Origin of the sequence: Glycomyces sp. NPDC048151, assembly GCF_043202775.1 — a bacterium.
Classification (GTDB): Bacteria; Actinomycetota; Actinomycetes; order Mycobacteriales; family Micromonosporaceae; genus Glycomyces.
The window spans coordinates 1-54924 of sequence record NZ_JBIDBB010000009.1 but is presented as its reverse complement, the minus strand read 5'-3'; the positions used below and the strand labels follow the sequence as shown (position 1 = coordinate 54924).

Sequence of the window (54924 nt, the reverse complement as noted above, 5' to 3'; positions counted from 1 at the left end):
GGCCGGGCCCGCGCTGGCGCGGATCGATCCGCCCCCCTTGGCCTTGACCTGCTCGGACTCCGGCCAGGCGATGTCCTCCTGGTCGACGAGGCCTCGATGGCCGGGACGTTGAACCTCGACCGCGTCACCGCTATCGCGAGCCTCGCGGGTGCGCAAGTGCGGTTGCTCGGGGACACGCACCAGCTCGGTGCGGTCGCCTCGGGCGGGGCACTGCGCCTCATCGCGGCGAAGGCCGGAGCAACCGAACTCGACGAACTCCACCGCTTCACCGACCCCGAGTTCGCTGAGGCGTCCCTGCTACTGCGTGTCGGGAACGGCAACGCCCTCGACTACTTCGAGCAGCGCGGGCGCCTGGTCGGTGGGACCGAGGACGCCATGACCGGCGCACTCTATGAGGCGTGGAAGGCCGACACCGCCGCCGGGAAGCGCAGCCTCATGCTCGCCAAGGAAAACAAGGTAGTCACGGCGCTGTCCGCGAGGGCCCGCGCCGACCTCGTCGCCGCAGGCGAAGTCCGCGCCAAAGGCGTGGCGCTCTATGACGGAAATGTTGCTGGTCGTGGGGACTGGGTCGTCACCCGAGAGAACGACTCCCGGCTGCGGTACTGCCGGGGCAAGGACACCGTCCGCAACGGCGAGACCTGGACCGTCATCCGCACCTACCGAGACGGGTCCATGAAGGTCAAAGCCGACGACTCTCGTGCCGTCACCACCTTGCCCGCTTGGTACGTGGAGAAGAACGTGGAGCTCGCCTACGCCTCCACCATCGCCCGATCCCAGGGCATGACCGTCGATACCGCCTACCCGCTGCTCACTCCCGGCATGGACCGCAGCGCCCTCTACGTCGCCGCGACCCGCGCCGCCGAGCTCACGAAGCTGTACTCCGTCACCCACACCCCGCTCCCCACTGCACCGGACGACCGGAACTGGCGTCCCGGCTGGGACCCCGACGCCACCGCCGCCCGCGAAATCGCCGAACAAATCCTCGCCAAAGAGCCCGACGACCAGGCCGCCACCGCGGGCATCGAGCAGGCCGCCCATAAGGCCGAATCCCTCTCCACCTTGGTGCCGCAGTACCGGTACTCGGTCGACCGGATCGCCACCGCCCATTACGCCGAGCTCATCGAACAGAAGCTCAAGCCGCTCCTCGACGCCGAGGTTTGGACCGACCTGAAGGACAACGGGCACGGCGCGCTCGCCCGCACCCTCGCGACCGCCGAAGCCAAGGGCTGGCGGGCCGAACAGCTTCTCGACCTCGCCTGCCGCCGGTCGCTCGACGACGCCCGCTCCCCTGCCGCGGTCCTGACCGCGCGGGTCCAGAAACTCACCGCCGACCACCCCGCACCCCCGCCCGGACTCCAACCCGAGGCCCGCGACGTCGCCTACTACGCCCGCCTCATCCACGACCACCACCCCCGCCTCCATCTCGACTCGGGGACCGCACTCAACCCGCCCGCCACAAAGGCTCCCGCGACGAACGCGAACCGTGTACCCGCGCAAGCGAACGCCGACCGCTACCGCACCGAGCTCGCAGAAGTCCTCGGCGAGCAGCAGGCCGCCCGCATCCGCGACGAGCGTGCCTGGCCTGCCGTGGTCGGGGCGCTCGGCCGCGCCGAAGACACCGGCCAGCACTCCATCGAAGCGCTCCGCCGCGCGGTCGCGCAACGCGAACTCGACGAGGGCCGATCCCTGAGCGAACTCCTCGCCTGGCGCCTCGACCGCCAGACCCGCCTCATCGCCCACGACCCCACCCACTCAGGCCAAGCATGGCCCGCGATCGCCTGGACCTTGAAAGCATGGGAGACCCACACCGGGTCCGACGCCGCCTACCTCGTTGACGCCCTCTCCCCCGGACGCGGCCTCGACAACCTCGCCGTCGCCATCAGTCACACCGCCACCGAGACCATCAACCGCGACAACCGATCCGAGAACCCGACTAATCTGCCCTGGCTCGACTACCCCACCCACGTCCTCACCAGCGACGCTGCCGAAGACGGACTACCGAAGTTCGCCGCGAACCTCGCCGACGCGATCAAGCAGCGCACCGACGCACTCGCCGAAACCGCCTTGACCGACCGGCCCGAATGGACCCGCGCGCTCGGCCCCGAACCCGCCGACCCCACCCAGCGCGAAGCACTCGAAGCCACCATCCGCCTCGCAGCCGCCCACCGCGACCAACATGACACGACCGACAACGACCCCGCCAACCCGCTCGGCCCCTACCCGACCACCGGCCGCGCAGGACACCAGGAATGGTGGGCCTCAGCCTCCGCCGTCCTCGCCCGCAACACCACCGACACGGCCACCCCGACCGGGCTCAGCGTCACCGTGGAACAGCACCTCGCTGGCGCCATCGCCCGCGACCTCTACAACGCCGTTCCCGAACCCGAACGCCCCGAACTCCACGCCGCGTTCGCCACCAAACTCGACTCGGCCACCGCCGCCGCGCTCGAGCGCGGCCCCGCGACCATCGCCAGCGACCCGGCCAACGCGAAGGCACTCCTCATCGCCCTCGCCGAAACCGGCCACCTCACCCCGCAAACCGCCGCCGACCTCGCCATCACCAAACTGCACCTCGACGAGAACCGCATACCAGCAGTGCGAGAGAACTCCTCTGGTGGGCTGGAGACCGAGCTGCCTGAGATCGGACAGCCCTCAAACTCAATGGCAAGCCGAATCTCCGGCCCCCGACTTGTCTAAGCGCTGTCCCGGAAGCAGCGTCACGAGAGGTGAAGACTTGCCTTGTTCCTGGGCGAGGCCCAGGACCCGAACCTTTGAGCGTAGAGGTGACTCCATGGGGGCAAGGAAACTCACGGCCGACCCATCGTATGTAGTATCAAACCCACTGCCGGAGTTGAACTCTTGTTAGGCTATGGTCCATCTTGGCTTAGCTTGACGATACGAATATCATGTAAAGCAAGAGGATTGGCCTCCCCACGATCAGCAAAGCTAGTAGTTCAAACGCGAGTTTGATCCCGACGTCTACGCAGCGCGACGTTCGACCCGGTCCAGACCTGGGGGCCACAGGAGCCCCAGACGCCTAACTTCCACAGGAGCGAAGGCCATGCCAAAGCCCGCGGTGAACTCACTGCCTGCCCCCGATGTCCAGTCTTTTCGGTTGAGGCTGGACGAGGTTCTCGATTTCGAGGACGACCAGGGCAACGTCTGGGCCAACGCCAAGTGGGGGGTCTATGCTTTCTACGACTATGATGGGGAACCCATCTACGTTGGCCAGACGAATGAGCAACTTCGAGTCCGAGTGCGGCGGCATCTGACCAATCAGCGGACCGACGCGGTCGCCATGCGAATCTTGGACCCCTTCGAAGTCGCTGAGATCGAGCTATGGCCGTTGTGGGAATACGAGAGCATCGGCACCAAGGGCCCTCTCGGAGCAGCAGCGAAGGCACAGCTCAACGCCCTTGAGCACAGCGTGTATCACTGGGCTATCGATGAGAGCAAATTCGGTGCGATCCTCAACGAGAAGATTCCGCCAGTCAGTCCTCTGATCGAGCTGCCTGCCTCTATGAGGGCGAGCCTACTCACCGATGCGGTGCGGGCTGAGCGTGAACATCCCGACATCCGCATCGCTCGTCGCGCCGACACGCTCGCCCGCCTCTCCGCCGTCGCACGCGAACGCGGAATCGTCACCCCTGGTCTCCGCAGAGTGATTGTCGTGCAAGCCATGCGATTGGCATACCTCGCCGGGGCACGGTTGGCTTTCGCCGAGGGTCGTCCCGCCCCGGACCCGAGGGTCATCCAATCAGGGCCCCTATTCGGCGACGTCACCGAGGAGACAGAGAATGGCAGCGAGGATGCATTAGCGCCGAACAACAGGCGAACGATCCGTCGATGGCTTCGTCCACAATCGTGTGGTAACAGGTTCTTCGGGATTTCGATCATCAGCGAAGGATCGGTCTCAACTGAACTGACCCGTCGATTATAGGTCTCCAATAGTCGCTTCAGCTCTTTGCGAATCCCCTCCGAGCTGAACTGGGCAATCTCCTCAACGTTGGTTCCCACGAAATCCTCGATCGACTGGACTGCCACCTTCGCTCTCAATCCTGCTAGGTCCGCAATCTGGGTAGCCGCCTGGACCATGTTCTTTGGCACAAGGACTCTAGGCCGATATCCGTCATCGAGGTTGCGCGCGCATCGCTCGGAAAATAGTGCCTCACTCGGGCTCATGGTCACATGGATGCCGGTGTCGCCAACCTGAAAATCCCCGGCTCGCCCCGTCGGATCATCGGCCGTTGTATAACTCTCGTTTGCGATCTCGATCTCTGGGAAACGGAGCTCCAGTTTTGCGCCGACTAGATGCTGCGCGACAGCTCCAGATCTATTGCCCTCCCTGGCGCGTCCGGCATCGAGAAGCGCCGAAACCACAGTAGACAAAGGGGACCTGTAATCAAACTCGACCTTGAGACGCTGCTTGTCCAAGAAGTCCGACCGAATCTTGTCTACGAACCATCCTTGCAGCACGTTGGCAACAGAAATCCGGTCCTGATCACAAAGCGTGGGGGTACCGTTCGGCGCCATCATCTCTTCGTTAAGGAGATCCGCCAGACTCGCCAGCAACGGCACTGTCTTCCTCGTTGTCCGGCCAGCCTCAGAGCGGAAGCGTCTATCCTCGCCGAATGCAGCGAGGATCTTCTTCATTCTCGTTCCAGTCGCAAACCGTACCTGATTGCCTTCGGTCAGGTAGACGGCCTCCGTAAGCGGAAGCGTTGCACGAAGATGCTCAGCAACGAAGACACCAGCAGACATGACGTTGGTGTTCATCTCGCCTTTGGGTTTTCGCTGAGCTTCATACCATGCGTCAACTTTGGGCCGCAACCGAACTAGCATGGCCGCCGCAGCAGGAGAGAGGGCTGGAGATGTGTCCGCGATCATGGATCCTTCCAGAAGCGCTCAAAGGGTTCGATTTGCGGCTATTTCCGCTATAGGACGGAGATATTCCTTGCCCAACCACTCGACGACTGGAACGCACACCGCGTCCCCGAAACCGAACAGCGCCTGGTTCTTACGCGCGTCGCTCAGTTCGTATTCGCCGGCGCCCATCAACCGCGCGTACTCGAGTGGAGTGAGCCAGCGAGCTCGAAGCGTCCGCCCTCGCTGAATCCGAACGACCGCCTGCTTGGAGGATCCTCCACGAGCCGTCCGCAGGCAGCCTGCGATGTCATCAGCGCGAACCTCCCAAGCGGGAACACCATTGCGGGTCCGACGATAGGCAGTCCGGTAGATCGGCTCATCGGCCGTCTTCCTGAGTTCATCGAGACGATCCTTCTGGACCTTCGACAGCTCCTTGGTGAACGCGGACATCCGCTTGGCGTCCCACCAACGGTCGTCCTTGGTGTCGAGATCCTCGACGAGGCCGCTGAATCCGGCTTCGAGCGGGTTTCGCAGGGGTGGGAGGTCGAAGTGATGGGTTTCGAGGTCATCGTCTGCGAAGAACTTGTCGAGCCAAGCTGGTCGCAGGCTCGAAGCTGTCTCTTGTACGAGTCCGGGTCCCGAGCTTGTCGATCTCAGCGGAAGCCCTGCCGCTGTGGCCTCCCGCACCAAATCCTGCTGTACCGCGACGACGAACAAGCGCGGCCTTGACTGTGGAACGAAGCGTCTGGCATCGATGGTCATGACGTCGACTGAGTAGTCAAGCTGGTTCAGGGTGGAGATGGCGACCTTCAGATCTTCACCCTTGTGGCTGGTAGCGAAGCCGTTGACGTTCTCCAGGGCGACGACGGCAGGGCGGGTGTCGAGCTCTTTGAGAATCCGAGTCAGCTGCCAGAACGTGCCCGAGTGTTTCCCCGCCAGTCCGCTGCGTTTGCCCGCCAGAGACAGGTCAGTGCAGGGGAAGGACGCCCATGCCAGCGACAGTCGTTCCGGCAGCTCGCTGCCCTTGACCTCAGCAATGTCCTCCAGTCGGTATTCGGCTTTCGCCGATTCACCGAACTGGCTGACGTACATCTCCTGTTTTGCCTGTTCGATGTCGTTCGCCCAGGTCACTCGGAACCCCGCACTTTCAAGCCCAAGCCGCGCCAGTCCGATCCCCGCGAAGAATTCGGCTACCTCTAGAACCTGCTCATCGGGGGCAGGATCCGTATCGTCTGCGACGGTGGGCTCGCTCAGGACATCTGTCACAGAAGCGATCGTAGAGCGTCGGAAGTTCTCGGTCGACATGTCGCCCCCATGATTCTCGACTCCGCCGTTTTCGCAACGGTACTGTCCGGCGCCGACAGCCTGGTCCGCATCATGGCCGTGCCGTGGGATCGGTATCGTCGAAACATGGGTCGTTCGGAGGGATCGTGGGCGTCGAACGACGCCGTCCGCGCCAGCATGCGTGCCAACCGCAGTCGCGATACGAAACCGGAGATGCGGCTCAGAAGAGCCGCACACGCGCTGGGGCTTCGGTACAGGGTGGCGTATCGCCCGATACCCGGCTTCCGTCGAACCGCGGATCTCGTCTTCACACGCGCGAAGGTCGCAGTGTTCGTGGACGGATGTTTCTGGCATGGCTGTCCGCAACACCACACCAAAGCCGCCGCCAACGCCGACTACTGGAGCGAGAAGGTCCGGCGCAACCGCGAGCGGGATCTAGAGACGACCGCGCGACTGGAGTCTGAAGGCTGGGTAGTGCTGCGGTTCTGGGAGCACGAGGACCTGGCCGCGGCAGCGGCACAGGTCGCGGAACTCGTTCGAGCACGGAGCGCAGACCCAAAGCGGGCCAGATCAGTCGTCGCCGGGGGCGTCGACGATCGCGGAGCCTCCTGCGTGACGGGTCCTGAACCGAACCTCGGGCCGGCCGCTGTTCACACCAATCGGAGGGACAACCGCCAGCCCGATGACGAGCTTCGCAGGATCGACCGCACCCGTGCCCGAGAGCAGGAGTCGCTCTGAAGGCTTCTCCGCAACCATTGGGTAGGCGATCATCACGCCTCGGCGGGGTCCGATCTTCAGGGAGCCGTCGAAGTTCACCCCATCGCGAGCGTTTCTTACCAAGTCTTCCGCTATGACACGGTCATTTTGTGTGGCAACCGAACCTCGGACTCCGAGCTTGCCCAAGCCGGACCGCACGCTCAAGCTGAACAGTCCGTAGGAGCCGATTTCGAAACCGCCGGAGACGCTCCGGTTGAGCTGAGGAAACAGGACCATCCAGTCCTGGATCGGACCGTCGGGCCCGCCGTGTTCCTTCAAGTCACGAAGGTGCGGGGCGACCTGTTTGCCTCCGTCTTCCCACGCCAGTCGCTCCAGGAGGTCCGTGAGCATCCGGTGCTCGATCACCCCGGTCTTCATAGTCGCAGTCCGCCCAGAGGGAGTCTTGATCTCGACCGGCTCGGCTCCGATCAATTCCAGGACTGGAGCCCAAAGCTCGATGTTCGCGGCTCTCGACGCGGAATCGGTGGGATACATCTTGAACTCGACGGCCTTGCCGGGCGCGGACATGGAGACGAGTTCGGCGTTGTACATCTTGTTCGACGCCGTGGGCTTCAGCCAAGGAAGTTGCTGACGAACAAGCGGCGGGACCTCGGCAGGAGTCACCTGGGGACGTCCGTCGATCAAATAACCGAACCGCCGGAGCTGCTCGCGGAAGTCCTCTTCGTCGAGGCACGCGGCCTTGAATGCCTCGTGGAGGTCGACCGAGTCCCGCCCTCTGACTTCATCGCGGCCTATGTACAGCCGAACGAGGTCGGCGTATCCAGGCCGGTAGCCGAACCATCGGCCCATCTGCATGAGGGTGTCGGCTTGGCTTGTGGTTCGTCGGTAATACGAGATCGTCAAGCCCTCGACTGTGAATCCGCGGGAGAGTTTCGTCCCCCCGACGATGATCTTCCAGACGTGTTCGGATCGATCGAAGTCGACGTCTTCGTAGTCTTTGTCCTTGCTTCCGTTAACGACCCGGACCGGGCGATCTTCTGTGATCCGTCGACGAGCCTCGCCGATGCACTCTCGCAGGTCGGCGAAATCGGACGGCAAGGGCAGCTCGGCAGCCCTGACGGCGCTGACTTCGGCGAAGTCACGCAAGTAAAGGTCTTCCAGCCGGGCCATGCCCTGTCGGGTCAGCGGGGCCGATTCATGCCACATCGCTTCGATCCTGCGCGCTAGCGCCTCATGCTCGACGACTCGCACCGAGTCGTGGACGAGCATGGTGTGATGCCGGAAGCGGTCTTCAGGGAATCCGTGACGCGCACGGTACAGTTTCAGCGCTCCAGTAATAAGAAAGGCATCGATGGCTTCCTGCAGACGGTCGTCGTGGTCCCCCCAGATGTCACGGATGTACGCCTTCTCGTTCGAATCAGCATAGGTCCGTTCGTTGTCGACGGCGGAATCGTGGAGGTCGTAGAACTGCGCCGCACCCATGTAACCGGATGGTGTTGGCAACGAGAGCACGTAATCGCCGGGGAAGACGTCCTCGCTGTCTTCCGGGTCGATGAACACGTTGGCGAAGGGAGTCGCTGTGTACCCGATGTATTGCGCTCGGGGCATCATGCGCAGCAGTTGCGCGATGTGTCCGTTGATCGCGGTGCGGTCTTTCTGATCTTCCTTCCACTTCTTGGGGTTGCTCGTGTTGACCGAAGCTTGATCGGACTCGTCGTCGATGATGAGCACAGGCAGGTCAGCAAGCAGAGACTTCACCTGTTTGAGATCGGTCACCAGCCGCTTGAGGACGGTGGAGTTCTTCTTCACGATCGCAATTCGGGCCGCCGAGCTGTGGAGGTTGACCGGCTCGTACAGTGGCGCTCGCTTCTCACGCTTGTCGTACTGAAGCGCCTGGATGCCTCCCTGAAGGCTCTGGTAGTCCTTCTCGCGTGTGGTGAGACGCGCGATGTTGAACGCGCCCAGGCGCTCCGGTCGGTCCCCGAACTTGATGAAACGGCGCCATTCATGGTCGTCTAGCACGTAGTCGACGCCGATGCAGTCTTCGAAGATCTCAGGGTCTCTGTCCAGCAGGATGTTCTCCTGGCCGATCAACTCCTTGTCGAGGCGACGCTGGGTCTGGCCGCGTAGCAGATTGAGGGTGCCGCTGAGCACGATCACCAGCCTGTAGCCGGCGTCGATTCCCCGGGCGATGACTCCGGTGAAATTGGCGGTCTTGCCCGACTGCACGTGTCCGACGACAAGGCCCTTCGTCTGGCGCGGCTCGGCTTGCTCCGGATCGGCCAGCCGCTCAACGACCATGCGGGTGGAGTTGTTCAGGTCCGCGATCGCGCGCTCGTCGAAGCCCTTGTCGTCCAGATACTGCTTGTACCTCGGCCAATAGAAACGCCCGTTGGCGTGGTCGTCGGTGTACCACGGGGTGAAGTCTGTGACGGCGATCAAGGTACCGTCGTCCTGGGCGTACAGCGGGACTGCGGCGTCCAACGCACTGCGAAGATCTTCACCGATCTTGAGGCGGGCATATACGGCTTCGCGTCGTCCTGATGTGCATTTGGCGGTGCCGTCTGCCCATTCAGGCGACTCCTCGATGTCCCAGGCTGCTAGTTTGCGCGCCCACCGGTCCAATAGCGCTGAGTCACCGGCTTGGACCCGAGAGAGGATCGCACGCTCATCGAAACCCTGCCCGAGCTCATCGACCTCGAGAACTGCCTGAACCATGTGCCTGAGGCTTCGGGGCGTCGACATGTCCTGCAGCGCGGTTGCGTATGCCTTGTCGAGTTCGTCGTTCACAGCTACTGAGTCTCCCCCCTCTTACCGCATCATCCAGTCCATCTGGGTGCGAACTGCCGCGAGCAGGATGGTGTTCATGTACTCGAGCTGATCCTGACGCTTGCGCTCCCAGCGGTTGATTCGAAAGAACTCCTCTAGTTGTAGATACAGGAGGCTCTTCAACACAGGAGCGTCATTCAGTCCTCCGCGTCGACCACCGTTGAAGGCGTCCCGATAACGACGGTTCAGTCGGATGATGTGGTCGTCGCGGTCGAGCTCGAAGAAGCGGTCGTCGGGCAACGGCACCCAGACAAAGGACACAGGCTCTTCGCCCTTCGCCTCTTCGAACTCGTTTTTCACCGATTTGCGCACCTTCGGTTCCAGCCCTTTGCCCGGGTAGATCCTCGGGACCCGTTCGGGCGCTCTGCTGCCTCCCTCCCGATAAACGGCCTGCGCATCGTCGAGGTACTCCTGAAACGTTCGCCCCTGGGCGTCGCGCGCCTTGTCCAAGCCTCTCGAGAACGCAGGGCTGGCTGTCACGCCATCCTTCTTCACGTTCAGACGGAAGACTTCGCCTCCATCGTTGGGCAGGTCGATCGAGACTCGAGCAAGATTCAGATGGGTCTCGGCGACGCGATAGCCGTTCCAGCCGCCGGCCTGCACGAGTCGTTGATTCCGATAAAAGTAGAAGCCCTGCCGGTCTTGAAGCGGTCCGCCCCTCCGGAACTGAGGCTCCCTGGACTTCGCAGGCCAGATGTGGGCCGTCAGGTCGAGCGTTCCGAAGCCTTCGATCTCGGCTCGGAAGACGGACGGGTAACCGCGCCTCCCCGTCACCTTGTGTCCGAAGGGGTTCAGTGGCTCGCATTCCTCGACTTCCGAGATCTCGCCGCTGAGAGCATCCTCCAGCATGATGTCCAACCGCAGGCCCGCTTCAATGAATCGGTGGAAGCGAAGCTCAAGGTGGGTGTCGAGCGCGTCGACGGTCTCGGACAGGTATCGGGCTGTCCCACCTTTCGCGATCGTGTCGAAGGAACGGACACGGTCCCACCGGACGACGGTTCCGTGAGGCACCGTGACCTCCGAGTACCGGTCGAGCAGCCCGCGAGCGAAGTCTCTCTCGACGGTTCCGCAGCTGAAGTCCGTCGCGTACTCCCTCGACTCGAGCCTCCTCGCCGCGGCGGCGGACCCAACCGTTCGACTCGCGATCGTGAGCGAGCCCGCGTTCGAGAGCGAGGCCGCTTTGAGACCCGCTCCGAATTTCCCGAGCGATCCTGGCCGATAGTCCCTTCGCAGACCGACCGTCATAGCGGCGTCGAGTCCTGATTCATCCATTCCTGCACCGTTGTCAACGATGACCAGACTCCGAAGGTGTTCGTCGTCGGAGAGGAAATGGATTCCGACCCGGTCCGCACTGGCGTCGATGGAGTTGTCGACCAAGTCCGCCACGGCTTCGTACAGGCCGTACCCCTGGCTGGCAAGAGCTTTCCCGTATCCCGGAGCGGGAGGCAGTTGCTTGCGGTCGAGGATGGGGACCTCGTCTTGCCAAATCGATGCATGGTTCACTTGCGGAACACTCCTGTGTGACGCTGGATCGCTTCGGGCCTGCCCGCTCGGAGACCAAATCGATGACAGTCCAAAAAGAGTATACGAGCCACACTCGCCCAACACGCGATCGCAGGCTAAGCGCCGGTCTCTCGAGACTCCTGTGCGAATCGGTTGATCCAACCCCTCGGCGGACTGGACTACCATCGTCGACGACGAGGAAGAATCTCCGGACGGTGAGGAGCATCATGCCGATTCACGACGTCTACGTGTTCGAAGCGATCGACATCGAGCCGCCTGTGACCGAACCCGAGGTCGAGGCCAAGATCGACGCAGGGAAGTACCAGAAGGTCACTTGGGGGGACGACGGCAGGATCGGGGACGGGTACTTCGTCAAGGTCGGCGAGGACGGGACAATCGGACTCGCGATGACTCCGAAGGTCGACGAAGACGGCGTTCTCCGCCATCGGGGCATCTGCGTCCAAGGCAACCCTCTGGACGAGGACCACCGAGACTCGACTATCGAGGCCGAGCTTCGCGAGATCGTCGCCGATTTCGGAATCGCACCGGACGGCTCCCCCAGAAGCTTCGGAAGCGCCATCTATATCCAGAAGGACGACCTCGAATTCAAGGTCTCCGTCGAGGAAGGCCGGGTCGTCCGGGCCCAGGTCGCGCCGCCGGAGGCGGCTGCCGAGCAGGGGCCGTTGCTCAACCTCGCGATCTCCGAATACGAGGCGGAGCTGCTGCGGCAGATGGTCGCGCTCGACATCCACGATTGGAAGTCCGGAGACATGCCAACCGATCCGATGGACCCGGCCTTCGCACACCGGCGCGCCGCGGCCAGCGAAGCGCTGCTCGCGAAATTGAACGAGATTCTGGGATAAGGAGCGGTCCAAACGATGACCGATACCGTCCACGACCGCATCGGAGCTCTGGCTCGCGAGTCATTGACCACCGTCGAACCCGGCGCGGACCCGACGCTGTTCGGCGTTTGGAGGAACGGCGACGAGGTGAGTATGAGCGAGCTGGGCTCGCTTACGAAGCTGCTGCTGGAATCCGAGCGCAGTGGTCGTCCAGTCGGCGCTTCGCTTGAGCTCATCGGCGAGTTCGCCCGCGCGGAGACTCTCGAGGATCTCGGGATCGAGGAGCCGGACAACCTGTTCGCGATCGCTGTGCGAGTCGAGACCTGGGCGGTCGACACGAGCGACAACGAGGTCTCGCTCGACCTAGCCAACATGCTCACCGGCGAACGGCGCCTCAAGGAACATCCCGACGCCTTCACCGCCTACGCCTGCTGGGCACACTGCGTTGACGGCACCGGCCACGAGGCCGTCTGGCGGGAGAACGAAGCGGCGCCCCGTTGGCGACAGATCCCGCCCGGCAATCGCCGCTGGCGCACCGACCAGATCCCCAAGGGACTGCGGGCGATCCTCGAAACGGTCATCGCCCTGCGTCGGCAGCGCCCGACCGATCACTGAGGCGGTATGCCTCGCGTCCGACTGTCGAAGAGCCACTTAGAAAGAGCAACGCAGGGGCCGGACGAACTCTCTCCAATCACTGCGACTCCCTGCAGCACCGACGGCAGCTGTAGTGACTAATACCACATGTCGATGGCTCATGCTGACGGCTATGGTCGGAGCCTGACGTGGCGTCTCACGGACGAACCACGGACGACTCTGGATCTTGAAGTGTTCCAGGCCGGAGGCTAAGCCTCCGACCTGGTGTGATGGTCGGGTTGACAGGATTTGAACCTGCGACCCCCTCGTCCCGAACGAGGTGCGCTACCAAGCTGCGCCACAACCCGATGTTCTATTTTCACGCACGCTGGGCGTTCGTGTCGATTGGAAATGCTACCTGAGGGTGCTGACCCCCCTCGATCGGGGGCGGGGCGCTCCGGGCCCGGTCACACCCGGGCCCGGAGCAAGGGAGCTAGAAGGCCTTCGGGACGAAGGTCAGGAGGCTCGCCTCCGGCGCGCAGGCGAACCGGACGGGCGCGTACGGGCTCGTGCCCAGGCCCGCCGAGACGTGCAGCCACGTGTCCTCCCACGGGTGGAGGCCCTTCACCCGCTCGCGGTCGATGCCGCAGTTGGTGACGAGCGCCCCGTACCCGGGCACGCAGACCTGCCCGCCGTGGGTGTGCCCCGCGGCGATGAAGTCGTACCCGTCGCGCGCGAACTCGTCGAGCACGCGCGGCTCCGGCGAGTGCGTGAGGCCGATCGACAGGTCGGCGCTCGAAGGCACGGGCCCGGAGACCAGCTCGTAGTCGTCCAGGTCGAAGTGCGGGTCGTCCACGCCCGCGAAGTGGACGTTGAGCCCGGCGACGACCTTGTCGGCGGCCGCGTTGTTCAGGTCGAGCCACCCGCCGTCGACGAGGACCTTGCGCAGCTCCTCGGTCGGCAGCGGCGCCCCGTACTTGTGCTCGTGGTTCGGGTTGAAGTACTGCAGCGGGTTCTTGAACACCGGCGCGTAGTAGTCGTTGGAGCCGAACACGAACGCCCCCGGCGCGCGGAACAGCGGCCGGAGCGTCTTGGCGACGAGGTCGATCGCGTCCGGGTGCGCGAGGTTGTCGCCGGTGAGCAGCACCAGGTCCGGGTCGAGCGCGGACAGGGACGCGACCCAGTGGGCCTTGCGCACCTGCCCGGGCGTCATGTGCAGGTCGGAGATGTGCAGCACCCGGATCGGCTCGGCGCCTTCGGGCAGTGCGGGCACCGCGAAATGGCGGAGCGTGTACTGGACGCGCTCATAGAGAGACGCGTAGGCGAGCGCCAGCGCCCCGGCGCCGACCCCGATACCGGCTGCTGCGGCTAGTCCACGGCTGATCTTCATACCCCAACGGTAGATTGTCGAGATATGAGCGAGCTAAAGACCCAGTTGGAAACCGATATGCGAGCCGCCCTCAAGGCGCAGGACAAGGTGACGCTAGGCACGCTGCGCATGGTCCTCACGGCCGTCAAGAACGAGGAGATCGCGGGCAAGACCCCGCGCGAGCTCGATGACGCCGAGGTTGTGAAGGTCCTGGTCAAGCAGGCCAAGCAGCGCCGGGAGGCGGCCGAGGGGTTCCGTGCGGGCGGGCGCGAGGAGTCGGCGGAGGCCGAGCTCGCGGAGGAGGCCGTGATCAAGCGGTACCTCCCGTCCGAGCTCACTGAGGCCGAAGTCACCCAGCTGGTGCGGGACGCGATCAGTGAGGGCGGTTTCGCCGGTCCGAGGGACATGGGCAAGGTCATGAAGGCGGTCGGCCCGAAGACGGCGGGCCGCGCGGACGGGAAGCTCGTCGCGAACATCGTGAAGGCGGAGCTCGCGGGGTAGCGCAGCCCGGTCGTGTCGCCGTTCACGGCTATCGTTGAGGGTCGGGCCCGTTTACGAATCTTGAGGAATCCATGTCCAGCCACATCGCGGCCGAGGCCGCGCGCCGCCGCACCTTCGCGGTGATCTCGCACCCCGACGCCGGCAAGTCGACGATCACTGAGGCCCTGGCCCTGTACGGGCGGGCGATCTCGTCGGCCGGCGCCGTCCACGGCAAGGGCGACCGCAAGGGCGTGGTCTCCGACTGGATGTCGATGGAGCAGGACCGCGGGATCTCGATCACGTCGGCGGCGCTGCAGTTCGAGTACCGCGGCTGCGTCGTGAACCTGCTCGACACGCCCGGCCACGCGGACTTCTCGGAGGACACGTACCGCGTGCTCACGGCCGTCGACGCGGCCGTGATGCTCCTGGACGCCGCGAAGGGCCTGGAGCCGCAGACGCTGAAGCTCTTCGAGGTGTGCCGGGCCCGGCGCATCCCGGTGATCACGTTCATCAACAAGTGGGACCGCCCGGCGAAGGACGCCCTCGAGCTGATCGAGGAGATCGAGACGCGCATCGGCATCAAGCCGACGCCCGTGACGTGGCCGGTGGGCGTGGGCGGCGAGTTCCGCGGCGTCATCGAGCGCGTCGGGTTCGGGGAAGAGGCCGACGGACGCCGGGCCGCCGGGCCTCAGGTCCCGGGCATGGTCCGCTACGAGCGCTCCCCCGGCGGGCAGCAGCTCGCGACGGCCGAGTTCCTCGACGAGGACGCGGCGATGGCCCAGTTCGGGCCCGATTACGAACGCGCCCAGGAGGAGTCCGAGCTCCTCTCCGAGGTCGAGGCCGATTTCGACCCGAAGACCTTCGAGTCCGGGCAGACGACCCCGACCCTGTTCGGCGCGGCCCTCGTCCACTTCGGCGTCGGCCAGCTCCTGGACCTGCTCGTGGACATCGCGCCGTCGCCGTTCTCGCGCGACGACGCGAAGGGCGAGCCGCGCGACCTGGAGGCGGGCTTCTCCGGTTTCGTGTTCAAGTCGCAGGCGAACATGAACGCCTCGCACCGCGACCAGCTCGCGTTCATCCGCGTCTGCTCGGGCCGGTTCGAGCGCGGCATGCAGGTCACGCAGGCGCAGGGCAAGCGCACGATGTCCACGAAGTACGCGCAGACGCTGTTCGGCTCGGCGCGCGACACCGTGGACGAGGCCTGGCCGGGCGACATCGTCGGCCTGGTCAACGCCACGGGTCTTTCGGTGGGCGACACGATCTACGCGGGCAAGGCCGTCGAGTACCCGCCGCTCCCGGCGTTCGCGCCCGAGCACTTCGGGGCGCTGCAGATGCACGACACGTCGAAGGCGAAGCGGTTCCGGCGAGGCATCGCGCAGCTCGACGCCGAGGGCGTCGTGCAGGTCCTCTACTCCGAGCGGCGCGGCGAGGCCACGCCGGTGCTCGCGGCGGTCGGTCCGCTGCAGTTCGAGGTCACGACGGCCCGCCTCCAGGCGGAGTTCGACGTGCCCGCGACGATCGACCACCTGCCGTACCAGCTCGCGCGCCTCACGGACGCCGAAGGCGCGCAGCGCCTGCGCACCGCACCGGGCGTCGAGGTGTTCACCCGTCCGAGGGACGGCGCGTTCCTGGTGGCCCTGCCGAACAAGTACCGCATCCAGACGATCGTGAACGACTACCCCGGGCTGGTCCTGGAGCCGCTGCTCGCCGGGGGCCAGGGCTGATGGCGCGCCTGCTGACCTCGGGCGACATCCGTTCGCTGTCGCGCGGCCTGCAGATCACGCCGACGAAGAAGTGGGGCCAGAACTTCGTCGTCGACGCGAACACGGTGCGCCGCATCGCGAACGTCGCGAAGCTGGACGCCGAGGACGTCGTGATGGAGGTCGGCCCGGGCCTGGGCTCGCTCACGCTGGCGCTCATCGAGATCGCGCGGCGCGTGATCGCCGTCGAGATCGACCCGAAGCTGGCGCTCGCCCTGCCGACCACGGTGGAGCACCGCGCGCCGGAGGAGCACACGCGGCTCACCGTCGTCGAGACCGACGCGGCCCGCATCAAGCCCGAGCAGATGCCCGAGCCGCCCACGGCGCTGGTGGCGAACCTGCCGTACAACGTGGCCGTGCCGGTGGTCCTGCACGCCCTGGAGACCTTCCCGAGCCTGCAGAAGGGCCTCGTCATGGTCCAGGCCGAGGTCGGCGACCGGCTCACGGCCGGGCCGGGCTCGAAGATCTACGGCGCCCCGAGCGTCAAGATGGCCTGGTACGCGAAGGCCCGGCGCGCCGGTTCGGTGTCGCCCAACGTGTTCTGGCCGGTCCCGAACGTCGCCTCCGGGCTCGTCGCGTTCGAGCGCATCGAGAGCCCGGACGCGAACCGCGTCGAGGTCTTCGGCGCGGTGGACGCCGCGTTCAACCAGCGCCGCAAGATGCTGCGCCAGTCGCTCAAGGCGTGGGCGGGCGAGAGCGTGGACGCGGTACTCGATCGGGCGGGGATCGAACCCACGAGGCGGGGTGAATCGTTGGACATTGCGGAGTTCATCGCCCTCGCCGACGCCAAGGAGGCGCTGGGCGCGACCGCACCGTCTCAGGAGGCTTGATGTCCGGACAGACCGCGCCCGCCCAACCTGGCGCATCGATCAGCGTCGACGTGCCCGCCAAGATCAACCCGCACCTCGGCGTGGGCGACGCCCGGGCGGACGGCTACCACGCTTTGTCCACTGTGTACCAGGCGATCAGCCTGCACGACACGGTGACCGCCGAGCGGCGCGGCGAACCCGGCATCGAGATCACCATCTCGGGCGAGGGCGCGGGGACCCTGCCCACAGACGAAGCCAACCTCGCCCACAAGGCCGCCAAACTCATCGCCCTGTACGCCGGGATCGAACCCGACGTCAAGCTGCACCTCAACAAGCGCATCCCCGTCGCCGGGGGCCTCGCGGGCGGCTCGGCCGACGCCGCCGGGGCGCTCATCGCCTGCGCGCGGCTGTGGGAGGTCGAGATCGGCGACGCCGAGCTCCAGCGCCTCGCGGCCGGGCTCGGTTCCGACGTGCCGTTCTGCCTCAAGGGCGGTACCGCGATCGGCTCCGGACGCGGGGAAGAGGTGACCCAAGTGGACGCCAAGGGCACCTGGCACTGGGTCGTCGCCACCACGGACACCCAGATCTCGACCCCCGAGTGCTACAAGGAGGTCGACCGCCTCCGCGAGGACGGCATCGGCCGCTATTCGTCCGATGTGGGCCCGCTCGTCAAGGCCTTCGAGACGGGCGCGAGCGCCGACGACCTCGCGCGCCTCCTCATCAACGACATGGAGGCCGCCGCCGTCAGCCTCCGCCCGCAGCTCGCCTCGCTCATGCACGGCGGCTTGGAGGAGGGCGCCCTCGCCGCGCACGTCTCCGGCTCGGGCCCCACGGTCCTCTTCCTGGCCACGGACGTCAAGCACGCGGTCGCCCTCGCCCGCCGCATCCGCATGCGCGGCGGCGCGAAGAGCGTCCACCTCGCCCACGGCCCGGTGGACGGCCCCGCCGCCTGACGCCAGCGGTGTCAGCGGTGGCGGTGGTGGCGGCGGCTGCCGGTCAGTCGAGCAGTTCGCCGCCCGGCACGTAGTGCCTCGGCAGAGTCTTCCAGTTCTCGAGGTCCTTGTACGCGCCGATCATGTCATCCCGCAGCGCCTTCGCGGAGTCGTCGCGGCCCTTGTCGAGGCCGCTCGTGAGCGAGGTGATCGCGGTGTTCACGTGGCCCACCCACTCAGTGAACTCCATGGTCGTCACATCCGGAAACTCCAGCGAGACGACGACGGGATTGATGCTGTCCGCCAGTGCCGAGGCGACCAGCCCGACCGCGCCGACGACGACACCCGCCACCGGGAACTTGAACAGCGCCAACCCGACGAACCCGCTCGCGTCCGAGACCGTCTCAAGGGCGTCTTTGGTCTTCTTGGCGGCCTCCGCCTCGTCCTTCGTCGAACCGCCGCCGCAGGCGACCACCGGCAGCTCGGCGAACGCCTTCCGGATGGCGACCTGTCCCCAGGCCTCCAGCGCGACCGCTCCGGCGAGGTACTTGGCGATGTCCCTGTGCCGCGTGATCGCGCCTTCCAGCGGCTGCATGAACTCCTTCTGGAAGGGCTCGGCGGCCTTCTCGTCCCACTCCTCGGTGTAGTCCTTGGCCTTCTTGATGTGCGGACTCTCGTGGAGTTGGTTGAGCGTGCCACGGAAGCCGGTGTACTTCGACCACAGCTGCCCGAGCTCCGCCTCCTGGCCCTTGTCGAAGTAGGGGGTGTAGGCCGCTTTGATCGATTTGATGGTCTGTGTAGTGGCCTTTCGGGCCTCGTGCTTGAGCCTCGCGGCGTTCTCTTCCGTGTAGCCCATGGGTTTGCGCGGGATCGCGATGCCGTCCACCCAGCCGCCGACGGCCTTCCCCTGCTTGGCCTGGTCGTCGATCCACATGTTGAAGCCTTCGAGGATGAAGCGGTACTCGATCTGGTTCCTGGCCCCCTCCCAGAGGGCGTCGACCTGCTCCAGCGTCGGTGTTCCAGCGGGAAAGGCCATCAGACGCCCCCTCGGTTGTACGGCATGGGCTCGTCCTTGCGGTCGGGCGAGTTCGGCCGGTCCGCGCCCATCGAACGGTGGGTCTTGCGCTCGCCGTCGATGTCCTCCTCGTGCTCCTCGAAGGTGCGTTCCACTTCGCGGTCGGTCATCCGGTGGTTCTCAGCAAAGTCCACAAGGGTCAATCCCATGGCGCGGATGTTGACGCCGGTCTGGTAGATGAAGGTGTAGAAGATCTCGTACGCATCGTCGAACGCCAGTAGGAGCGCGGTCGACCTGCCGTTCCCGGTGAACGCCTCGGCGCGGTCGCGGGTCGACTGCGCCACGTCGATGACCAGGTCGTCGTAGGCGTCGGCCAGGGCTTTGAGGTGGACGGCTCCTGCCGTCTCGAGGTCGTCGGGGTCGACTTTCACTGCGCTGCGCCTCATTCGGGGGGAACTTCGGAGGGATGCGGACATCGGATGCTGTCATGGTCGCGAGGCCGCGGACCGCCGTCAAGCGGGGAGGGCGGCGTTCGGTGTCCCGGTCCGTCCGGGACGCCTGGAAGCCGGGACGACTGAAGGCCGGGATGCCTGGAAGCTGGGATGCCGTGAGGGATGCCGTGAGGGACTACGGTGGGCGCATGCCGACGAGCGAACCCACCCCCGCAGAGATCGCCGCGATGCCGAAGTCGGAGTTCGCGTTCCCCGGGCCGCTGCGCGACCAGCTGGTCGCCGCGATCCTCGACGGCGCCAAGACCTCCACCACCGGACTCGTCATCGACTACGAGCACGAGGACGAGCCCCTCCCACAGGTCGGCGAGCAGGCCGTGGTCGTCGACTCTGCAGACCGGCCCGTCGCGGTCATCGAGACCACCGAAGTGCGCGTCGTGCCGCTGGCGGCGGTCGACTTCGCGCACGTCGTCGACGAGGGAGAGGGCGACCGCAGCATCGCCGAATGGCGGGCCAACCACGAGTCGTTCTGGCACAGCGAAGAGATGCGCCAGGCCCTCGACGATCCAGACTTCACTGTGGACGATGCGACTTTGACGGTGCTGCAACGCTTCCGCATGATCGCCGACCTGAGAGGCGAGTAGCCGTGACCACGCTCGAAATGCGGATCCCCTCCCGTCCGCCCGTAGTCGGCCAGGCCGCCGCACTCCTGTGGACCGCCGCCGCGCTCTTCGCGTGGGCATGCGTCGCGAAATGGGCGCTCGGACGCGTGTTCAGCGAGATCGGCAGCGACGCGCAGTTCCGCGTGGCGAACGCGCACAACTACGACCCCGACCTCCTGGAGTACGTGCCGTTCTACCTCGATGTCGCCGGGTTCCTCGTTGCCCTCTGCTACACGGGCTCCGCGCTCTGGTTCGCCCTCGCCGCCCGCAGCGTCGCCCGCGGTCGGCCCCGCTCCCTCACTAGGACGGTCTCCGCGACGGTCAACGTCGCCATCGGGCTCGCCTTCCAACCGCTCGTCTGGTTCAGCCTGCCCGAATCCGGCGACGCGAAGGGGCAGCAGGTCCTCGACCGAATCGCCGAGGAGACGCCGTGGTGGGTCCACGCCGGTGACGCACTCGCCTTGGTCGCCTTCATCATCGCCATCGCCGCGATCGTGAAGCTGTGCAGCAACGACGCCCGCTGGTTCCGCGGCGCCCTCGACTAAGGACATCTACTAAGCACATCTGCTGAGGCGCCGAATAAGGCATCGACTAAGGCTCTGCCCACGGGTCCAGGTGCGGCACGGACGGCTCGCTCAGGTCGAGTTCCTTCACCGTCCAGTACCGGAGCTCGCGGTTGCCCCGCGGGGCCACCGGCCGGTAGTTCCCCGGGAGGGACTGGTCGAACAGCATCTTGCGGAACAGCGCCCCGCTCAGCAGCACATCCCCGAGGAAAGCCGACCGCGCGAAATCCACGGCGTCGTTGAAGTACGCCTCCCGGAAGCTCGCGCCCGCCGTGCACACCGTCTCCCGGAACACCGCCAGACCTCGGAACACCGCCTGGTCGAAGGCGGCGTCTGCCCTGAACGTGGCCCGCTCGAACACCACCCAGTCGAAATCGGCGTCGGTGAAGTTCGCACTGTCGCCGAACTCTGCTTCGGTGAAGAGCGCCAGCTCCGCGAACTTCGCCAACTCGAAATCCGCCCTGCCCGTGAAGACCGACCTCGCGAAATCGGTGCGGAAGATGAACACGGCCCCTTCGAAGTTCGCGTCTCCTTCGACGAGTACCTCCGTGAACCGGATCTGGGAGCATTGCGTCCGCGCCCAGCCGATCCCCTCGGCGAACCTCGCCCTTTCGAACGAGACAGGCCCGAGCAACATCGCCCGGCTGAAATCGGCACTGCCGCTGAACACCGTCTCTTCGAAATCGACTGCGCCGTAGAACTTCGTCCGCTGGAACTCTGCCGGCCCCTCGAAGCGGACGTGATCGAACCAGGCCCGATTTTCGAAGGACGTTCCCTGGAAGAACGCATAGCCGAGGATCCGGGCCCCGGTGAAGTCGGCATTCTGGAGGCGGCATTCGCTGAAGTCGGGAGAGATCAGCACCGCGTTCTCAAGATCGAGACGGGTGTGCCTCCAGTAGTTTCGCGGGCCGAGCTTGAGTTTGAGGCGCCGCCCGAGGATCTCCATCGCGAACGCCCGGACCTCCCGCTCGGGGTCATTGGACGAGGCCCCGTCTGGGGCGAAGGGACGGCGCAGGTACGAGCAGATCTCGTCGAGGACCAGTTGGCGGAGTTCCTCGTGCTGCTCGCCGAGGCGTTCCAGGTTGTAGAGGCCGCCTCTGCGGATGGTGTGATCGGACGATGAGAGTTGCTCCACCGCTTGCATTCTCAGTTCGGTGATGCGCTGCTGGGTGCTGTGGAACTCGTCATGCTGCTGACGCCGGAAACTGAGGACGAGGGCCGAGGCCGCGCCGATTCCGGCTGCGACGGTGAGGGTGGCGCGGACGGTGTCCAGCCGCATCTTCGCGATCTCCAGGTCGGCTTGCGCGTCGCCTGCGGTGCTTAGGGACTCGATCTCGGCCATCTGGAGTTCGTAGTAGGCCCATCCGCCGATCAGGATGAGGACGAAGACGAGGAGGAGGACCCAGGAGCGGATAGGACGGGGTCGCCAGGGCTGCTTCGGGATGGCGTCGGGGACGCGGCGCTCCCAGCCCACATCGATGAGCATCACGGTCCGCTGGAACCAGTGGGCGAAGGCGCGCTGGGGCATGTGCCAAGCCTACGAACCCCCTGCTTCGGGTGGGGTTCAAGCAGAATCACCAAAGCGCGCACCCCGTGTGGCAGGATGCGCGCCTCGGTCAGGTTCGCGGTTCGCTCTCGATCACTTCGGACCCGGGTAGTTTGGGTCCATCGCATCAATGCTGGACTCGCCGAATACGCTCTCCCATTGCAAGGGACCCGAAATGGTGGCGATGTGCCTGCGGACCTTGATCCAGAGCTTGCGAGAGCCGTAATAGAAGCTCAGGTGGTCCATTTCGTTTCCGTTTTCGAGCGCGGACTGGATCGTCGGCCAGACCTGATCGAAGGAGCGAGTGCAGTCGCTCGGGTACTGGCTGTAATCGACGTCCCCGTACACGCCGTTGCCCTCGAAGATGGCGCCGCGGACCAGTCTGTCGCTCCCCGGGACCGGGGTCGAGATGCCGAAGAGCGACGTCCAGCCCCCATCTGCCACGGTGGTTCCAATCCGGTCGAGCGCCTTCTTGGCGTCTTCTTTTGTTGGCACTGTCATCGCGGTCCTCGCTGCCTTCTGTCGGTTGTTGATCGCGGTACGCGGAACATCCTGCCTGATCACACCGCTTTGGGGGCCGAAACTCGCGGTCGGGACTCGTTTCAGTCTGAGCTCCGGCCGTGATGAGGGGACCTCGCTAAGGCCGGATTCGACTAGGCTCCTTCGTGTTGGTCGACTGCCTTGAAGGCAGACGGCCGGACCGCACCTAGTTCTCTGGTTTTAGAAGGGCCCCAATGGCTTCCGTCGATGAAGTGATCGCCTCCCTCAGCGCGAACGCGAACGCTGTTGTTGAGACGCAAGGACAGATCGAGGCCACCAAGCAGATGACCGAGGAGACGCTTGGGCAGTTGCAGGCGTTGGGGGTCGAGGGCGCTGCTGCGGCGCTCAGCGCTTGCAAGGATCAGATCGAGGAGTGCAGCGCGATGGTGGCCGCCCTGCAGAACAAGTTGAACGAGGCCATGGCCGCCGCCGCTGCCGCCAAGCAGAATTAGGGAAGCTCGTGGCTGGACTACCTGAGCTGGCCGCCAAGATCGGGGCCGACAAGGAGTCAGTAGAGGCGGTCGCTGGGCCCATTAACTCGTCGAAGGGTCAAGCCGAGCATGTGCTCACGGCGTTGGCCGGACTCGGTATCGAAAAGAGCTCCGCGCGTATGCGGGGTGTCATCGACCAGATCGAGGAAGCCGAGTCGATCCGGGAGGCTTTGCAAGGGGCCCTAGTCAAAGCGCAGTTTATTGTCCTGTCGGCCATACATGGGAAGATGGGACCCAGCGCGCCCGGATCGGGAGCCGTTGTCCCGCTAAAGCGAATCGACGAGCAGACAGGTGCCCCGAAGGCCGGACTCGACGCCGTCCCGCCGCATGTGCGGCAGGAGCCTACACCGAGCGGCGACGAGCTGGCCGGAGTCGACCCGACCATCGGGCCCTTCCAGAAGGAGCACGAGGACGCCGGAGCCGACCGCCAGTTGAACCCGTTCCAACGAGGCACCCGGCGAGCGGCACGGAACGTCGGAGACCTGCGAGACGCCGCAGACCAGCTTGCACTTCCGACAATTCGCGAAACGGGCGACCTCTGGCAACCGCCCGAGACCTACCCGGTCGTCGGCACGGCCGAGCCACATTCCACTTACGTGGCTCCGCCTCCAGCACACACAGATTTCCAGGGCTCAGTCGGTAACCTCGTAGTCATGACCGTGCTGGTGGCAGAGTGGGCCGCCCGAGGGCTGAAGAATAGGAAAGGCAAGAAATGAAGGCAGGCAAGCTCTTCCGCGACACGATGCGCGCTTCATCGCTCGGCGACTCCGACGAGGCGGCGCGGCTCTACGCTCAGATCCCTGAATCTGAGATCGACAACTACAACATGTTCATCATCGCCTTCTTCGCTGGCGCGCTCGGGGTTCGCTTCAAAGATGACCACAGCCTCGCTGCAATCAAGCAGTTCGCTGAGGAAATGCAGATCGACTACCGCAATGCCAAGCCACCGGTGAAACAGCTCGTGATCGAAGGCCTGATTCGTGGCATGCTCGGCGAGGAGGACCTGTTCGATGAGATTTCCCCCGAGGATCAATACCGAACCCAGCTCCTGGCGATCCGGAAGATTGTAGGCCAGTCGCCTGAGATGCAGGCTCGACTGGATGACTACCTCACCGAGGCTGAAGCGCTGTCGGATCAGTGGATCGCCGAGGCGTAACAAGGCCCGGGAGATTCACCCGAAAGACGGTAAGGCATTAGGGGGACAAGGCCAATGGCCTTGTCCCCCTTGGCATCTCATCTTGCGTCTAGACGCTTGTGTCTCGTAAGTTGACACGTAAGTTTTTGGTGAGCCATTATCGAGAGACCGGCACTCGCTTTCTGAAGCGAGCCAGGTTCTTACGTCTCGAACGGAGCTTGTTACGTCGCATCCCGTATACATAGACGCCTCTAGATAGGCCAGAATACTTCCAGTCGCCCGGTGGTCCAGGACTACCAATCACGTTCCACCGGGCGACCTAACATCAGAAGGAGTGCTTCCGTGTCGTCACCGACGATACGCTATTCGGGCGTACCTGAAAACAGCCATTCAGCCGAATCAGCGTCACACCTCAACGCCGATACGACCGCCTACATGCCCGGCCGTCGTTCCCGATACAGCCCAGCAACTTCGGAGCGCGACCCTGCCCGCGCTCATGGCTCCGATCCAGGAACCAACCCTGAAACTGAGCCCGAGAGCGATCCCGAAACTGAGGCCGAAGTCAGGGGCGAAGGCTGGACCGAGTCCGCCACCTTCACCAGGCCAGACCCGGTGGCCCGCTGGCGGGCCGCCATCGAAATCGGCCGGGAAAACCGTGCTGAGTCTGCGAGTCCTCTCGTGCCCGGCTTCACCCCGGGCAAGGCCGGTCCGATCTCCGACGACCCGCGCCACAACCGCGCGTTCCCACACCCGGAAAATCCGGGCCTGTCCGCCGAGGAAGACGGCTTCTACGACTGGGCGAACCGTCGCCTTTTCCTCGAAGACGGATCACCCGATCCGCTGACTCCGGGCGCCCTCCGGTACCAAACCCGTCCCGACCTGTGCGATCTCGACGCACCCGATTCCGACCCGTCGAGTCCGCGCTACGAGCCACCTCAGCTGCGCCACAAGCCGGGTGACAACTGGCTGATCGACAGGGCGCGTCCTTACGACGTGCTCGACCCCGGTCCGTTCGGCTCGCCCGGATGGTTCCCGGACCGTCGCACTGGCCGACACCGTCGCGACGAACTCCCCGACCCGATCCCCTGGTGGGAAGCAGAAGAGGACCCCGACAAGGCCGAGTGGGCCGAGCAGGCCGAGGCGCTGTGGGACCGTCGGACGCGTTTGACCCGCGAGCGCGAAGCGTCCGCGATGCGGCGCGATGCCGTCGATCGTGATGGCGGTTCCGGCGATCGCATCGAGGGCGACACCGCTCGGTTCGTGCGAGTGGACGGGGATTCGGTTGGGCCCCAAGGAAGTCGATCGACGGCGCGGTTCGGAGCTGAGCCGGACCGACCTTCAGGCGGCGATTACGCGGGCTCGGTCGTGACCGAGTGGGCGTCCGCGCCCGACGCTGAGGCGGAGTCCAGGTCAGAGACGAGGTCGGAGGCGGAGTCGGGGGCCGAGTCGGAGGCGGAGTCGGGTCTGGGCTTCGAGTCGGGGTCGGAGTTCGAGTCCGACTCCGGCGCGGGGTCCAGGTTCGGCTCTGGGCTTGGGCCGAGGTTCGACTCCGGGCAAAGGTCCGGGTCGTGGGAAAGGCTCGGCACTGGGGGCGGGCCCGGGTCCGGGTCAGCGCAGGGGCTTGGTTCTGGGTACGGGCCCGGCGCTGGGTACGGGTCCGGCGCTGGGCTCGGGTCCGGTGCGGGGCTCGGGTTCAGCGCCGGGTCCGGGGGCGGGGCCGAACCCGGGTCAAGGCAACGGACCGGCTCCGCTGCCGCGCAAGAGTCCGCGTCCGGGCGATGGTCCGGCTCCGAAGCGACTCGCGACCCCGACCGCGACCGCGACCGCGACCGCGACTACGAAAGCGGTCGCGGTGACGACAGTGGTCGCGAGAGCGCGAGTGATGGCGATGGCGGTCGCGAGCACGGTCGCGTGAGCGCGATCGGTCGCGAGAGCGGAGGCGAGCACGGGCGCAAGAGCGCGAGCGGTCGCGGTCATGGTCGTGAGCGCGATCGCGCGACCGCGAATGGTCGCGTTGGCGATAGCGGTCGCGAGAGCGCGAGCGCGAGCGGTCCCGGTCATGGTTCCGAGCACGATCGCAGGAGCGCGAGTGGTCGCGGTGGCGACCGCAGTCACGAGAGCGCGAGCGGTCCCGGTCATGGTCCCGAGCACGACCGCAGGAGCGCAAGTGGTCGCGTTGGCGATAGCGGTCGCGAGAGCGCGAGCGCGAGCGGTCCCGGTCATGGTCCCGAGCACAATCGCGCGACCGCGAATAGTCGCGGTGGCGACCGCAGTCACGAGAACGGCCGCGAGAGCAGCCGCGCTCGCGGTCGCGGCCTCGTTCGCGAGAACGAGAGGGATCGCGAGACCGAGAGCGGTCGCAACAACGGTCGCGGGAGCGAGAGCAACCGCGAGTACGGAGGCGAAAGCGAGAGGGGTCGCGAGCATAGTCGCGAGAGCGCGAGTGGTCGCGTGCGCGGAGGCGAGAGCGAGAAGGGTCGCGAGCACGGCCACGAAAGCGGAAGCGGTCGCGTACGCGGAGAAGAAAGCGAGAGCGATTACGCGCACGGCCACGAAAGCGAGCGCAGCTGCGAGCACAGCCGCGGGACCGGTCACCACGAAGATGCGAGTGATCGATGGCGTCCGGAGCTGCCAGAGCGTCCGAGTCCGACTCCGCGACACCGTGAACCTCGCCGTCCGTGGGCTGCACAACCCCCGCAGCCAGAGCCCGCGAGCCGTGACCGCGACCGAGACCCCGACCGAGACCGCGACCACCAGAACCGCATGCGCCCCGACGACTCCCAGACCGAGGAACCATTCCGGTTCAACAAGCTGCGTGAAGACGCGTGGGACAGGTTCATCGTCAAGTCCGCCGACCTGGCCGCCGCGCACGGGTCGCGGGGCGTCGACCATGGGACCGGCCCGTTCGTCGGAAGGGTGGCGCGGGGTCTGCGCCGTCTCAAAGGTCTGCTGCGGTCAAGAATCATGGCACCCGAGGCCGCGCAATCGCATGCGCCAGAACCGGTCCCGGGCCGAACCCCGGGCCCGATTCCGATCCCGTCGCCGGTGACGATCCCGGTGCAGTCCGGGCCGGGACGGTCCGGCGACGGGCCCAGCTCAGGTTCGGCCGCAGTCGCATCGCAGCCGGGGGTGTCCGGGGGCGGGTTGTCGTCCGCATCCATGGCGGCGACCGCTGGGCGGCCCGAGGCGACCGCGTTCCGGTCGGGCGACGTGATCGCGTCCCGGGCGGCCCGGTTCGCTCAGGCCGTGCTGGGCGCGCAGCGGGCGCGGGGTGCTCAGCGCGTACCGGCCGCCGCACCCGGAAATGGCCGGGAGTGCGAGGGGCAGCGTGAGCAGGGGCGTCATCAGCCGGGGAGTCCGGTCGGCGCTCAGCGGGGCGAACAACAGGGCGCTTCGCAGGTGCGCGCCAACTCAGCCGACGTCCCCAGACCGTTCATGGCCGAATGGGAACGCCACTTCCAACCCGGCCGCGACCTGAACGGCGGTGCCGTATGGGCGTAGGACGCCGTGCGCCGCAACGGGTCCGGGCCCGGTACGCCAAAGCGCTCGCCGAGATTCCGCTGGCGATCACCTCGTTCAGCGGGATCGATCCGGGCGGGCTCGTCACCATCGGCGAAGCCGAGATCGACGGGCGCGAACTCCACTTCGGACTCCTGTATGCGATTCCGCGCCTGTGGATCAGTTTTCCCGACCGGCTTCCGCCGGTCCTGGGGTTCGTCACCGGCCTCGACTCCGGCACGACGGACCTCCACATCACCGACCTCGACCACCTCGAATGGGCCCGGCAAGCCGGACGAGCCGCGCGAATTAAGCGCGAAGCCGTCACGGTATGGCAAGCGGCCCAACGTGAATGCGAAGGATGAACGACCATGTCCTCAGACCGCGACGAAACCACCGCGCTCTTCCGCGCCCACGCCACCGCCCGCTTGCGAGGCGACACCGCCGAAGCCGACCGGCTCGCCGCGCGAATCGGCGACGAGCAGCGCATGAGCCACATGGTGTTCACGCTGACGCTGTTCGCCCAGTACGTGCGCGAGGAACTCGGGTACGAACCCGACCGCGCGAACCTCATGGCGCTCACGGCGCGTCTGCACGAGAAGCATTACCGCCCAGGCGGTTCGTTCGAGGCGATCCGAGGGGAGGCGATGGTGCGGGCCGTGACCGTCGAGCCGATGCTGCTCACGGAGATCCCGCAGAACGAGCAGTCGGCGTACATGTGGGCCGTGATCGACGAACTCGCCGAAGTGGCGCCGACCGACGCCGACCTGGCGGAACGCTTCGCTCTCGCCGAGGAGTACGGAGCCGACATGTTCAATGACGCGCTGGCCTCGCCGGTTTTCGAGGCGATGCGGCGGGAGGACGCGCAGACCGGTTCGCCGCGATCCGAAGCGGCGCAGCCTGATCGGGAACCGGCCGGGGAGGAGCAGTCGGTTCGGAGGTCGGGCGAGGCGGCGCGGCCGGACCAGGAGTCGGCTGAGGCGGGGCGGCTGAACCGGGAGCCGACCGAAGCGGAGCGTCCGGATCGGAAGCCGACCGAGGCGGCGCGGCCGGATCGGGCGCGGGTCGATTCGGCGGGTGCCGGTGCCGAGGCTGGAGCCCCGATCGAGTCGCGGGTTTCGTCAGCGGCATCGTCCCCGGCCTCGTCACCGAGCTCGGCACAGTCCTCGTCGCAGACCTCGACGCCCTCCTTGACGCCGTCCTCGTCGCAGACCTTGACGCCGTCCTTGTCGCCGTCCTTGTCGCCGTCCTCGTCCTCGTCGCCGTCCTCGTCGCCGGACACGTCCTCCGGTGCCTCCCCGAAAGGAACCGAAGCATGACACTCGATCCGCTCCACCACAACCACCTCACCGCACTCCTGACCGGCGATCTCGACGCCGCCGCGCGGCTCCGGCAGCAGTTCCGCGCCGATGACCACGGCACCGCCACCGAACTCCTCAGGGCCGCAACCGCTGTGACCCTCGAATACCGCTTCGGGCCCGGTGCCGGGCTCGGGGCGTCGCCGATTCACCACGGACGCCTGGCCGCGTTCATGTCCGAGCTGCGGCTGGCCGGACGCGCGACCCTGCCGCCGCCGGACTACCTCGCCGTCGAATCCGTCGCCCGTGCGCTGTACGGCGAACCGCATCTCGTCCAACCGCTCTCGGACCAGCGGCGGACCCGGGCGATGTACGCCGTCGTCGACCATGAGCTGGCCCGTTACGCGTGGCTCCGGCAGCATTCGGGGCATCTCGTCGACCAAGCGCGCCAACGCATGACGACTTGGATCCTGGTCTGAACCGGGGCCGGGCCCGCGTCCCGCTTCGGGGCGCGGGTCCGGCCGTCCCCGGCCCGTTTCGCGGGAGGGTGCGACGCACGGGTGGCGCTTGCGGCGGGAGGCCTGAAGTCCGAGGATGAAGTGATGTCAGTCGAGATCATCGCGCTGTTCGCGGACTGGGGCCCGGCCGTGGAGGCGTACCGGGCGTCGGGCACCGACTTCTACTGGGACCCGTTCCAGCGCGGGGAGGAGCCGTCGTTCGCGGAGGTGCACGACCTGGGCGGGTTCAAGCGGTTCCTGCGTACGGAGAGCTTTTACCTGGACCTCGAGGAGAAGCTGGCGGCGGCCGACCGGGAGCGCGTCGAGCCGTTCATGCGCCTCATCGGCGCGTACAGCAGCCCCGAGGACTGGAAGGGGTACCCGGCCGACGACATCGTCACGGACTCGGACGGGCCGACGCCGGAGGACCACATGTTCTCCATGCGCCCGGCGAAGGTGGTGCATGCTCTCGAAGTGGCGGAAGGGATTCCGTGGCAGGCGATCGAGGCGGCGTGCGAGCGGCTCGACCTCGCGTCGGGCAGGAACGACGTGTGGACCATCGGCTCCTACGACGAGTTCGCGTGGATCCTGTCGACCTACATCGACTGGATGAAACGGGCCGCCGAGGGCGGGCGCGGGCTCATCGTGCTCGCCAGCATCTAGGCGGGCGGGCACGATGAGCGCCGTCAGACGTTGCGGTCCCAGATCATCCTGAGGCCGTGGAGGGTCAGGTTCGGCTCGTAGTGGGTGACCGTGGCGCACTGCTCGATCACGACCGGGGCGAGGCCGCCGGTGGCGACGACCGCCGTGGGGGTCGTGCCGAGCTCCTCGGTGATGCGGGTGACGAGACCGTCCACTTGGGCCGCCGTGCCGTAGACCATGCCCGACTGCAGACACTCCACAGTATTCTTTCCGATAACGCTGCGGGGCTTGACGAGCGGAATCTTGAGCAGGTTCGCGGCCCGGGAGGCGAGGGCGTCGATGGAGATCTCGATGCCCGGTGCGAAAGCGCCGCCGAGGAAGTCGCCGGTCTCGGAGATGACGTCGATGTTCGTCGAGGTCCCGAAGTCGACGGTGATGCAGGGGCCGCCGTAGAGGTGGAAGGCCGCGTGCGTGTTCGCGATGCGGTCCGGCCCGGCCTCGCGCGGGTTGTCGATGCTCAGGCGCACACCGGTCTTGATGCCGGGCGCGATCTGCACGAGGTGCGCGTGCGGGTAGTACCGCTGCACCATCTTGGCGACCTCGGCCCCCTGCTGGGGCACCGTGGAGGACAGCGCGATCCCGGTGAGATCCACGCCGTCGCCGTCGAGGAGGGCGCGGAAGGTGAGGCCCAGCTCGTCGGCGGTGGCGTGCGGATCGGTGCGGATCCGCCACGAGTGCTTGAGGGACTCGCCCTCGAACACGGCGAGCACGGTGTTGGTGTTACCGATGTCGACGCACAGCAGCACGTTCTACTCCTCGAAGTCGAGTCCGATGTCCAGAATGGGCGAGGAGTGGGTGAGCGCGCCGACCGAGATGTAGTCGACGCCGGTGGCGGCGTAGTCGACCGCCGTGTCGAGCGTGATCTGGCCGGTGGCCTCCAGCTCGGCGCGGTCGCCGACGGCCTCGACGACCTCGGCGAGCTCCTTGGGGCTCATGTTGTCGCACAGGAGGAACACGGCCCCGGCGGCGACGGCTTCGAGCGCCTCGTCGAGGGTCTCGACCTCGACCTGGATGTCGATCTCCGGCTCGGCCGAGCGGACGGCCGCGAAGGCCTCGCTGATCGACCCGGCCGCCTCCTTGTGGTTGTCCTTGATCATCGCCACGTCGTACAGGCCCATGCGCTTGTTGTCGCCGCCTCCGGCGCGCACCGCGTACTTCTCGAAGCCGCGCAGGCCGGGCGTGGTCTTGCGGGTGTCGAGGACGGTGGTGTGCCAGTCGGCGAGGACGTCGGCGAAGCGGCGGGTGTGGGTGGCGATGCCGCACATGCGGCACAGCAGGTTGAGCGCGGTGCGCTCGGCGGCGAGGAGCGAGCGGGTGGGGCCGGAGACGCGGGCGAGGACCTGGCCGGCGCGGATGCGCGCGCCTTCCTTTGCGAGGTAGGTGAACTCGACGTCGCCGGGCATGGCGTGGAATACCGCGTGCGCGACCGGGAGGCCCGCGAGGAGCCCGTCGGCGCGCGCCGTGACGGCCACAGTGGACTTGTGCTCGGGTCCGAAGATCGACTCGGAGGTGACGTCGCGGCGGGCGTGCGAGAGGTCTTCGTCGAGGTAGTCCTGGACGGCGACGTACACGTCCTCGGGGTCGAGGCGGAGGGCGAGCAGGCGCTCGTCCAGTCCGGTCCCGCCGGGCGCTTCGGCGAATCGGCTCATGCGATGGGCTCCCATTCGGTTTCGAGCTCCCCGTCGGAGCTGATGGAGAGGTTGAGGTGGCCGAGCCAGTCGGGTTCGGCGTCAGGGAAGTCCTCGCGCCAGTGGCTGCCTCGGGTCTCGCGCCGCCGGTGGGCGGCGGCCGTGACCGCCGCTGCGACCGTGAGCAGGTTGGTGGCCTCCCATGTGGCCGGTCGCGGACGTCCGGACACATTGTCCCCCAAGGCGGTCAGCGACGCTGCGGTGGCCTCCAGTGACGATTCAGAGCGCAGGACCCCGGCTCCGGCGGTCATGGCCTCCTGGATCGGGGCGCGGGAGGTCGTGGAGCAGACGTCGCCTTCGCCCTCGGGCGCCTCGGCGACGCCGGGGCTGGGCTTGCGGTCGGCGAGGTCGTCGGCGATGCGCTGGGCGAACACGAGCGCTTCGAGCAGCGAGTTGGAGGCGAGGCGGTTCGCGCCGTGCAGGCCCGTGCAGGCGGCCTCACCTGCCGCGTAGAGGCCGGGGACGCTGGTGCGGCCGAACAGGTCCGTGCGGACGCCGCCGGAGGAGTAGTGGGCGGCGGGCGCGACCGGGATCATGTCGACGACCGGGTCGATGCCGAGGGCGCGGCAGGACGACGTGACCGTGGGGAAGCGCGTCTCGAGCATGTCCTTGCCGAGGTGGCGGGCGTCGAGCCAGACGTGCGACCTGCCTTCGGCGCGCATGCGGGCGGTGGCGGCCTTGGCGACGACGTCGCGGGGCGCGAGCTCGGCGAGCTCGTGCGCGCCGAGCATGAAGCGCTCGCCGGTGAAGTCGCGCAGGTGCGCGCCCTCGCCGCGGATGGCCTCGGTGATCAGGGGTTGTCGGTCCCCCCCGATACCCTCGAGGAACAAGGCGGTCGGATGGAACTGGACGAACTCGAGGTCGGTCACAGTTGCCCCGGCCCTGAGGGCCAGCGCCACACCGTCGCCGATGGACACGGAGGGGTTGGTGGTGGACTGGAAGATCTGACCGAGGCCGCCGGTGGCGAGCACGACCGCGCGGGCCTCGACGCCGCCCACGCCGTGCTCGACGCCTTCGCCCAGGACGTGGAGGCTGACGCCAGCGGCGTGGCCTTTGGCGTCGGTGAGCAGGTCGAGGACCATGGCGTGCTCGATGATGCGGATCCACGGGTCGCGCAGGACCGCGGCGTGCAGGGCGCGCTGGATCTCGGCGCCGGTGGCGTCGCCGCCTGCGTGCACGATGCGGCGGGCGCGGTGGCCGCCTTCGCGGGTGAGCTGGAGTGAGCCGTCCGGGTGCCGGTCGAACTCTGTGCCGAGGTGGATGAGGTCGGCGATGCGGGCGGGGCCTTCGGTGACGGTGACGTCGACCGCGGCCGGGTCGCAGAGGCCGACACCCGCGATCTGGGTGTCGCGCGCGTGGGCTTCGGGGGTGTCGAGCGGGTCGAGGACGGCCGCGACGCCGCCTTGGGCCCAGCGGGTGGAGCCGTCGTCGATGCGGACCTTGGTGACCACGGTGACGTGGAATCCGGCGCGGCGCAGGTTGAGGGCGCAGGTGAGCCCGGCGACGCCGGAGCCGATGACGCACACGTCGGTGGTCTCGGTCCAGGACGGGGCCGCGGCGCGCATCCGCCGCGGGAGGCGCGGCAGGGTCGGGAGCGGCACTGAGTGAGGCATGGTCGCGGGTGACACGTGCCGTTGCCCTTCTAGCGGTGGACGCCCGGTCGCCCGGGTGCCGGTTCGGTGTGTGCGCCGCCGATGGGCGCGGCGGACGGCTCAACTGTGCCCCCGCGGGCACGGTGGGTGCCAACCGGGTGTGGCGTGCGTCCCGCATGTGGGACGGCGGCGGTGGCGGATTCGGGGCACGCCGACGGTTCATCGCGGCGCTGAGAAAGGGCCCCCGGTTTCAACGCTAGCGGACCGAACCTGAAGGAGACCTGAAGCGGGTCGGTGCGCAGCCGGGCCCGGCCGGTGCCGCTCGGTGCGACTCCTTCCGGACCCGGATACGCGTGCATCGTGCTGCTAGCCCCGGTTCGTCGAGCGCTGGATGAAGTCGGCCAGGTCGGCCGACTGCTGGACGCGCGACTCCTCGTGGACGTACATCATGTGCCCGGCGGGGTACGTCTTCGTCTCGATGCGCTCGCGGTCGGCGAGCGGGATCTCCAGGTGGTCGAGGGTGTACTCGATCGCCTCGATCGGGACGCCGCCGTCGTACCGGCCCATCGCGATGTGCACCTTGAGGAACGGGTTGAGCCGCATGGCGTTGCCGAGCTTGCCGATCACGTCCACGGCCTCGCCCTCGAACTCCTTGTACGACCACGGGTGCACCGCGCGCGAGAGGCGCTCGTACACGTGCTCGTTCTCGTATTCGAGCTCGGAGCGCAGGTAGTACTGGAGCGCGGCCGTGTACGGGCCGTCCGTGCCGACCAGGAACGGGTCGTACGGCATGCGCTCGTGCGTGTAGTGGTCGGCGGGGCCGGTGAAGCGGGTGTCGAGGCGGCCGGTGACGAGGCGCTTGTGGCGCAGCAGCTCGGCGTAGTACCGGGTGTGCTCCAGGCGCAGGTTGGCGCGGTCGACGTAGTCCTCGCTCACCCCGGCGAGCGAGGCGATCTTGGCGACGGCGGCGGCGCGGGTCTCCGGGTCGAGGTTCTGGCCCTTGGCGAGGATGCCGCGGAACTCGTCGGCGTAGGCGCGGGCCTCGTCGACGACCTCTTCGAGGGTCCGGTCCGGGTGCAGCCCGTGGTAGTGCGCGGTGGCCGCGTACGTGGGGAGGAACAGCGGGTCGGGCAGCTCGGAGCGGCTGGCGTGGTAGAGCGTCTCGGTGTTGAACGCGGGCGCGATGAACATGACGCCGTTGAGGAACAGGCCGAAGCGGCTCTGGAGGTACTCGGCGAGGGCGCCGCCGCGGGTGCCGCCGTAGGACTCGCCGATGAGGAACTTCGGGGAGAGCCAGCGGTTGTGGCGGGTGGTCCAGAGGCGGATGATCTCGCCGACGGACTCGATGTCGCGGGTGAACCCGTGGTAGTCCTTGGCCTTCTCGCCTTCGACGGCGCGCGACCAGCCGGTGGAGACCGGGTCGATGAAGACGAGGTCGGTGTGGCGCAGGAGGGACTCCTCGTTGTCGAGGAGGCCGTAGGGGGGCGGGGTGAGGTTCCCGGCGTCGCCGGAGTCGACGCGGCGGGGGCCGAGGAGGCCCATGTGCAGCCAGATCGAGGAGGAGCCGGGGCCGCCGTTGAACGCGAAGGTGACGGGGCGTTCGGTCACGTCGGCGTCGTCGAGGGTGTACCAGGTGATGGAGACCTCGGCCTTGGGCTTGCGGCCGTTGAACTTGTCGTCCTCGGTGATCTCCTCGCGGAGCACGATCCGCCCGGTGGTGGCGGTGTAGGCGAGGTCCCCGAGGGTGTGCTGGGTGGTCTTGAGGTCGTCGGCGGGCTCGGCCTTGTCGGCCTGCTTCGCGTCGTCCTTTTCGGCGCCGTTGTCGGCGTCCTCGTGCTTCGGTTCGTCGGTCATGCGAACAGAACTTACCGCGCGGCTAGTGGGGACGCCACAGGGTTGCCCGCGGTGCCGGGCGCGGGGTGCGCCTTGTCCGCGTTGACCTCGATGATCTCGTTGCGCTCGTTCACGTGGACCACGGTGGGTTTGAAGGCGCGCGCTTCGGCGTCCTCCATCTGCGCGTAGGAGATGAGGATCACAAGATCGCCGGGTTGGACGAGGCGGGCAGCCGCGCCGTTGATGCCGATGACGCCCGTGCCGCGCTCCCCGGCGATCGTGTAGGTCTCCAGGCGGGCGCCGTTGGTGATGTCGACGATGGCGACCATCTCGCCGTCGAGGATGTCGGCGGCGTCGAGCAGGTCCGCGTCCACGGTCACGGAGCCGACGTAGTGCAGGTCGGCCTGGGTGACGGTGGCGCGGTGGATCTTGGACTTGAACATGGTCCGGATCATCGGGCGTCTCCAATTGCTACGGGGGCGTTGTCGATCAGGCGGGTCGTGCCCGCCTTAGCGGCGATGAGCAGCCTCGCGGGCCCCTGTGCGGGGGCCTCGCCGAGGTCGTTGGCGCGGACGACGACGTAGTCGAGGTCCAGGCCGGGCTCGGCGGACAGGGTCTTCTGTGCCGCGGCGAGCGGGTCGGGCGAAGCCTGAGCGGCTTCGATGGCGCGCGGGATGGCAAGGGCGGCAGCGCGTTCGGCCTCAGAGAGGAACACGTTGCGGCTCGAGCGGGCGAGGCCGTCGGCCTCGCGGTCGGTGGGGACGGCGACGACGTCGATGCCCATGTCGAGGTCGCGGACCATGCGGCGGACCATCGCGAGCTGCTGGAAGTCCTTCTCCCCGAAGCAGGCCGCGTCGGGCCGCGTCAGGTGGAAGAGCTTCGAGACGACGGTGAGCACGCCGGTGAAGAACCCCGGTCGCGATGCGCCCTCGAGGATCTCGCCGTCAGGTCCAGCGTGGACAGTGGTGAGGCCGTCGCGGCCGTCCGGGTACATCTCGTTGACGCTGGGCGCGAACACGAGGTCCACGCCCTCGGCCTCGCACATCTCCAGGTCGGCGTCGAGGGTGCGCGGGTACTTGTCCAAGTCCTCGTTCGGCCGGAACTGCAGCGGGTTCACGAAGATCGTGACGATGACGGAGTCGGCGATCTCCTTGGCGCGCTTGAAGTTCGCGCGGTGCCCGTCGTGCAGGGCGCCCATCGTGGGCACGACCGCGACGCGGCCGGGCAACGCCGCGCGGGCCAACGCCTGCTCAGCCTTGGTGTGAACGACCAGCGTCACGGCGTCTCCTCCTTCTCGGCGTTCGCGAGGACTTCGAGCAGCCCTTCGGCGTCGGCGCTCTTCAAGCGGCCCGACGCGAGGGCGCGTTCGGCGGTGCGGCGGGCCATCGTGCGGTACACGTCCTCGATCCCGGTGCCCGCCAAGGCGTCGAGGTGGCGCGCGACGGTGCCCGCGTCGCCGCGCGAGACCGGGCCGGTGAGCCCGGCGTCGCCGTGGCGCAGCGCGTTGTCGAGCGACGCCGACACGAGCGGCGACAGGAGCCGCTGCGGGTTGGCGACGCCGATCGCGCGCAGCTGCTCGGTCGCGTCGTTCACCAGCGTCATCAAGTGGTTGGCGGCGTAGACGAGCGACGCGTGGTACCGGGCCCGGTCGGCCTCGTCCACGTGCTCGGGGTCGCCGCCCATCTCCAGGACGAGCGCTTCGCCCACGAACCGGGCCTCGGCCTCGCCGGTGACCGCCCACGAGACGCCCGCGAGGCGCTCCAGGTCCTCGTCGCGGCCGGTGAACGTCATGGCGGGGGCCAGCGCGATCGTGAGGGCCCCGGCGTCGCGGGCGGGCCGCAGGACGTCGGCGCCGAGCGCCCCGGAGGTGTGGACCCAGATCTGGCCGGGCCGGACCGGGAGGGAGGCCACGAGGGGCGCGATCGCGTCGTCGGGGACGGCGACGAGCACGAGTTCGGACGCGGCGACCACGTCGGGCGCGGGGAGGACCTCGGCGCCGGGGAGGTGGCGGGCGGCGCGGGCGAGGGAGGCGTCGGATACGGCGGAGGCGGCGACGACCCGGTGGCCGGCGCGGGTGAGGGCCGCTCCGACGATGGAGCCGACCCTGCCTGCGGAGACGACCCCGACGGCGAGCCGTGAGGCGGGCCGCTGCGGGGCTGCGCTGCGCTGCTGATCCATGATGCTGATCCAGTCCTTGTGGAGGTACCGGTCATTGCTTACGCGTTAATTGTGCTTCGCAGGATTGCTAACGCCAGTCTGGGAGGCTCCGAGTGGCAATTCTCACTCGGGCGCTATGGTTCGCGCCATGACGGGGTTCGAGCGCTGGGGCGCGATGATGGCTCGGACCCTGTACGGGCCGGGCGGGTTCTACACGCGTGAGCTGCCCGGACGCCATTTCGCGACGAGCGCGCAGACCCCCGTGTTCGCGGAGGCGGTCGCGCGGCTCGTCGACGAGGTCGACGAACGCCTCGGAAGGCCCGCGGCATTCACCGTGCTCGATGTCGGGGCGGGCGGGGGCGAGCTGCTGGAGCGCCTCGCGGGGCTCCTCGACGAGCGCATCGCGCTGCGGGCGGTCGAGCTGCGGCCGCGCCCCGAGCACCTTCCTGCGCGCGTCGCGTGGGGCGCCGAGGTCCCCGAGACCGTGGAGGGGCTGCTGATCGCGTGCGAACTGCTCGACAACGTCCCGTGCGACGTGGCGGTGGTCGACGCGGACGGCCGGATCCGCTACGAGGAAGTGAACGGGCAGGGCGAGACGCGCCTGGGCGGCCCGGTCAGCGCCGAGGACGCCGCCTGGCTCGCCGAGTGGTGGCCGATCGGCGAACCGGGCGAGAAGGCCGAGATCGGGCTCCCGCGCGAAGCGAAATGGCGCGACCTCACCGCCCGCCTCGTGCGCGGGACCGCGCTCGCGATCGACTACGGCCACATGAAGGAACGGCGTCCTCCTGCGGGGACGATGAACGGCTTCAGGGACGGCCGCGAGATCCCGCCGGTCCCGGACGGCACCCGCGACATCACCGCGCACGTCGCCGTCGACGCCGTCGAATGCGACCACCGCGAGCGCCAGCGCGACGCCCTCCTGCGGCTCGGCCTCGACGCGACCCTGCCGCCGGTCCACCTGGCGTTCCAGAACCCCGTCGGATACGCCCACGCGCTCGCGGCGGCGAGCGCGGCGGCGAGGCTCACCGACCCGGAGGGCCTAGGAGCCCACTGGTGGCTCCGAACCGACCGGGACTAGAACAGCTCCTCCACGGTCTGGACCGAGGGCGCCCGCATGACCCAGGCCTCCAGCATGTCGAGGTCAGTGCAGTCCTCGATGCGCTGGCGCGCCCCTTCGCTGACCGGGACGCCCCGCATTTCGAGGAACTTGAGGATGATCCTCGCCCGCTCCTGCGCCATGGTCTCCAGCGCGAGCTGCGAGCCGAATTTGTACCGCATGGTCTGCATTATCTGCCCCCAGAGGTCCTGTGCGCTCAAACGGTGACGGGGGTGCGTTCCTGCTTCCGGTATTCGGTGGGGCTCTTGCCTTTGCGGCGTTTGAAGGCGTTGCTGAAGCCGAACTGGTCGGCGTAGCCGACGGTGCGGGCCACTTGGGCGACAGTGAGATCGGGGTCGGCGAGGAGTTCCTCGGCGAGCTGCATGCGCCATTCGGTGAGGTAGGTGAGCGGCGGTTCGCCCATGATCTCGTTGAAGCGCTTGGCGAGCAGCGCGCGGGAGACGCCCGCCTCGCCCGCGAGGTCGGCCACCGTCCACGGGTTCGCGGGCCGGGTGTGGATCGCCTCGAGCGCCGGTCCGGCGACGGGGTCGGCGAAGCCCCGGTACCAGACGGGCGCTTGGCGGCCCTGCTGGTCGAACCAGGTGCGGAGGGTGCAGACCAGGCCCCAGTCGAAGAGGCGGTCGATGAACGCCTGCGTGCCGGGCTTGCGGCTGGCGAGGTCGACCGCGGAGGAGTCGAGCCAGAGGCAGATGTCGGCGTCGTCGTCGATGACGAGGACGGGCGGGAGGGCCCGCAGGAGCCGTTCGTGGCGGCGGCCCGAGGCGCGGTAGGCGCCGACGAACAGGGCCGTGGCCGCGCCGTCCTCGTCCACGGGTTTCGGCGGCGCGATCTCGGCGCAGGCTTCGGGGTCGAAGCAGGTGAGCCAGTAGTCGAGGTGGGGGCGGTCGACGGACGCGGGCTCGTCGGCCATCCGGAACGGCTCGCCGCCGCTCACGACGGCGGTCTGCCCGGCCTTGACCGGGACCCGGGTGCCGTCGGCGAGGAGGATGACGCCGCCGCCGCGCGCGACGGTGACCATCGTCATCGGCGCGCGGTCGTCGAAGCTGACCACCCAGGGGGCCTTGAGGATCGCGTCGCTGAGGATCGCGCCTTCGGCGCGGATGCCTCCGAGGAGTTCACTGAGCGGGTCCATGCCCCCCATCGTAGACGCACGCGCATGGATCGGAGCGCCACGGCCATCGTGCGTCCACGCGTTCGGCGCTGGAATGGAGGGACACCGCCACCACAGGAGGACTCCATGGCCACCGCGCTCGTCGTCGTCTCGCACCACCGCCCCGACTCCCTCACCGCCCACATCGGCGACGTCGTCGCCGCCCGCCTCAAGGAGGCCGGGTACGCCGTCGACCTGCTCGACCTGCGCGCCGAGGGCTTCGACCCGCGCATGACCGTCGCCGACCAGCCCGACTGGGACGACCGCGAGAAGGCCTACTCGCCCGAGACGCAGGCGCACATGGAGCGGATCCTCGCCGCCGACGTGATCGTCCCGGTCTTCCCCGTCTACTGGAACAGCCCCCCGGCGCTCTTCAAGGGATGGATCGACCGCGTCTGGAACTACGGCTTCGCCTACGGCCGCAGCAAGCCCCGGCTCGCCGGGAAGCGGATGCTGTGGCTCGGCCTCGCCGGGGCGCCCGAAGGCGACGAGTACTGGGACTCGCTGCAGGGCATCCTCGACAGCACACTGCGCCAAGGAATCTCGTACTACACCGGGATCGCGGACGCGGCCGTCGCGGTCCTGCCCGACGCCGAGGGTGAGCCGCAGATCGTCGACGCCGCAGGCAACCTCACCAAGGGCACCGCGCTCACCGGCGCGCAGCGCGCCGCCCACTACGAGGCCCTCGACCGCCGCGCCGAACGCCACGTCGAAGACTTCCTCGGCCTGTAACGCACTCCGGCACCCGCTGTCGCCTTGCGGCGCAGCGGGTGCCGGACGGTCAGGCTTCGAGCCGCAGCGCGCTCGCCGGGCACAGGCGCACCGCATCGGCCACGTCGTCGTCGCAGTCCTCGGCCTCGTCGGCGAGGAGCACGACCCGGCCGTCCTCGTCGTCCTGGTCGAAGTACTCGGGCGCGGTGAGCGCGCACATGCCCGAACTCGCACACGCCTCCGTGTCGGCGATGATCCTCACCTTGACTCCTCCCTACCAGGTCACCGGGAGTTCGGCGACGCCGTAGAAGCTCTGCCCGGTCACCAGCGGCACCTCCGCGGCGGGAACGGCGAGTCGCAGGCCCGGGAACCGCTCGATGAGCCCGGCGAACGCGATGCGCATCTCCATGCGCGCCAGCTGCTGCCCCAGGCACTGGTGCACGCCGTGCCCGAACGTCAAGTGTCCCTTGGCGTCACCGGTCACGTCCAGCTTGTGCGGGTCGATGAAGTGCGCCTCGTCGCGGTTCGCGGTCTGCACCGACACCGTGACGTACTCGCGCGCCTTGATCAGGTGCCCTTCGAACTCCACGTCCTCCTTCACCTGCCGGATGAGTCCGGTGTGGATGATCGTGAGGTACCGCAGCAGCTCCTCGACTCCGCCCGCCATGAGCTCGGGCCGCGTCCGCAGCAGGTCCCACTGGTCGCGGTTCTCCAGGAGCGCCATGGTGCCGAGGCCGAGCATCTTCGCCGTCGTCTCGTGCCCGGCGATCAGCAGCAGGATCGCCATGCCCGCCACCTCCTCGTCCGTGAGCTCCGGGTCGGCGGCGAGGTCGGAGAGCACGTCGTCGGTGGGGTCCGCCCGCTTGGCCGCCGCCAGCTCGCCGATGAACCCGAAGAGGTTCACGATCGCGTTCTGCTTGCCCTCGCCGGTCTCGTCGGTGGTGAAGATCGCCCGGCTGTCCGCCTCGAACCGCTCGCGCTGGTCGTACGGGACGCCGAGCAGTTCGCAGATCATCATGGCGGGCACGGGGACCGCGAACTCGGCGACGAGGTCGGCGGGCTTCGGCCCGGCCGCGAGCGCGTCGAGGCGGTCTTGGACGTGCGCGGCGATGCGCGGTTCGAGCTGCTTCATGCGCTTGACGGTGAAGACGCCGGTGAGTTTGCGGCGCAGGCGGGTGTGGTCCGGCGGGTCCATCTCGATGAACATGCCGGGCGTGAGCGGGAAGTCGCCCTCGAAGTCGAGGTAGCCCTCCAGGCCCGGCATGGGGATCGGCACCTGCGCCGGGCTGCCGAGTGTGGAGCTGAACCTCGTGTCGGCCAGGACCTTCCTGGCCAGGCGGTGGCTGGTGACGAGCCAGCCCAGGCGGCCCTCGGGGTAGTAGCGCATCCGCCGCATCTCAGTCCCCCGGTGGAGGGCCATGACGGCGGCGGGCGGATCGAACGGGTGGTCGCGTTCGAGCGGGATGCCGTAGGGCGCTTCGGTTTCGGCAGTGTCGGGTGTTGACATGCGGTCTCCTCGGTGGTGTCCGATCGCGCTGCGCACGATCTACGTATATCTACACTATACGTATATGCGCAAACCGTGCAAGCCCCCTCAACCGGCCAGCAGCTTGTCCACCGCGCCGTCGGCGCGCGCGAGCAGCGCCGCGAAGTGGCGTTCGCGCTCGTCCCCATCGAGGCCCTTCCCCTCGCTGTCGAACAGGGCCGCGGTGTGCACGTCCGTGACATCGCAGAACTCCGCGATCCCGCGCCGCAGCGCCCCGTCGAGGAGCGCAAGGGTCAGGTCCGAGTTCGGGTCGTCCTCGGTCAGGCCCGCCAAGCCGAGCCACAGCATCCGCTTGCCCGCCATGGGCTTCTCGCGCCGCCCGTACGTCAGGCCGTAGTTCCAGACCCGGTCGATCCAGCCTTTCAGCAAGGCGGGCAGGCCGAACCACCACACGGGAAACACCGCGGCGACCACGTCGGCCGCCAGGAGCCGCTCGGCGAGCGCGTGCACCTCCGGCGAATACCGCTTGTCGCGGTTCCCGTAGTCCGGCTCGTCCTCGACGCGGTTACGCGGATCGAACCCCTCGCCGTGCAGGTCGAGCAGGTCGACGCGGTACCCGGCGGCTTCGAGCCGGACCGCGGTGCGGCGCGCGACCGCCGCCGTCAGCGAGTCGGCGCGGTGGTGGGCGAAGACGACGAGCGCGGTGGGCCGAGTGTCCATAAGGGTCTCCTTCCGGTGGGCCGCCCCTGCGGCGGCGCCCTTACAGTCAAACCCGGATCTGGTGGACGGCCCATGGGCGAGAGACGGCGAAACCTTCGCGATCGTCTACCGTTGCGGCATGGACCCGCTCAGCGACATGCTCGCCGACATCCGCGCCGAAGGCGCCTCCGCGCACCAGACCGCACTCGAAGCGCCCTGGCGGCTCCGCTTCGACGACGACTCGCCGCTCACCATGGTCACCGCCGTCGCCGGGACCGCCGAACTCGTCCTCGCCGACGGGACGGCCCACCGGCTCGCCGCCGGGTCCACCGCGATCGCCCGCGTCCCGTTCGACCTCGTCGACGAGCTATCCACACTCGACAGACCAATACAGGGCGTGCCGATCTCCGAAGCGCCACAGGCGAAGGACGCCACAACCGTCCTCATCGCAGGGACCTACCGGCCCGCGAGCGCCCGGCACCAGCGGCTGCTGCGCGCGCTCCCCGAAGCGCTCGTCCTCGACGAGGAGGTCGACGACGTCCTGTGGCTCCACTCCATGCGCGACGCCTTGGCGCGCACCGGGAACCCCGGCGGGCAGGCCGTCCTCGACCGCATCCTCGACTGGGGCCTGGTGTGCACCCTCAGCTGCTGGTTCGAACGCCAGGAGGCGGCCGCGCCCGGCTGGTACCTGGGCGCGCTCGACCCCGTCACCGGCCCCGCGCTCGACGCGATCCACCGCGACCCCGACCGGGACTGGACCGTCGCGGCGCTGGCCGCCCGCGCGCACGTCTCGCGCGCGCACTTCGCCAAGCGGTTCACCGAGGTCATGGCGCAGCCGCCGCTGCGGTACGTCGCCGAGCGGCGCATGGAGATCGCCGCCGACCTGCTCGCCGACCCGGGGGTGCCGGTGGCCGCCGCGGCCGCCGCCGTCGGCTACCGCGACCCGTTCGCGTTCTCCACCGCGTTCAAACGCCACCGGGGCCTGAGCCCCCGCGCCTACCGGTCACAACGCATCGAAGCCGGTCACAGTCGCGCCACGAGCCAGCCGATGCCGGCCAGCAGGGCGATGAGGCCGAAGAAGACGTAGATCGCCAGCTCGACCCATTCGCTCGCCGAGCCCGGGCGCCAGAAGCGCCTGCGCTGCCGCCCGGGTCCGTTCCGGTCAGGGGTGTCGTTCATGCGTCCAGCGTAGGCAGTGGACCCCACCGAATCCAACACCGCAAATGACTTTGACGCCGTGCCCTTGGCCGCACAGAATCGGGCGATGGGATACGTAGACCTGTCCGGCGTGCGGTACGGCCTGAGCGACGGCACCACATTGTTCGAGGACGTGTCGTTCCGTGTCGGCGAAGGCGCGAAAGTGGCGCTCATCGGCGCGAACGGGGCGGGGAAAACGACCCTCCTCAATATCGTGACGGGCGCGCTCACGCCGGACGCGGGGTCCGTCGCCCACGCGGGCGGGCTCGGCGTGATGCGCCAGCTCGTCGGCATGCGCGAGGGCGGGCGTCCGCTGCGGCAGCTCGCGGTCGACCTGGCCCCGCCGCAGGTCAAGGCCGTCGCCGAGCGCCTCGCCAAGGCCGAGCGGCGGATCGGGGAGGGCGCGGAGAAGGACCAGCTCGCGTACGCGCAGGCGCTCGCCGACTGGGGCGAGGCCGGAGGCTACGAGTTCGATGTGCTTTGCGACACGGTCGCGGTCGCGATCCTCGGCAAGTCCTGGGAGGAGGTCAAGGAACGTCCTCTCAGGACACTGTCGGGCGGGGAGCAGAAGCGGTTCGCGCTGCAGCTGCTCCTCCAGGGCCGCGACGAGCTGCTGGTGCTCGACGAGCCGGACAACTTCCTCGACGTCCCGGCCAAACGCGAACTCGAGCAGGCGATCCGGGACTCGGACAAGTCGATCCTGTTCGTCTCGCACGACCGCGAGGTGCTCGCGAACGCCGCGAGCGCGATCGTGACGCTGGAGGCGCGCACGACCTGGACGCACGGCGGCGGGTTCGCGACCTGGCACAGCGCGCGGGCCGCGCGCCACGAGCGGTTCGAGGAGCTGCGGCGGCGCTGGGACGAGGAGCACAAGAAGCTGCGCGAGCTCATGCTCATGTACAAGGCCAAGGCCGCGTACAACTCCGACATGGCCTCCCGGTACCGGGCCGCGCAGACGCGGCTGCAGAAGTTCGAGGACGCCGGGCCGCCGCCCGCGCCGCCGCGCGAGCAGGACATCCGAGTGAAGCTCGAGGGCGGGCGCACGGGCAAGCGGGCCGTGGTCTGCGAGCAGCTGGAGCTGGAGGACCTGACGTTCCCGTTCGACCTGGAGGTCTGGTACGGCGACCGGGTGGCCGTGCTGGGCGCCAACGGGACCGGCAAGAGCCACTTCCTGCGCCTGCTCGCGCAGGGCGGGTCGGACCCGGAGGCCGGGGTCGCCGCGAAGCGGAGCCTGGACCCGGTGCGGCACAGCGGGACCGCGCGCCTGGGCGCGCGGGTCTACCCAGGCCACTTCTCGCAGACGCACGAGCATCCGGAGTTCGACGGGCGCACGCTGCGGGAGATCCTGTGGGAGGGCGACGAGGACCGTCCCTCGCTCGACCGCTCGAAGGCGATGAGCGCGCTCAACCGGTACGAGCTCACTGGACAGTCCGAACAGGACTTCAAGACGCTGTCGGGCGGGCAGCAGGCGCGGTTCATGGTGCTCATGCTGGAGCTGTCGGGCGCGACCTGCCTGCTCCTGGACGAGCCCACGGACAACCTCGACCTCGCCTCGGCCGAGGCCCTCGAGCAAGGGCTGAAGGCCTTCGACGGCACGGTCCTGGCGGTCACGCACGACCGCTGGTTCACGCGCGGCTTCGACCGGTTCGTGGTGTTCCAGAACGACGGCGAAGTGGTCGAGTCCGACGAGCCGGTCTGGGACGTGCGTTAGGGCGCGGCCGGGGCGCCGCTGGTGGAACGGTGCCCCGGCCGCGCGTCGATGACCCTGTGCGCCAGGGAATCAGCGGGGCGGGTTCACCAGTTGACGGGCAGCGTGTGGACGCCGTAGACGGCCATGTCGCTGCGCATCGGGATCTCCTCGGAGGGCACGGCGAGCCGCAGTTCGGGGAAGGCCTCGATGAGCTTCGCGAAGCCGATGCGCATCTCCACGCGCGCGAGCTGCTGGCCGACGCACTGGTGGACGCCGTGCCCGAAGGCCATGTGCCCCTGGGCGTCCCGTCCGAGGTCGAGTTCGGCGGGCCGCTCGTACTTGCGCGGGTCGCGGTTGGCGGCCTGGAGGACGACGGTGACGTGCTGCCCGGCCTTGACGAGCTGCCCGTCGATCTCGGCGTCCTCCTTGGCGATGCGCATGATCCCGTTGTGCGCCACGGTGAGGTAGCGGAGCAGCTCCTCGACGGCGGCGGGCATGAGGGCGGGGTCGTGGCGCAGCCTGGCGAGCTGGGCGGGGTGCTCCAGGAGCGCGAACGTGCCCAGGGCGAGCATGTTCGCGGTGGTCTCGTGCCCGGCGACCAGCAGGATCAGGGCGATGCCGGCGGCCTCGACCTCGTGCAGGTCCTCGTCGGCGGCGAGGGCGCTGAGCATGTCGTCGCCCGGTTCGGCGCGCTTGGCCGGGACGAGCTGCATGAGGTACCCGAAGATCTCGGCCATCGCCTTGTTGCGGTCCTCCACCGACAACGAGAGGTCGAGCATGTTCGCGGAGTTCGCCTGGAACGCGTCGCGGTCGGCGTACGGGACCCCGAGCATCTCGCAGATGACCAGCGAGGGCACCGGGAGCGCGAACTCCTTGACGAGGTCGGCTCCGGGCCCGGCCGCGCGCAGGTTCGCGATAGCTTCGTCGACGATGGCCTCGATGCGCGGTTCGAGGTCTTTCATGCGCTTGACGGTGAAGACGCCGGTGACCTTGCGGCGCAGGCGGGTGTGCTCGGGCGGGTCGAAGAACAGGAAGAATCCGGGCGGGACCTGCTCGGAGATCGAGACGAACACGTGCGGGAGCTCGGTGGGCGAGCGGGTGAACCGCTCGGCGGTGGAGAAGCGCGGGTCGGCGAGGACCTTGCGGGCCTCGGCGTGCCCGGTGACGAGCCAGCCCTCCTGCTCGTCGGGGTAGTACCTGATGGGCCGCAGCGGCTTCGACTGCAGGTCCATGACCCCCGCAGGCGGGTCGTAGCGGGTCTCGCGCAGGTAGGGCATGCCGTAGGGCAGGGCCTCGGCGGCGTCGTCTCTGACAGTGTCTTCAGTAGACATGTGGGAGCTCCAGGGAGTGCGGCAGCACGGTCGACGACACCGGAGTCGATTGCGGCGCAAGGCTTTTCAGTGCGCGCGCCGCCGCCGACCACGGTCTCGTGGTCCCCACCACATCGGAGCTTAGGGCTGAACGCACTGGCGCGCAACAGCCCCTGACGTTCCTGTCAGGAACCCGACACCCTCAGTGCGTTCCCTTGTGGCTTTTGCCTACAGGAGTTCGAGGAGTGCCTCGATGTACTGGGCGACGCCGTCGTCGTTGTTGCCCGCGGGGGCGATCTCGGAGGCGGCGGCCTGGACCCACGGGTGGCCGTTGGGCATCGCGACGGAGTGCCCGGCGGCCTCCATCATGCTGAGGTCGTTGGTGGCGTCGCCGAAGACGAGGACGTCGGCCCAGTCGATGCCGAACTTGTCGAGCACGACCTGGATCCCGGCGGCCTTGGTGACGCCGACCGGGCAGACCTCGAGCATGCCGACGCCGGACTCGGTGACGGTGACGAGCGCGGGGTCGATGACGTCCTTCGCGGCGACCAGCAGCTCGGGGCCGGTGTGGTAGTCGGACACGAAGTAGCCCTTGACCATCGGGCCGGTGAAGGCGACCTCGCGCGGGGCGGTCTCCAGGGTGACGGCGGTCCAGGGCCAGTCGGGCATGGCGTCGCCGGTGATGTGCCGCGCGGGGTCGGCGGGCTCCGCGAGCGCGCGCACGGGGCCGACCTCGGCCTCGATGAGGCGGAGCGCCTCGAGGAGCACGGTGCCCTCGACGGAGCGGTCGGCGAGTTCGACGACGGTGTCGTCGTAGCGGCACTCGTAGACGAACGCGCCCTGGCCGAGCACGAGGAAGTCGGCGGAGGGGACGTCGTTGCGGCACAGTTCGAGCAGGCGCGGCCCGCGCCCGGTGGCGCCGACGAGGATGACGCCCGCGGCGGCCAGGCGCTTGAGCGCGGCCATGGTGCGGGGTGAGACGGTCTCGTCGGAGCGGACGACGGTGCCGTCCAGGTCCGTCGCCACGAGCCGGGGTACCCGGTCCAGTTGGATCATGCGTCCTCCTCGGGGTCTCGCTGCGATCGCTTCGGGGAACTAACACTGCCACATCGGTCAGTGGAGAACCATTGGCCCGCTTGGTCTCGGCGGTGTCAGAACCATCGCGCCAGCACCTTCGCCACCCCGTCCTCCCACACCGAGGGGGCGACCTCGTCGGCGGCGGCCCGGACTTCGGGGACCGCCTGGCCCATCGCCACGGACCAGCCCGCCCACGCGAACATCGTCAGGTCGTTGTGGGCGTCGCCGAAGACGACGGTGTCGGCCGATGATACGCCGTAGTGGGCCGCGATCCGGGCGATGCCGGTGGCCTTGCTGACGCCGGGCGGGCCGATGTCGACCCAGCCGTTGTAGCCGACCTCGACGTGGTAGTCCGCGGCGTCCAGGGCCGCGCCCGCGGCGAGGCGGATCGCCTGCGGGCAGCGCTCGGCCCCGCCGTAGCGGTTGTTCGAGTCGACGCGGGCGACCAATCGCGGCGCGGGGCGCGAGACGAGCTCGTCGAGGGTGATCTCCCCGGCCCAGCGGGCGGGGAAGTCGCGGCGGAAGCCCTTGGTGTGACGCCAGCCGTCGAGGTCCCATTCGACCGCGAACTGGACGTCGGGGTCGGAGGCGAGGAACGCCTCGACCGCGACCTGCGCGTCCACGGTGTTCTGGTGCGAGATCGCGCGGGCGCCGAGGTCGAATTCGCCGGCCCCGTGCGAGGCGGACGCGAAGCCCTCGTCGAGCCCCAGGTCGTCGGCGGTGTGCACGGCGCCCCAGATGGCGCGGCCGGTGACGACGGCGACGGGCACGCCCGCGTCGCGGACGGCCCGGAGGGCGTCGATCACCGCGCGGCTGGGCTTGGTGGCCTGCTGGTCGTGGTAGTCGACGACGGTGCCGTCGAGGTCCACGGCGACGAGCTTCGGCGGCTCGACGCGGATGCCGAGCGGGGCGGCTGGGGCTGCGGCTTCGGAGGCGGGGGCATCGGGGGCGGAGTCTGGCACAGGTCAACCGTAACCCCGGCCGGGTGAACGCCGGGGTACCGAGCGTTTGAACTCACGCCGCCGCGCTCATGACAAGCTGCAATCACACCAAACCCACCCATCGGGGCGGCTTGCGGCATACGGTTCGACTATGGGCGAGATCATGATCGAACGCGTCTACGACTACCGGCAGGACCCGCAGCGGGCCGGGGCCGTCTTCCTCGTCGACCGGCTCTGGCCGCGCGGCGTCAGCAAGGAGGACCTCGACGGGGTCACCTGGGCGCAGGACGCCGCGCCGTCGCCGAACCTGCGGATCTGGTTCGGCCACATGGCCGACCGCTTCGACGAGTTCACCGGCCGCTACCGCAGCGAACTCGACGGCCACCCCGAACGCGCCGAACCCCTCCTCGAGGCGGCACGATCGGGCCCGGTGACCCTCCTCTACGCCGCCAAGGACACAGAAGTGAACCACGCACTCGTCCTCAAGGCCTGGCTCGAAGAGCAGCTCGCCGAGCAGGAGTGAGTGTCGGACCCCTGTGTCAGGGTTATTGACCGGGGGCCCAAAGGTTGGTCGGGTCGCCGAATCAACCGGAAACGCCCGAACCAGTACGGCCAAGACAACGCGGCCCGCCGACCTTCCGGTCGGCGGGCCGCTCACGTTTCGCGCCTACTTCTTCGGCTCGAGCACGTCCTTGCCGAGGAACGGCTGCAGCGCCTTCGGCACCGCCACCGAGCCGTCCGGCTGCTGGTGGTTCTCGAGGATCGCCACGAGCCAGCGCGTGGTCGCGAGCGTCCCGTTCAGGGTCGCGGCCACCGCGTTCTTGCCCTCCTCGTCGCGGTACTTCACATTCAGGCGCCGCGCCTGGAACGTCGTGCAGTTCGAAGTCGAGGTGAGCTCGCGGTACCGCCCCTGCGTGGGCACCCACGCCTCGCAGTCGAACTTCCGCGAAGCCGAGCTGCCGAGGTCGCCCGCGGCCACGTCGATGACCCGGTAGGGCAGCTCCATCTTCTGCAGCATCCGCTCCTCATAGGACAAGAGCTTCTCGTGCTCGGCCTCGGCGTCCTCGGGCCTGCAGAACGAGAACATCTCGACCTTGTCGAACTGGTGCACCCGGATGATGCCCTTGGTGTCCTTGCCGTACGACCCGGCCTCGCGGCGGAAGCACGACGACCAGCCCGCGTAGCGGCGCGGCTGCGTCAGCTCGCCCAGGTTCTCGCCCGAGTGGTACGCCGCGAGCGGCACCTCCGACGTGCCCACGAGGTACATCTCGTCGCGCTCGAGGTAGTAGATCTCGTCGGCGTGCTCGCCGAGGAAACCGGTGCCCTCCATGGCCTCCGGGCGCACGAGCACCGGCGGGACCATCGGCGTGAACCCGGTCTCGACGGCCTGCATGATCGCGAGGTTGAGCATCGCGAGCTGCAGCAGCGCGCCGTCACCGGTGAGGTAGTAGAAGCGCGCGCCGGAGGTCTTCGCACCGCGCTCGGTGTCGATCAGGCCCAGCGACGTGCCGAGCTCCAGGTGGTCCTTCGCGTCCTCGAACACCTTCTTCTCGCCGACCTCGCGGAGCACGACGTAGTCGTCCTCGCCGCCCTCCGGGGCGCCCTCGGCGACCAGGTTGGGGATCGACTTCCCGGCCGCGTCGAACGCGGCGGCGGTCGCGGTCACGTTCAGCTCGGCGGCCTTGACCTCCTCCGAGAGGGTCTTGGTGCGGTCGAGCAGCGCCTGCTTCTCGTCCGCGGCGGCGCCGGCGATCCGCTTGCCCAGGCCCTTCTGCTCGGCGCGGAGCGTCTCGAAGGACTGGAGGGCACTGCGGTGGTCGCGGTCGGCGGAGAGCAGGGCGTCGACGGCCTCGACGGAGGCGCCCCTCTTGCGCTGGCTGTCGCGGTAGGCGTCCGGGTTGTCTCGCAGTGCACGCAGATCAATCACGCGACCAGATTACCGGCCTGCCCGCCCCGCCCCCGAGCGCATATTGTGGGCGTGTGGCGGTCGATATGGGCGAGGCGGAATTCGAGGCGGCGGTGTCGGACGCGCTGGACGCGGTCCCGCAGGAGCTGATGGCGATGCTCGACAACGTCGTGATCCTCGTCGAGGAGGAGCCCGACGGGCCCGACAAGGAGCTGCTGGGCCTCTACCAGGGGACGGCGCTGACCGACCGCGGCTGGGAGTACGGCGGGGTCCTGCCCGACACGATCACGATCTACCGGGGGCCGACGCTGCGGATGTGCGCGACGCCGGAGGAAGTGGTCGACGAGGTCGCGGTGACCGTGGTGCACGAGATCGCCCACCATTTCGGGATCGAGGAGGACCGCCTCCACCAGCTCGGCTGGGGCTGACCCGCATCTGCGACCCGATCCCTGTAACAGTCTGGTGAATACGAGCCGCATCGGCTGTGTATCCTCGCATCCGCGAGGTTAAGCTGAGGCTGTGACGACGTTTCGCATCGGGGAGGCCGCCGAGCTGCTCGGGGTCTCCGCCGACACGGTCAGGCGCTGGATCGACTCCGGGCGCCTCGCCGCGTCCCGCGACGACCAGGGGCACCGGTCGGTCTCTGGCGCCGACCTGGCCGCGTTCGCGCGTGAGCGGGCCAGCGCGCCCGACGCCGGGTCGGGGACCTCTTCGGCGCGGAACCGGTTGCGCGGCATCGTCACCGCGATCACCAAGGACCAGGTGATGGCGCAGGTCGACCTGCAGGTCGGGCCGTTCCGGGTCGTGTCGCTCATGAGCCGCGAGGCCGTGGACGAGCTCGGGCTCGAAGTCGGATCGCTCGGGACCGCGGTGGTGAAGTCCACGAACGTGGTCGTCGAACGCGCGGACCGCTGACCCCCACATCACCAAGGAGTTCCATGCGCGCCAAGGCAGCCCTCGCCGCGACCGCCCTCCTCGGCCTCGCCTCGCTGGCCGCGTGCGGCACCGGCGAGGAGGCCGAAGGCGACACCGTGACCGTGTTCGCGGCCGCGTCGCTCACGGAGGCCTTCACCGAGATCGGCGACCGGTTCGAGGCCGAGCACGACGGGGTGACCGTGGAGTTCAACTTCGCCGGGTCCTCCGACCTGGCCGCGCAGATCACCGAGGGGGCTCCGGCTGACGTGTTCGCCTCCGCCGATGAGTCCAACATGGACAAAGTGGTGGAGGCGGGTGCCGCCGACGCGCCCGCCGCGTTCGCGCTGAACCAGCTCGTGATCGCCGTCCCCGAAGGCAACCCGGACGGCGTCACCGGCCTCGCGGACCTCGCCGGACTCGACTTCGCCGCGTGCGCCGAGGAAGTCCCGTGCGGGGCCGCCGCGCAGACCGCACTGGGCGACACCGGGCTCACCCCCGTCACGTACGAGGCCGACGTCAAGTCCACACTGCAGAAACTCACGCTCGGCGAGGTCGACGCCGCGCTCGTGTACCGCACCGACGCGATCGCCGCCGACGACGAGGTCGACGCCGTCGAGTTCCCCGAGTCCGCCGCCGCCCTGAACACGTACCCGATCGCGGCGCTCACCGACGCTCCGAGCCCGGACCTCGCCGCCGAGTTCACCGCGTTCGTCCTCGCCGACGACGCCCAGTCCGTCCTCGAAACCGCAGGGTTCCAGCGGCCGTGACCACCAGGAACGCCATGCCCGCCAAGCGAAGCCGCCGACGCCGCCGCGTCCCGGCCGCGCTCCTGGCGCCCGCCGTGATCGGCCTGGCGTTCCTCATCCTCCCGCTCGCCGGACTGCTCGCGCGCACCCCCTGGACCGAGCTGCCGGCCCGGCTCGCGGAGCCGGAGATGCTCGCGGCCCTGCGGCTCTCGCTGCTCACAGCGAGCATCGCGACCGTGCTCTCGCTGCTGTTCGGCGTCCCGATCGCGTGGCTCCTCGCACGCGGCGACTTCCCGGGGCGGAGCGTCCTGCGGGCGCTGGTGACCGTCCCGCTCGTGCTGCCGCCCGTGGTCGGCGGCGTCGCGCTGCTGCTCGTGTTCGGCCGCAGCGGCATCGTCGGGTCGTGGCTGCACGAGCGGTTCGACGTGACGATCCCGTTCTCCACCACGGCGGTCGTGCTGGCGATGACGTTCGTGTCGATGCCGTTCCTGGTGGTCTCGGTCGAGGGCGCGCTGCGCGGGGCCGACGTCAGGTTCGAGGAGGCCGCGGCGACGCTCGGTGCGGGCCGGTGGACGGTGTTCACGCACGTGACGCTGCCGATGGTCGCACCGGGCGTGCTCGCCGGCGCGGTCCTGTGCTGGGCGCGGGCGCTCGGCGAGTTCGGGGCGACGATCACGTTCGCGGGGAACTTCCCGGGGCGGACGCAGACGATGCCGCTCGCGGTCTACCTTGCGCTGCAATCGGATCTGGAGGCCGCGATCGTGCTCAGCGTCATCCTGCTGGCGGTGTCGGTGATCGTGCTGGCGTCGCTGCGCGACCGCTGGACGGCCGCGCCGTGAACGATCACGAAGGCCTGGACGCGCACCTCGTGGTCGAGCGGGGCACCGCCGGACACGGGACGTTCCGCCTCGACCTGGAACTGCGGGTCGCGCCCGGCGAGACCGTGGCGCTCCTGGGCCCCAACGGCGCCGGAAAGACGACGGCGCTGCGGGCGCTGGCCGGGCTGGAGGCGCTCTCGGACGGCCACATCGCACTGAACGGCGAGATCCTGGACCGGCCGGGGACGAAGCACTGGGTGGCACCGGAGGCGCGGCGGATCGGGGTCGTGTTCCAGGACTACCTGCTGTTCCCGCATCTGACGGCGATCGACAACGTCGCCTTCGGGCCGCGGCGGCGAGGAATGGGGCGGGTCGAGGCACGGGCGCTCGCGGCGGACTGGCTCGGCCGCGTCGGCTTGGGAGACTTCGGGAAGCGCCGTCCGAGGCAGCTCTCGGGCGGGCAGGCGCAGCGGGTGGCGCTGGCGCGGGCGCTCGCGACCGATCCGGCGCTGCTGCTCCTCGACGAGCCGCTGGCGGCGCTCGACGCCCGCACCCGGCTCGACACCCGGGCCGAGCTGCACCGGCACCTTGCGGGGCACGCGGGCCCGGCGATCGTTGTGACGCACGACCCGGTGGACGCGCTCATGCTCGCCGACCGGCTCGTCGTGGTCGAGGACGGCCGCGCGGTCCAGGAGGGCGACGCCGAGTCGGTCACGGCCCGCCCGCGCACGGACTACATCGCGCGCCTCGTCGGCCTCAACCTGTACCGGGGAACGGCGGAGGGCCGCCAAGTCCGCCTCGACCGGGCGGACGGCGGCCTCGCCGCCGCGGGTCTCCCAAGCGGCGGTCCCGCCAGCGCCCGCACGGCCCTCGCGGAGAGCTCCGGTCTCGGTGCGCCCATCGTTCTCGTCGCCGCGGATCCGCTCGACGGCCCGGCGTTCGCCGCGTTCGCGCCGAGCGCGGTCGCGCTGTATCCGGAGCGGCCGGACGGGAGCCCGCGGAACACTTGGCGCGCAACGGTTACGGGGGTCCACCGCCACGGCGACAACCTCCGCGTCCAGCTCGACGGCCCGCTCAAGGCCGCCGCCGACGTGACTCCGGCCGCCGCCGCGCAGCTCCGGCTCGGCCCGGGCCGCGAGGTCTGGGCGACGGTCAAGGCCTCCGAGATCCGGACCTATCCCGCCTGAGCGGCGACACAGACAGTCGCGGTCTGAGTCCGGCCAGAACTTCCGGCATGAGGGGTGCGAGCACCGCATTTCGGATCCGGCCGAAGCTCCCAGCCAAGAGGACACGAGCGCCGCGATCCGATTCAGGCTCACGCTTGGTCCCCCGAACAGATGAAAAAGGGGGCCCGCAGCGCGCTGCGGGCCCCGGAATTGTCACACCCTCGCGCGACGCTGGGGGCCTTCCTTTCCCCTGGGTGGGTGGGGGTTAGGTGTTCTGTCCGGGGAGGTTGTGGACGCGGTCTGCTGGGGTTTGGCCTCCGAGTGCGGTGTGCGCGCGGTGATGGTTATACCAGTGCAGGAATGTC

Annotated in this window: 53 protein-coding genes, 1 tRNA gene and 2 pseudogenes (1 of these 56 only partly in view); 29 read left to right on the top strand and 27 right to left on the bottom strand. The window is 68.3% G+C overall.

What is annotated here, in order from left to right; genetic code table 11:
• Both mobF and ACGGCP_RS21535 read left to right on the top strand, forming a co-directional pair.
• On the top strand, positions 1–2697 hold the 3' portion of the coding sequence (mobF, locus tag ACGGCP_RS21540; RefSeq protein ID WP_392968866.1) for a MobF family relaxase. It extends 1989 nt beyond the left edge of the window; 2697 of the gene's 4686 nt are visible here — the last part of the coding sequence; its start codon lies off the left edge, out of view; its stop codon occupies positions 2695–2697.
• Between the two features lie 364 nt (positions 2698–3061).
• A complete protein-coding gene (locus ACGGCP_RS21535; protein ID WP_392968863.1) occupies positions 3062–3940 on the top strand; it encodes a GIY-YIG nuclease family protein in 879 nt (292 codons plus the stop codon).
• Positions 3941–3948: 8 nt separating this feature from the next.
• On the opposite strand, the pseudogene ACGGCP_RS21530 reads toward ACGGCP_RS21535, so the two are convergent.
• Together ACGGCP_RS21530 and ACGGCP_RS21525 are read right to left on the bottom strand one after the other, a co-directional pair.
• A pseudogene (locus ACGGCP_RS21530) lies at positions 3949–4761 on the bottom strand (DUF4928 family protein); the annotation flags it as partial.
• 144 nt (positions 4762–4905) lie between these two features.
• Positions 4906–6120 carry a DNA cytosine methyltransferase gene (locus ACGGCP_RS21525; protein WP_392969555.1) on the bottom strand — a complete coding sequence of 405 codons (1215 nt, stop codon included), beginning with the start codon at positions 6118–6120 and terminating at the stop codon, positions 4906–4908.
• 60 nt (positions 6121–6180) lie between these two features.
• Between ACGGCP_RS21525 and ACGGCP_RS21520 the strand changes: the two are divergent.
• Positions 6181–6636 (top strand): annotated as a pseudogene (locus ACGGCP_RS21520) (very short patch repair endonuclease); the annotation flags it as partial.
• An 84-nt stretch (positions 6637–6720) separates the two neighbouring features.
• On the opposite strand, the gene ACGGCP_RS21515 reads toward ACGGCP_RS21520, so the two are convergent.
• Both ACGGCP_RS21515 and ACGGCP_RS21510 read right to left on the bottom strand, forming a co-directional pair.
• Complete coding sequence (locus ACGGCP_RS21515; RefSeq protein WP_392968860.1) at positions 6721–9657, bottom strand: Z1 domain-containing protein; 2937 nt, start codon at positions 9655–9657, stop codon at positions 6721–6723.
• A gap of 21 nt (positions 9658–9678) precedes the next feature.
• Positions 9679–11199, bottom strand: coding sequence for an ATP-binding protein (locus tag ACGGCP_RS21510; protein ID WP_392968857.1), 1521 nt, complete (start codon positions 11197–11199; stop codon positions 9679–9681).
• A 227-nt stretch (positions 11200–11426) separates the two neighbouring features.
• On the opposite strand from ACGGCP_RS21510, the gene ACGGCP_RS21505 reads away from it, so the two are divergent.
• Positions 11427–12062: a hypothetical protein gene (locus ACGGCP_RS21505; protein WP_392968854.1), complete on the top strand. Its 636-nt coding sequence runs from the start codon at positions 11427–11429 to the stop codon at positions 12060–12062.
• A gap of 15 nt (positions 12063–12077) precedes the next feature.
• On the top strand, positions 12078–12656 hold the full coding sequence (locus ACGGCP_RS21500; protein ID WP_392968851.1) for a hypothetical protein: 579 nt from the start codon (positions 12078–12080) through the stop codon (positions 12654–12656).
• A 249-nt stretch (positions 12657–12905) separates the two neighbouring features.
• Here ACGGCP_RS21500 and ACGGCP_RS21495 read toward each other — a convergent pair.
• Together ACGGCP_RS21495 and ACGGCP_RS21490 are read right to left on the bottom strand one after the other, a co-directional pair.
• A tRNA-Pro gene (locus tag ACGGCP_RS21495) sits at positions 12906–12982 on the bottom strand.
• Positions 12983–13107: 125 nt separating this feature from the next.
• Complete coding sequence (locus ACGGCP_RS21490) at positions 13108–14004, bottom strand: metallophosphoesterase (RefSeq protein ID WP_392968848.1); 897 nt, start codon at positions 14002–14004, stop codon at positions 13108–13110.
• Between the two features lie 24 nt (positions 14005–14028).
• On the opposite strand from ACGGCP_RS21490, the gene ACGGCP_RS21485 reads away from it, so the two are divergent.
• The 4 genes from ACGGCP_RS21485 to ACGGCP_RS21470 all read left to right on the top strand — a co-directional run bounded on the left by ACGGCP_RS21485 (position 14029) and on the right by ACGGCP_RS21470 (position 17985).
• Positions 14029–14484, top strand: coding sequence for a GatB/YqeY domain-containing protein (locus ACGGCP_RS21485; protein ID WP_392968845.1), 456 nt, complete (start codon positions 14029–14031; stop codon positions 14482–14484).
• Between the two features lie 71 nt (positions 14485–14555).
• The gene (locus ACGGCP_RS21480; RefSeq protein WP_392968842.1) at positions 14556–16187 is read left to right on the top strand and encodes a peptide chain release factor 3; all 1632 of its coding nucleotides are present in this window, start codon (positions 14556–14558) and stop codon (positions 16185–16187) included.
• On the top strand, positions 16187–17053 hold the full coding sequence (rsmA, locus tag ACGGCP_RS21475) for a 16S rRNA (adenine(1518)-N(6)/adenine(1519)-N(6))-dimethyltransferase RsmA (protein WP_392968839.1): 867 nt from the start codon (positions 16187–16189) through the stop codon (positions 17051–17053). Before ACGGCP_RS21480 ends, rsmA begins: the two co-directional genes overlap by 1 nt.
• On the top strand, positions 17053–17985 hold the full coding sequence (locus ACGGCP_RS21470; protein WP_392968836.1) for a 4-(cytidine 5'-diphospho)-2-C-methyl-D-erythritol kinase: 933 nt from the start codon (positions 17053–17055) through the stop codon (positions 17983–17985). Before rsmA ends, ACGGCP_RS21470 begins: the two co-directional genes overlap by 1 nt.
• Before the next feature lie 43 nt (positions 17986–18028).
• On the opposite strand, the gene ACGGCP_RS21465 is transcribed toward ACGGCP_RS21470, so the two are convergent.
• Both ACGGCP_RS21465 and ACGGCP_RS21460 read right to left on the bottom strand, forming a co-directional pair.
• Entirely contained in the window at positions 18029–19000 is a 972-nt protein-coding gene (locus ACGGCP_RS21465) for a hypothetical protein (RefSeq protein ID WP_392968833.1), read from the bottom strand.
• Complete coding sequence (locus ACGGCP_RS21460) at positions 19000–19410, bottom strand: hypothetical protein (protein ID WP_392968830.1); 411 nt, start codon at positions 19408–19410, stop codon at positions 19000–19002. Before ACGGCP_RS21460 ends, ACGGCP_RS21465 begins: the two co-directional genes overlap by 1 nt.
• A gap of 209 nt (positions 19411–19619) precedes the next feature.
• Here ACGGCP_RS21460 and ACGGCP_RS21455 point away from each other — a divergent pair, with 209 nt between their 5' ends.
• Together ACGGCP_RS21455 and ACGGCP_RS21450 are read left to right on the top strand one after the other, a co-directional pair.
• Complete coding sequence (locus ACGGCP_RS21455; protein ID WP_392968827.1) at positions 19620–20072, top strand: ASCH domain-containing protein; 453 nt, start codon at positions 19620–19622, stop codon at positions 20070–20072.
• A 2-nt stretch (positions 20073–20074) separates the two neighbouring features.
• Complete coding sequence (locus ACGGCP_RS21450) at positions 20075–20635, top strand: hypothetical protein (protein WP_392968824.1); 561 nt, start codon at positions 20075–20077, stop codon at positions 20633–20635.
• A 46-nt stretch (positions 20636–20681) separates the two neighbouring features.
• On the opposite strand, the gene ACGGCP_RS21445 is transcribed toward ACGGCP_RS21450, so the two are convergent.
• Positions 20682–21995, bottom strand: coding sequence for a pentapeptide repeat-containing protein (locus ACGGCP_RS21445; RefSeq protein ID WP_392968821.1), 1314 nt, complete (start codon positions 21993–21995; stop codon positions 20682–20684).
• Between the two features lie 297 nt (positions 21996–22292).
• Positions 22293–22700 (bottom strand): hypothetical protein, encoded by a 408-nt coding sequence (locus ACGGCP_RS21440; protein ID WP_392968818.1) that lies wholly within the window; start codon positions 22698–22700, stop codon positions 22293–22295.
• Between the two features lie 233 nt (positions 22701–22933).
• Between ACGGCP_RS21440 and ACGGCP_RS21435 the strand changes: the two genes are divergently transcribed.
• From ACGGCP_RS21435 to ACGGCP_RS21400, 8 genes are all read left to right on the top strand, one after another.
• Complete coding sequence (locus ACGGCP_RS21435; RefSeq protein WP_392968815.1) at positions 22934–23191, top strand: hypothetical protein; 258 nt, start codon at positions 22934–22936, stop codon at positions 23189–23191.
• An 8-nt stretch (positions 23192–23199) separates the two neighbouring features.
• Positions 23200–23946, top strand: coding sequence for a hypothetical protein (locus ACGGCP_RS21430; protein ID WP_392968813.1), 747 nt, complete (start codon positions 23200–23202; stop codon positions 23944–23946).
• Complete coding sequence (locus tag ACGGCP_RS21425) at positions 23943–24386, top strand: hypothetical protein (RefSeq protein ID WP_392968810.1); 444 nt, start codon at positions 23943–23945, stop codon at positions 24384–24386. The genes ACGGCP_RS21430 and ACGGCP_RS21425 overlap by 4 nt, the downstream gene beginning before the upstream one ends.
• 2742 nt (positions 24387–27128) lie before the next feature.
• Positions 27129–27866, top strand: coding sequence for a hypothetical protein (locus ACGGCP_RS21420; protein ID WP_392968808.1), 738 nt, complete (start codon positions 27129–27131; stop codon positions 27864–27866).
• Entirely contained in the window at positions 27857–28228 is a 372-nt protein-coding gene (locus ACGGCP_RS21415) for a hypothetical protein (RefSeq protein ID WP_392968805.1), read from the top strand. Before ACGGCP_RS21420 ends, ACGGCP_RS21415 begins: the two co-directional genes overlap by 10 nt.
• Positions 28229–28234: 6 nt before the next feature.
• The gene (locus ACGGCP_RS21410) at positions 28235–29182 is read left to right on the top strand and encodes a hypothetical protein (protein WP_392968802.1); all 948 of its coding nucleotides are present in this window, start codon (positions 28235–28237) and stop codon (positions 29180–29182) included.
• Positions 29179–29640 (top strand): hypothetical protein, encoded by a 462-nt coding sequence (locus ACGGCP_RS21405; RefSeq protein WP_392968799.1) that lies wholly within the window; start codon positions 29179–29181, stop codon positions 29638–29640. The genes ACGGCP_RS21410 and ACGGCP_RS21405 overlap by 4 nt, the downstream gene beginning before the upstream one ends.
• A 123-nt stretch (positions 29641–29763) precedes the next feature.
• The gene (locus ACGGCP_RS21400) at positions 29764–30321 is read left to right on the top strand and encodes a hypothetical protein (protein WP_392968796.1); all 558 of its coding nucleotides are present in this window, start codon (positions 29764–29766) and stop codon (positions 30319–30321) included.
• A 23-nt stretch (positions 30322–30344) separates the two neighbouring features.
• On the opposite strand, the gene ACGGCP_RS21395 is transcribed toward ACGGCP_RS21400, so the two are convergent.
• The 7 genes from ACGGCP_RS21395 to ACGGCP_RS21365 form a co-directional block, all read right to left on the bottom strand.
• A complete protein-coding gene (locus ACGGCP_RS21395) occupies positions 30345–31106 on the bottom strand; it encodes a type III pantothenate kinase (RefSeq protein ID WP_392968793.1) in 762 nt (253 codons plus the stop codon).
• Between the two features lie 3 nt (positions 31107–31109).
• On the bottom strand, positions 31110–32009 hold the full coding sequence (gene nadC, locus ACGGCP_RS21390; protein ID WP_392968790.1) for a carboxylating nicotinate-nucleotide diphosphorylase: 900 nt from the start codon (positions 32007–32009) through the stop codon (positions 31110–31112).
• Positions 32006–33661, bottom strand: coding sequence for an L-aspartate oxidase (locus ACGGCP_RS21385; RefSeq protein ID WP_392968787.1), 1656 nt, complete (start codon positions 33659–33661; stop codon positions 32006–32008). The genes nadC and ACGGCP_RS21385 overlap by 4 nt, the downstream gene beginning before the upstream one ends.
• 345 nt (positions 33662–34006) lie before the next feature.
• Positions 34007–35494 (bottom strand): S10 family peptidase, encoded by a 1488-nt coding sequence (locus ACGGCP_RS21380; protein ID WP_392968785.1) that lies wholly within the window; start codon positions 35492–35494, stop codon positions 34007–34009.
• 11 nt (positions 35495–35505) lie between these two features.
• The gene (panD, locus tag ACGGCP_RS21375; RefSeq protein ID WP_289958758.1) at positions 35506–35928 is read right to left on the bottom strand and encodes an aspartate 1-decarboxylase; all 423 of its coding nucleotides are present in this window, start codon (positions 35926–35928) and stop codon (positions 35506–35508) included.
• Positions 35925–36752 carry a pantoate--beta-alanine ligase gene (gene panC / locus ACGGCP_RS21370; RefSeq protein WP_392968781.1) on the bottom strand — a complete coding sequence of 276 codons (828 nt, stop codon included), beginning with the start codon at positions 36750–36752 and terminating at the stop codon, positions 35925–35927. Before panC ends, panD begins: the two co-directional genes overlap by 4 nt.
• Positions 36749–37651 carry a Rossmann-like and DUF2520 domain-containing protein gene (locus ACGGCP_RS21365; protein ID WP_392968778.1) on the bottom strand — a complete coding sequence of 301 codons (903 nt, stop codon included), beginning with the start codon at positions 37649–37651 and terminating at the stop codon, positions 36749–36751. The genes panC and ACGGCP_RS21365 overlap by 4 nt, the downstream gene beginning before the upstream one ends.
• Positions 37652–37778: 127 nt before the next feature.
• Between ACGGCP_RS21365 and ACGGCP_RS21360 the strand changes: the two genes are divergently transcribed.
• Entirely contained in the window at positions 37779–38708 is a 930-nt protein-coding gene (locus ACGGCP_RS21360; protein ID WP_392968775.1) for an SAM-dependent methyltransferase, read from the top strand.
• Here the strand turns inward: ACGGCP_RS21360 and ACGGCP_RS21355 are convergent.
• Together ACGGCP_RS21355 and ACGGCP_RS21350 are read right to left on the bottom strand one after the other, a co-directional pair.
• Entirely contained in the window at positions 38705–38908 is a 204-nt protein-coding gene (locus ACGGCP_RS21355) for a hypothetical protein (protein ID WP_392968772.1), read from the bottom strand. The two genes, ACGGCP_RS21360 and ACGGCP_RS21355, sit on opposite strands and share 4 nt — an antisense overlap.
• A 35-nt stretch (positions 38909–38943) precedes the next feature.
• Complete coding sequence (locus tag ACGGCP_RS21350; protein ID WP_392968769.1) at positions 38944–39888, bottom strand: AraC family transcriptional regulator; 945 nt, start codon at positions 39886–39888, stop codon at positions 38944–38946.
• A gap of 96 nt (positions 39889–39984) precedes the next feature.
• On the opposite strand from ACGGCP_RS21350, the gene ACGGCP_RS21345 reads away from it, so the two are divergent.
• Positions 39985–40629 (top strand): NAD(P)H oxidoreductase, encoded by a 645-nt coding sequence (locus tag ACGGCP_RS21345; RefSeq protein WP_392968766.1) that lies wholly within the window; start codon positions 39985–39987, stop codon positions 40627–40629.
• A gap of 49 nt (positions 40630–40678) precedes the next feature.
• Here ACGGCP_RS21345 and ACGGCP_RS21340 read toward each other — a convergent pair whose 3' ends face one another.
• From ACGGCP_RS21340 to ACGGCP_RS21330, 3 genes are all read right to left on the bottom strand, one after another.
• Positions 40679–40870 (bottom strand): ferredoxin, encoded by a 192-nt coding sequence (locus tag ACGGCP_RS21340; protein ID WP_392968763.1) that lies wholly within the window; start codon positions 40868–40870, stop codon positions 40679–40681.
• A 12-nt stretch (positions 40871–40882) separates the two neighbouring features.
• A complete protein-coding gene (locus ACGGCP_RS21335) occupies positions 40883–42115 on the bottom strand; it encodes a cytochrome P450 (RefSeq protein WP_392968760.1) in 1233 nt (410 codons plus the stop codon).
• Between the two features lie 87 nt (positions 42116–42202).
• Complete coding sequence (locus ACGGCP_RS21330; RefSeq protein ID WP_392968757.1) at positions 42203–42814, bottom strand: NAD(P)H oxidoreductase; 612 nt, start codon at positions 42812–42814, stop codon at positions 42203–42205.
• Between the two features lie 118 nt (positions 42815–42932).
• Here ACGGCP_RS21330 and ACGGCP_RS21325 point away from each other — a divergent pair, with 118 nt between their 5' ends.
• Entirely contained in the window at positions 42933–43880 is a 948-nt protein-coding gene (locus tag ACGGCP_RS21325) for an AraC family transcriptional regulator (protein WP_392968754.1), read from the top strand.
• Here the strand turns inward: ACGGCP_RS21325 and ACGGCP_RS21320 are convergent.
• Positions 43817–43972: a hypothetical protein gene (locus ACGGCP_RS21320; protein WP_392968751.1), complete on the bottom strand. Its 156-nt coding sequence runs from the start codon at positions 43970–43972 to the stop codon at positions 43817–43819. The two genes, ACGGCP_RS21325 and ACGGCP_RS21320, sit on opposite strands and share 64 nt — an antisense overlap.
• Positions 43973–44057: 85 nt before the next feature.
• Here ACGGCP_RS21320 and ACGGCP_RS21315 point away from each other — a divergent pair, with 85 nt between their 5' ends.
• Positions 44058–45701 carry an ABC-F family ATP-binding cassette domain-containing protein gene (locus ACGGCP_RS21315; RefSeq protein WP_392968749.1) on the top strand — a complete coding sequence of 548 codons (1644 nt, stop codon included), beginning with the start codon at positions 44058–44060 and terminating at the stop codon, positions 45699–45701.
• An 83-nt stretch (positions 45702–45784) separates the two neighbouring features.
• On the opposite strand, the gene ACGGCP_RS21310 is transcribed toward ACGGCP_RS21315, so the two are convergent.
• The 3 genes from ACGGCP_RS21310 to ACGGCP_RS21300 all read right to left on the bottom strand — a co-directional run bounded on the left by ACGGCP_RS21310 (position 45785) and on the right by ACGGCP_RS21300 (position 49029).
• A complete protein-coding gene (locus tag ACGGCP_RS21310; RefSeq protein WP_392968746.1) occupies positions 45785–47011 on the bottom strand; it encodes a cytochrome P450 in 1227 nt (408 codons plus the stop codon).
• Between the two features lie 207 nt (positions 47012–47218).
• Positions 47219–48046, bottom strand: a complete 828-nt coding sequence (locus ACGGCP_RS21305) for an HAD family hydrolase (RefSeq protein WP_392968743.1) — start codon at positions 48044–48046, stop codon at positions 47219–47221.
• A 95-nt stretch (positions 48047–48141) separates the two neighbouring features.
• A complete protein-coding gene (locus ACGGCP_RS21300; protein ID WP_392968740.1) occupies positions 48142–49029 on the bottom strand; it encodes an HAD family hydrolase in 888 nt (295 codons plus the stop codon).
• Between the two features lie 130 nt (positions 49030–49159).
• Between ACGGCP_RS21300 and ACGGCP_RS21295 the strand changes: the two genes are divergently transcribed.
• On the top strand, positions 49160–49531 hold the full coding sequence (locus ACGGCP_RS21295; RefSeq protein WP_392968737.1) for a DUF488 domain-containing protein: 372 nt from the start codon (positions 49160–49162) through the stop codon (positions 49529–49531).
• Between the two features lie 144 nt (positions 49532–49675).
• On the opposite strand, the gene serS is transcribed toward ACGGCP_RS21295, so the two are convergent.
• Positions 49676–50935: a serine--tRNA ligase gene (serS, locus tag ACGGCP_RS21290; protein ID WP_392968734.1), complete on the bottom strand. Its 1260-nt coding sequence runs from the start codon at positions 50933–50935 to the stop codon at positions 49676–49678.
• A gap of 65 nt (positions 50936–51000) precedes the next feature.
• On the opposite strand from serS, the gene ACGGCP_RS21285 reads away from it, so the two are divergent.
• The 5 genes from ACGGCP_RS21285 (at position 51001) to ACGGCP_RS21265 (ending at position 54580) form a co-directional block, all read left to right on the top strand.
• The gene (locus tag ACGGCP_RS21285; RefSeq protein WP_392969552.1) at positions 51001–51342 is read left to right on the top strand and encodes a metallopeptidase family protein; all 342 of its coding nucleotides are present in this window, start codon (positions 51001–51003) and stop codon (positions 51340–51342) included.
• 91 nt (positions 51343–51433) lie between these two features.
• A complete protein-coding gene (locus ACGGCP_RS21280) occupies positions 51434–51829 on the top strand; it encodes a molybdopterin-binding protein (RefSeq protein ID WP_392968731.1) in 396 nt (131 codons plus the stop codon).
• Between the two features lie 23 nt (positions 51830–51852).
• Positions 51853–52596 carry a molybdate ABC transporter substrate-binding protein gene (gene modA, locus ACGGCP_RS21275; protein WP_392968728.1) on the top strand — a complete coding sequence of 248 codons (744 nt, stop codon included), beginning with the start codon at positions 51853–51855 and terminating at the stop codon, positions 52594–52596.
• Between the two features lie 14 nt (positions 52597–52610).
• Positions 52611–53414, top strand: a complete 804-nt coding sequence (locus tag ACGGCP_RS21270) for an ABC transporter permease (protein WP_392969549.1) — start codon at positions 52611–52613, stop codon at positions 53412–53414.
• Positions 53396–54580, top strand: coding sequence for an ABC transporter ATP-binding protein (locus tag ACGGCP_RS21265; protein ID WP_392969547.1), 1185 nt, complete (start codon positions 53396–53398; stop codon positions 54578–54580). Before ACGGCP_RS21270 ends, ACGGCP_RS21265 begins: the two co-directional genes overlap by 19 nt.
• The last annotated feature ends 344 nt before the right edge of the window (positions 54581–54924 follow it).

What these genes read in the sequence shown, in the direction of transcription:
- ACGGCP_RS21535 (WP_392968863.1), top strand. Translation starts at nt 3,062, where the DNA reads ATGCCAAAGCCCGCGGTGAACTCACTGCCTGCCCCCGATGTCCAGTCT.
- ACGGCP_RS21505 (WP_392968854.1), top strand. Translation starts at nt 11,427, where the DNA reads ATGCCGATTCACGACGTCTACGTGTTCGAAGCGATCGACATCGAGCCG.
- ACGGCP_RS21500 (WP_392968851.1), top strand. Translation starts at nt 12,078, where the DNA reads ATGACCGATACCGTCCACGACCGCATCGGAGCTCTGGCTCGCGAGTCA.
- ACGGCP_RS21490 (WP_392968848.1), bottom strand. Translation starts at nt 14,004, where the DNA reads ATGAAGATCAGCCGTGGACTAGCCGCAGCAGCCGGTATCGGGGTCGGC.
- ACGGCP_RS21485 (WP_392968845.1), top strand. Translation starts at nt 14,029, where the DNA reads ATGAGCGAGCTAAAGACCCAGTTGGAAACCGATATGCGAGCCGCCCTC.
- ACGGCP_RS21480 (WP_392968842.1), top strand. Translation starts at nt 14,556, where the DNA reads ATGTCCAGCCACATCGCGGCCGAGGCCGCGCGCCGCCGCACCTTCGCG.
- rsmA (WP_392968839.1), top strand. Translation starts at nt 16,187, where the DNA reads ATGGCGCGCCTGCTGACCTCGGGCGACATCCGTTCGCTGTCGCGCGGC.
- ACGGCP_RS21470 (WP_392968836.1), top strand. Translation starts at nt 17,053, where the DNA reads ATGTCCGGACAGACCGCGCCCGCCCAACCTGGCGCATCGATCAGCGTC.
- ACGGCP_RS21465 (WP_392968833.1), bottom strand. Translation starts at nt 19,000, where the DNA reads ATGGCCTTTCCCGCTGGAACACCGACGCTGGAGCAGGTCGACGCCCTC.
- ACGGCP_RS21455 (WP_392968827.1), top strand. Translation starts at nt 19,620, where the DNA reads ATGCCGACGAGCGAACCCACCCCCGCAGAGATCGCCGCGATGCCGAAG.
- ACGGCP_RS21445 (WP_392968821.1), bottom strand. Translation starts at nt 21,995, where the DNA reads ATGGCCGAGATCGAGTCCCTAAGCACCGCAGGCGACGCGCAAGCCGAC.
- ACGGCP_RS21440 (WP_392968818.1), bottom strand. Translation starts at nt 22,700, where the DNA reads ATGACAGTGCCAACAAAAGAAGACGCCAAGAAGGCGCTCGACCGGATT.
- ACGGCP_RS21435 (WP_392968815.1), top strand. Translation starts at nt 22,934, where the DNA reads ATGGCTTCCGTCGATGAAGTGATCGCCTCCCTCAGCGCGAACGCGAAC.
- ACGGCP_RS21425 (WP_392968810.1), top strand. Translation starts at nt 23,943, where the DNA reads ATGAAGGCAGGCAAGCTCTTCCGCGACACGATGCGCGCTTCATCGCTC.
- ACGGCP_RS21420 (WP_392968808.1), top strand. Translation starts at nt 27,129, where the DNA reads ATGCGCCCCGACGACTCCCAGACCGAGGAACCATTCCGGTTCAACAAG.
- ACGGCP_RS21415 (WP_392968805.1), top strand. Translation starts at nt 27,857, where the DNA reads ATGGGCGTAGGACGCCGTGCGCCGCAACGGGTCCGGGCCCGGTACGCC.
- ACGGCP_RS21410 (WP_392968802.1), top strand. Translation starts at nt 28,235, where the DNA reads ATGTCCTCAGACCGCGACGAAACCACCGCGCTCTTCCGCGCCCACGCC.
- ACGGCP_RS21405 (WP_392968799.1), top strand. Translation starts at nt 29,179, where the DNA reads ATGACACTCGATCCGCTCCACCACAACCACCTCACCGCACTCCTGACC.
- ACGGCP_RS21400 (WP_392968796.1), top strand. Translation starts at nt 29,764, where the DNA reads ATGTCAGTCGAGATCATCGCGCTGTTCGCGGACTGGGGCCCGGCCGTG.
- nadC (WP_392968790.1), bottom strand. Translation starts at nt 32,009, where the DNA reads ATGAGCCGATTCGCCGAAGCGCCCGGCGGGACCGGACTGGACGAGCGC.
- ACGGCP_RS21385 (WP_392968787.1), bottom strand. Translation starts at nt 33,661, where the DNA reads ATGCCTCACTCAGTGCCGCTCCCGACCCTGCCGCGCCTCCCGCGGCGG.
- ACGGCP_RS21380 (WP_392968785.1), bottom strand. Translation starts at nt 35,494, where the DNA reads ATGACCGACGAACCGAAGCACGAGGACGCCGACAACGGCGCCGAAAAG.
- panD (WP_289958758.1), bottom strand. Translation starts at nt 35,928, where the DNA reads ATGATCCGGACCATGTTCAAGTCCAAGATCCACCGCGCCACCGTCACC.
- ACGGCP_RS21365 (WP_392968778.1), bottom strand. Translation starts at nt 37,651, where the DNA reads ATGGATCAGCAGCGCAGCGCAGCCCCGCAGCGGCCCGCCTCACGGCTC.
- ACGGCP_RS21360 (WP_392968775.1), top strand. Translation starts at nt 37,779, where the DNA reads ATGACGGGGTTCGAGCGCTGGGGCGCGATGATGGCTCGGACCCTGTAC.
- ACGGCP_RS21355 (WP_392968772.1), bottom strand. Translation starts at nt 38,908, where the DNA reads ATGCGGTACAAATTCGGCTCGCAGCTCGCGCTGGAGACCATGGCGCAG.
- ACGGCP_RS21350 (WP_392968769.1), bottom strand. Translation starts at nt 39,888, where the DNA reads ATGGGGGGCATGGACCCGCTCAGTGAACTCCTCGGAGGCATCCGCGCC.
- ACGGCP_RS21345 (WP_392968766.1), top strand. Translation starts at nt 39,985, where the DNA reads ATGGCCACCGCGCTCGTCGTCGTCTCGCACCACCGCCCCGACTCCCTC.
- ACGGCP_RS21335 (WP_392968760.1), bottom strand. Translation starts at nt 42,115, where the DNA reads ATGTCAACACCCGACACTGCCGAAACCGAAGCGCCCTACGGCATCCCG.
- ACGGCP_RS21330 (WP_392968757.1), bottom strand. Translation starts at nt 42,814, where the DNA reads ATGGACACTCGGCCCACCGCGCTCGTCGTCTTCGCCCACCACCGCGCC.
- ACGGCP_RS21325 (WP_392968754.1), top strand. Translation starts at nt 42,933, where the DNA reads ATGGACCCGCTCAGCGACATGCTCGCCGACATCCGCGCCGAAGGCGCC.
- ACGGCP_RS21320 (WP_392968751.1), bottom strand. Translation starts at nt 43,972, where the DNA reads ATGAACGACACCCCTGACCGGAACGGACCCGGGCGGCAGCGCAGGCGC.
- ACGGCP_RS21315 (WP_392968749.1), top strand. Translation starts at nt 44,058, where the DNA reads ATGGGATACGTAGACCTGTCCGGCGTGCGGTACGGCCTGAGCGACGGC.
- ACGGCP_RS21310 (WP_392968746.1), bottom strand. Translation starts at nt 47,011, where the DNA reads ATGTCTACTGAAGACACTGTCAGAGACGACGCCGCCGAGGCCCTGCCC.
- ACGGCP_RS21305 (WP_392968743.1), bottom strand. Translation starts at nt 48,046, where the DNA reads ATGATCCAACTGGACCGGGTACCCCGGCTCGTGGCGACGGACCTGGAC.
- ACGGCP_RS21295 (WP_392968737.1), top strand. Translation starts at nt 49,160, where the DNA reads ATGGGCGAGATCATGATCGAACGCGTCTACGACTACCGGCAGGACCCG.
- ACGGCP_RS21285 (WP_392969552.1), top strand. Translation starts at nt 51,001, where the DNA reads ATGGGCGAGGCGGAATTCGAGGCGGCGGTGTCGGACGCGCTGGACGCG.
- modA (WP_392968728.1), top strand. Translation starts at nt 51,853, where the DNA reads ATGCGCGCCAAGGCAGCCCTCGCCGCGACCGCCCTCCTCGGCCTCGCC.
- ACGGCP_RS21270 (WP_392969549.1), top strand. Translation starts at nt 52,611, where the DNA reads ATGCCCGCCAAGCGAAGCCGCCGACGCCGCCGCGTCCCGGCCGCGCTC.